The sequence below is a fragment of the Haladaptatus sp. SPP-AMP-3 genome (genome assembly GCF_049568665.1).
Lineage (GTDB): Archaea > Halobacteriota > Halobacteria > Halobacteriales > Haladaptataceae > Haladaptatus > Haladaptatus paucihalophilus.
On sequence record NZ_CP145902.1, the window covers coordinates 173,015 to 230,685 of the forward strand.

The following is a 57,671-nucleotide window of genomic DNA, read 5'->3' on the forward strand; positions in this document are numbered from 1 at the left end:
TATGGAGGGCAAAAGGGAGTCCTGGCACTTCCTCATCCGAACCGGTCAGGAGACACTGAATCGAATGCTTGGCGACATTCGTATCGAGCACGATGCCGAGCTTACCGTTTTTACAATACCGGCTCGGCTATGGTCAATTCGACGGTCGAAGATGTGAGCTTTTAGCAGCATTGCATATATGGTTTTTATCGGAGATTGAATCAAGCGCTTCGTTGTGCCCACTTGTCGAACCCGTAGTTTTCGATCCCATTCAATCGACGACACTCCTCGTCAGTGAACATTACATCAGAGGCGGCAAGATTCATTTCTAGCTGCTTGAGGGTACTACAACCGAGAATGGGAACCGTTGGGTGGTCACGTTCAAGCATCCAGGCGAGGACGATTGTGTTGCCGTTTACATCATGCCGATCAGCAAGTTCCTCGACAAGAGCCATCTTAAGTCGATTTTCCGATCGAACATAGGTGTCGGGAATCGAACGATCGTCTCGACCATAGCAACCGCCCAGTGTCGGCGAATACGGCAGTACAGTTAGGTCGGCTGTGACACAGTAGTCTGCCAATTCATCCGTCATCGGCAATTGGACGGCGGCATCGAAGCTCGGATTGCGCTCGGGAATCAAGTAGGAAAACCGAGGCTGGACGAACTCAAACCGGGGCCAGTTACGCTCTTCGGCGATGCAATTCGCACGCGCGATTCGCCAGGCTGGCATGTTACTCGCGCCAATATAACGGACGTTCCCAACATCGACCTGCTCGGCTAACGTACGCATCACGTCGACCTGTGGCGTCTCTGGATCGTCGACGTGGACGTACAACAGGTCGATCGTCTCGATTCCGAGTCGTTCGCGACTTCGGTCGACTTCCTCGTGGATTACTTCGGGCTCGAGACTTCGGGGAACGTTCCCGTATTCAAACCCGACCTTTGTCGCGATTATCACCTCATCACGAATCCCTCGCTCTGTGATCCACTCTCCGAGTAATGGTTCACTCTCGGGTTCTTCGTGTCCCTCGACCCAGGTAGCGTACACGTTAGCAGTATCGATGACTCGCCCCCCAGCGTCGTAGTATCGATCTAGCAGTTCAAATGATGTTTCTCGGTTGAGACGACTCCCAAAATACATCGCCCCTAGACAAAGTTCACTTATCGATTCACCCGTCTTCCCGAGTTGTTTCATCTTCATATTCTCGAGTTGCTCAAAGGCTGTAGTAGTGCATGAGTGCGGTGCCGAACAATTCTGGTAGCAGAGGTTCACTCAACGCACGGGTGACATCCGATGCCAATGGCGAAGACAGTTGGAGTATGTCGAGAGGAGTTCACAGCACCGCTTGAGAGAGAATCCGAGCCTCGATCTTCTGAAGGTGTTCGCCCACTGTCGCAACACTGAGGTCTATTTCGTCGGCGATTTCTCTGAGACCTACCTGCCGCGGCACATCGTAGTACCCCAGGTCGATCGCTAGTTTCAACAGTTCTCGCTGGCGCTCCGTCAGCAGCGACGCGAGTTGGCGCATATCTGAATGATACTCGCCGATCCCTTCGAGGGTAACCTGAACCCCTTCGGGGATTTCTCTGATAACCTCTCGTATCTTCTCATCGTCTCCAATCCAGGTAATTCGAAGCGCACCCCGAGTAGTGTATTCCATCGGCCAGTCCACAACGACCTCGTGCCGTCGGAAAAGACTGAGGAGTTCGGTCATAAGCGCATCCGCCTGAAAATGGAGATAGACAAGCCCGTCCGCTGCCTCGGACCGCTCTATTGATAGCACCTCCGGGTCCTCCTCCAGTGCTTTTGCACTCTCTTCGAGGTCGCCACGGAGTTGGTAGAGTGCTACGCCAGTTCCATCATCCAAGAGGGTAATGTAGTGAATTGCTTCACCTTCTACCACCGAATCAGTAGCGTCTTCTCCGCTAGAGCAGTTCTCATCATCGATCTTGGAAATGACGACGGTTATATATTTCATACACCCAGACCAATTTTTGTGTCCATTTCGATTAGAGTCTCTATAGTAAGACAATCAGTCGAGTAACGAGTTGATTGTGCTGCGTCTGTTGCAGATAGTGGTACATTGGGGGAGGTGTACGCGCCATACATATTTAAACCCACCATAGCTGTACGGCGCTATTCGCATGATGATGTAAGGCGTTCATATCATCACCTCATGCCAGACATACAAGCCGAAAGCGGCACCACAAACCGGACGGGGACGAAACCACCAAATCCTTGTCATCCAGTCGCTGCCGGTCTCACTGAGCGCTTTGACTTTGCCAAGCATTGCCGGTATCTCACACGCGATCTTCAGGGGGCGATACTAGACCTCGGCACTGGGAACGGTGCAATGATCCCGGACCTGCGTACGGCGGTTCAGGATGGGCCACCCCACGAATTGCACGGAATCGAACCTGATTCCAACGGGCTGAGGCAGGCGAAGCGGACAGCCAGCAAGCATGATTTGGACATGAATCTACAATTAGGACGGGCCGAATCCCTTCCCTATGCAGACGACACATTCGATGTGGTTCTCGCCTGCGCGGTCTTCTGTACGCTACAGAACCCTTCTCGAGCCCTTGAGGAAGTTCACCGAGTCGTGAAGACGGATGGGGAATTTCGCTTTCTCGAACACGTCCGGTCTGACGGTCTGCGCGGTTACATCCAGGATTTGATAACACCGCTCTGGAAGCGGATTGACAACGGCTGCCACCTCGACCGTCGCACAGACGACTGGATTGCAGCAGGTCCGTTCACACTGGACGAAATCGAAACGCTAAGTTTCAGCGTAAGCCCTGTTCGGCCATTTGTGCGCGGAACTGCCACACCTGTAGGCTATACCGAAACTGATCACCGGGTCGAAAACAAAGAATCTGCCTCTTCGTCCCTAGCGAACTCCTCAGGTGATGATCGTTCTCTAGAGGTGTACTGAAACATGAACGTGAAGGCGATTGCATTAGCGACTTTTGGCGCAATCGTAGGGGTTCTCGGAGTGTTATGGCTGATTCAAGGCCTCGGAATCGTCGAGATCGGTCCCGTCTTGTGTGTAGCCGACTGTGAGCCAATTACTGGAGGTTCAGCGCAGTGGACCGTCATCGGCATGATAGCCCTAATTCTGGGATCCACCATTGTCCGGGCGGGACTGAGACGTGCGAGGCTATGATGGCCCCCACTGGAATCCTTACGACAATCGCCAGGAACGAACCTCTGGCAGTGGGACTGAAGAAGCGATTGTACCGCGGCAGACGCATGCCTTGAAGGCCTCCCAATGCCGATGCCGCCCGACAGGACACACGTTCCGTAGACAACGGCCCGGCACTCGAAACGTTCGGGAGATGACGGACCAGTCCCCCATACCCCGAAGCGCACTGAGGACCAAGGCGTGAAATCCGCTTTTTAAGATCTGTTCAGGGCCACCGCTGAGCGGACGAGGGACTTGAAGGCCTCTTCGTCGATCTCGTCACCCTCGTGAATATTGATGGCGCGACTGACTGTGGCGTCGAGGCTGGCATTGAAGAGACCGGCCGGATCCTCGAGGGAAGCACCCTTTGCGAAGGTCAGTTTTACCTTGCTCTTGTATGTCTCGCCAGTACAGATATTCCCGTCGTGAACCCACACCGGAACCCCATGTGGATTCGATGGCTTTCTCCATTTCACCTCCTCGACCACATCGGGGTCGGTCTCCTTGATGAGGCCACGAATCCGGGAAAGCGTCTCCCCTCGCCAGTCGGACAACTCCTCGATTCTCGTGTCGATCAGCTTGGAGGGAGATTCATCGTTCTCCGAGGTTTCACCTGGCATGATTGCTCTCCAGGGGTCTTGCGGCGTCTCTGGTGAACCGGGAGGCTGAACATCTGAGTTGTGTACCAAGACGTATCTTGCCCAGCGACGCGTGCTTCGCCGCCGACCGGGTAAGCACCCGGGTGCGAAGCGACGTATCGTTCAGTTCTCGGACCGTCTCACGCCCGGTACGCTCGCCCGTGGCGGTCACCAGTACCGTTGAAGTGGTTCGATTTTCCATACGACTCACACCGATTCAGGAGACGAACGGGGTTACGAACGTCGCCGAACAGTTTCGGTGACTTATGTCCTGACGGATGAACAGCGTCGACCCCGGCCAACTGGTCCGTGATGTCCTGACCCATTTTCTCATCCCAGTAGTTGACCGACCCGACGTGCTCAAAGCCGCTATTACGGTCGCTGGTTGTCGTTGGTCTTCTTCCTTTTTCACTCGTCGAGTCAGTGTATGACTCGAAACCGAAGGTGCGTCACGTCGGATGACTCTACCACCCTCGTTCGTTCCAGTTCGATAGGCTCGCCGATGAGGTGCTCGAACAGTCGGATGCCGTCCCCGAACAGCACGGGCACGAGTTGAAGCTGTATCTCGTCGACGAGTCCCGCCTCGACGTATTGACGGACGACGTCCGCACCGCCCGAGATCCGGACATCACGGTCGCCAGCCGCCGCCTCGGCCCGCTCCAGGGCCGTTTCGATCCCATCGGTGACGAAGTGGAACGTCGTCCCGCCGTCCATCTCGAGTGGTTCGCGAGGGTGATGCGTGAGCACGAATACCGGACCGTGGAAGGGTGGATTCTCGCCCCAGTACCCCTCAAACGGGTCGTCTCCCCAGGGACCATCGCCGTTGTCGAACATCCGCCGGCCCATCACGTGGGCGCCGATCCGCTCGATGGACTCGGACACGATCTCGTTGTCCCGGTTAGTCTTCCCACCGTCGAGTCCCTGCATCTCGCGCCAGGCCGCGAGGTCGAACACCCACTCGTGGAGTCGCTCGCCGCCATCGCCCAAGGGGGATTCCTGACTGTCGTCCGGTCCGGCGATGTACCCATCGAGCGACATCGACATTTCGACGAATACAGCAACCATCTTACAACCACCCCCCGTTCGTCAGGTACTCGGTCAGCCGGTCAAGGGTCTGCTCCGCTCCCTCGTCGGCTCCGTAGTCGAGGGTCGCGTCAAGGGCCGCAGTAGATGTGAATCCGGTCTCCAGTACCGTTGATGTGGTTCGTTTTTCCATACGACTCACAGCAACTCAGGAGACGAACGAGGTTACGCATGCCGCCGAACAGTTTCGGTAATTTTTCTCCATCCGACGGACGAGTAGCGTCGACCCCGTCGGCCGATTCTTAGGACTCAATCAAGTTGTCGAATCCCGGCACACAGGAGAACGTGTATGCCCTTGGCCACCACTCGCCGAAGGTCAGCGAACGGTCCCAGAGAAAACCCTCATCTTAATCGTCTGAAGGCGCCCACCGCCCCCGCCACAGTGTGTCCATTCACTCGATGCAATGAGCCATTCCAATTCTTTTCCCGACGATTCTTTCTTGACCGCACTCGAAAGTACGCCGGATCCCGCTATCGACGTAGAAGCGAAGACTCGGTCGTTTACCTTATTAGGGAGTGCACACACGCACCCCCTCCTTCACGAGTTCGCGTTCAGTGCCGAACCGTGCCGATTCAACGAACTCCAAGATCGACTCGATGTCCCGACGACGCTCACCGACCAACTTCAGGAGGTGACAGACGCCGACTTCCTGCGACGACGGTCCTACGACGAGATTCCCCGCGAATCGAGTACACTGCGACCGAGAAAACGACCCACCTCGAGCCACTATTCGAATTTCTCCGCGCGTGGGAAGTCTATCACGGCCACGACTAATCGGCTCGGAGGCGTCCGAATCGACCGAATCCAGTCGCGCTGTAATATCGCTTTGCGCCATTCTTCAGGGTTGAATAGCCTAACCGGGAACACCTCATTTGTACTACCTATGAAAATAAGCCACGCATCGATTCCATCCTCCGAGGTTGTGATAGTTGAGATTGCGTTGTTCCAATGCATATAATATATATGCTCCGTGACATTCGCTGGCTATGCGATTGCATCAGAAGATCTCATACGAAACTGTACCAATCTCTATCCGGAGAAGGTCGTTAGGCGGATTGTCACCTAAATGGTCCCGGTAGAAGGAGTCCCATTTCTCTTGGTCCGAGCCGAGATACTGAGGATAGATACGACGAGCAGCAGCATTGATTTGATCGACATCCTCAACCACGGTTGCAGTTCCCAGAAACGTTGCAGTCCACTCAGAGTTTCCTTCCGTATCGTATTGAATCGAAATCGCAACGCGAGGATTCTGCCGTACATTTTCCAGCCTCCGTCCATTCGTTAGAATTTCTATGACCTCATCATCGTAGACATACCAGACTGGCACAACATGTGGTCGAACTCGCGCTTGATCGAGCACGAAACCCGCGTGAAGACCAGCAGGACGAACATTTCGACGAGATAATGGCTAACGTCGTCGATCGATATGGAACTGATGCTGTCCGAGCCGTTATTCAGCGCGTCCTCGTCGAGCACTATCCATTTCGGACAGCCACGGTTGACTTCGATATTCTGTGACCGATGTGACATCACGTCTGTTGCGGATTCGAATATCGTTGAACCATCTGGCATCGATTACAAGAAGTTGCGATGATTCAGGGGATTTCGAGTAAGCCCTTATTTTTTAAGTACATCCCCATGTATCGACTCCAATCAAGCCGGTGGACCCGTCGTTCCTTCGTTCCATTCTAATGGTGCCTTTCGTGCGGCGTACAGGTGACGGACAGCGCCAGCGGTGAACGTGAGGGCTCCGAGAATCATCGGCGTATCCCCGAACGACCGTGCCCACAACAGCGTCTGGATGTGTGGCTGCTCGTAGAACTCGAGACTCCGTGCGGCGGCATAGCCATCCGTGTAGACTGCCCGGAGTTGAGCGAATCCGACCGGGAGCAACGATGCGACGACCATGATAGTGAGCCCGACGTTCATGAACCAGAACGAGACCCGGAACCACGTGGGATCCCACACCGCCTCGGGCGTCACAACACGCAGGATGTAGGTCCCGAGTCCAAGCGCAAGCAGACCGAACGCGCCGAACGTTGCCCCGTGGGCGTGGGCGACAGAGAGATAGGTGCCATGTTCATAGTAATTGATCACCGGTAAGTTGACGAAGAACCCGAGCACGCCGCCACCGACGAAGTTCCAGATACTACTGCCGAGGATGAACAGCAACGGAATGGTATACGGAAATTCCTCGTCCTGAGATTTTAGCGACCGATATTCGCCGATGCTACGATACAGAACGAACACGAGCGGGACGAACTCGAGCGTGGAGAACGTCGTCCCAAGCGGCACCCAGAAATCAGGCAGGCCAACCCACCAGTAGTGGTGCGAGACGCCGACGATACCCGCCGCCATGATCGCAAATACCTCAAAGAGGATTGCTTTCTCTGCCTCCTCTTTCTCTAAGAGCTCCATCGATACGAGGGCGACGGAGATGATGGCGACCACGAAGAACTCGAAGACGCCTTCGACCCACATATGGACGACCCACCAGCGCCAGAATTCTGTCACCGCCATGTTCGTCTCCGGTGTATAGAGCATGCTCGCACCGAACAGCAATCCGATCGAACCACCCGCGTATACCAAAAAGTGTCCGAGTCCAGCGAGCGGTTCGTCCATCTGTCGAACACTCCGAAGTACTAGTCCCGTCCATCCAGCGAGTCCACCAAGCAAGAGTAGCTTCCAGAGTCGGCCCACCTCGAGATACTCGAGGCCTTCAGAGCCGAGCCACCACCAGAGCCTGCTCTCTTCAGGCGAACCGAATGTGCCCTGTATTCCGAACCAGACCCCCGCGAACGCACCAGCGGTCGCGATTACGAGTAATCCAAGGAGCACCGATGCGCCCGCCGCTTGCCAGGGCGGGTCGTGATCGCTGAACAGCCCCGGGAGGAAGAGTCCCCCTGCAAGCCACAGGGTCGTTATCCACAGGATTGCGAGGTTGAGATGCCACGTTCGAACCGTCGTGAATGGCAGTAGCGAAACGAGATCGATCCCGAGCATCTCTTCGACCCGGAAAAAGCCCGTCCGTTCAACATAATAGTGAGCGAGCAGCGCTCCGGTAAGTACCTGCACGGCGAACAGCGCCCCGGCAACAGGGACGTACCACGCCGCAGCATACTGCGTAGGAGTGATCGACACCGAGTCAGGCGATGGAACGTCGATAACGTCGGTCGTCGGTTCGGCGAAGTCAAGCGAATGATACGCCCATACCCCCAAACCACCACCAAAAATAAGCAAGAGGACGCTGATCGTGCTCCAGACCAACACCTGCCCGGTCGGCCGGTTCCCGACCGCGGGTTCATACGGCCAGTCGTTCGTGTATGAGTGGGTCGAGTCTGGTCGGTTAGTGTGGGCAAACCATGCCGTCCAAACGGCGAAGTCGGCGATGCGCTCGGCCTGTTCGGGCGTCTCAATGAATCCTGTCGGAATCCCCCGGTCAGGGTCGCCTTCGTGGTACCGCTCGATGTACTGTTCACGAATTCGACGGTGCGCATACACTTCAGCGGCCGAATACTGGATGGTCGATCCATCTGGAGCATCGGCATCGAGTTCTCGTTTGACGCGTTCCTCGATGGCGACCTGTTCGTCCTCATCGAGTGCCTCGATGGAGTCTCCTCCCTGTTCTTGTGCATAGTACTCCTGCATGAACTCGGCCTTGAGGTACAGAGCATCAGCTGTGAGGTCGACTCCGAAATACGATCCGTTGCCGAGGATTGACCCCTGATTCATCAGTCCATTGGCCTGGAACAGCTTCTTTCCCAGCCGGACCTGTTCGCCGGTGGTGACGATGTTTCCGTTTGGGTCCTGAATCTCATCGGGAATTGGCGGCGCATGCCGATAGGACTTCCACGCTCCCAGACCCATTCCGACAAGATTGGCGATGAACAGTGCGACGAGCACTATCGAACTAGTCCGCTTCGAGTTGGGTATCTCGAAGTCTACATCCTCTTCGCGGATGGATCGTACGATTTCCGGGAAAGCATCGGCGAGTCCCGTGTCGGGAGGTCCGTCCACCTCTCTATGCGTGGAAAGCAGATGAGAGGCCAGTTTGACCAGGATGCTTTCGAAACCGGGATTGATTCGTTTGTTGTCATATAGCATAGCCATCGCAGCAACTGCTGCGGTCGTCCGCGGAGCATGCCGCTGCTCCGTGTTTACGTCGGTCGTCCGTGTTTCTTCTACCAATCGCGGTAGGTCCTCAACAAGTAGCTGTTCTACTTGCTGAGCCGTGTCCACGGCATCCCGCTCGAGGAAGTCGTCGAGAGAATGGACCCGACCCTGAGTATCGTCAATCAAGAACTGGGACAGCACCTCCGTCAGGGGACTATCGATTGGCCGATCGACACCTGCCTTCGAATCCCCCGAGAGTTCGTCAGCGATCCGTGCGAGCGATTGTGTCGTTTCCTCGGTGGTTCTCGCGGTTAATCGGGTTTGGACCACCTCGAGTAGATGGTCGTCAAGGCGGGTTTTCTCTAAATCATATCGACGCAAGAAGTCCTCGAGCGCACGGTCATTCGATAATTCGAACTCGTCACTCGACTCGTACCGTTCTAAAAATCGAGTAACAGTGTTCTCGATCGCATGCCCCGTGCGTTCGTTAGTGAATTGATCGATCAGCGTAGTGAGCTCGGCGGCTGCTTCTGTCCTGGTGCCGAATTTATCCTTCAAATAGGTAGTTGTCTGTTGCCGTAGTGACGATGCTTGTTCGTGGTCAGGAATCGATATTTTATGCGAGAGGCGTTTTTTGATGGACATGTTTCATAGTATTTATTGATTTACTATTTTCCACATGCACTACTATGGAGCACCACGTAAGCGTGTGGGTTGGATACAATTGTCACAACGCTCGATTCAAACGATTTTCGACCACGTTGATGAACTCGAAGCCTATCGCACAGGGGCGGCGAAAGCACGTGCTTAGAACCGATAGAAACTCGGTGGTCTCGAAGACACGACCGAGTTCTTAGAAGCGGACGTCGACGACCTCACCGACGCGGAAGAGAAGAATAGTCGTGTGCGAGCGTCGGTGTCGCGTATTTTGAGATCGGAGACCTGCTTCATTCGCGCGTTCTATTCAGTAGTAGCTGATCGAACTACAAGAACTCAGCTAAGACTGGACTACCGAATACAGAGGAAATATGCAGCAGACCGACTGTCTGGTTGGAGATGAAGTGAAAAGTCGTCACTCCCCCGCGGTGACGACTTCGGGCACGTCATATGACCCGTCGACCAGCGACCAGTAGGGTCCATAGAATCGAGCCGCAAAGCGCATGCCCCCTTCGGGGGCTGACAGCCAGTTTCGCACCTTCTCGGGGTCGTCCGGTTTCTCATGCTGCACGTAGATGGCCAGTTCGTTGTTTTCGGTGTGCAACAGTCCTCACCATCATCTTTCAATACCTGTGTGGATGTTACACCACTCGGATCCGTTACCCGATAGAAATTAGATACTTCGTCGCGAAACTGAAGCGTGGTTTGCAGACGTTCGTACTATGCACCTAAATCGTCGGCGGAGAGACATCGAAGACAGTCGGGTCTTCTCCGACAGCGAGTTCGTCTCCATCCTGAATTGTATCGGAATCGATGGATTCGGAATTCGTTCCTAAATTCCGTTCTCTCCCTAATACGTAGGAGAAGCCAAACGGATTGTAGCCTGTTCATTACACCTCTTTCGGCCTAAACGCTTTCAAGGGTCGCTATTGCTATAAGGGTATGATATTCGTTTCAGAGCCGAGGGGTGCTTTCCATGAATAAGAACGTAACACACCACAACGCCAAGGAGATCATCCGCCGATCACTCATCAGTGGCGCCGCTATTGCGATTCCTCTCATCGTTACAGTTGTCGTCCTTGGATTTGTGCTCAACTTCATCTCGAACACTCTGAACCCGGTCGTGTTTATCGTGAAAAGCGTCCCCGGAGTCTCGCCGGGGACAAATGAGTTGCTCGTGAAGCTCATCACGATCGGACTGCTCGGTGGGTCTCTCTTTATGTTGGGATTCGTCGCCGAATACCGCTCGGGATATGGTCGCGTTGGTGTGCAATTCGACCATTTCATGTCGTCGGTTCCGGGCATCGGCTCGGTATACACGAGCTTCAATGAGATGAGCGAACTGCTTCTTGATTCAGATTCAGAGAGCTTCAAAGAAGTCAAGCTCGTCGAATATCCTACGGATGGATCGTACGCCGTCGCATTCAAAACCGCGGACACGGCTACCACCGTCAAACAGTCGATGGATCACACCGAGATGGAAACGTTGTTTTTACCGATGGCTCCAAATCCCGTCATGGGTGGGTTCGTTATACATGTCCGAAAAGATCGCGTCTTCGATGTCGAGATGACCGTTGAAGAAGGAATCCGATCGATCGTCACCAGTGGCGTTGTACTCGGCGAAAAACGAACACACGCTCTTTCGTCAGACCGGCTGCAGGAACTTAGCCAGAATGTCTCATCAGATGTGACTAAACCGTCTCCAGTTATGCAACAGGACGAAACCAAACGTGTCGCGTATTATGAAGCATCAATGTCTCCAGAAAACAGAGAGACACCGACTGATTTGGTCGACCATGCCGAGAATACAGGGGACAACTTCTCAACACGGACCGGGTACTCGACAGAATAAGAGAGGTGAACTACCCCGCCCTACTCGCTTCACTGCGTTGCTTCTTGAGGATAAAGCCTTAGCGCCCGTAAGAACTAATCGAACAGTTAAGCGAACGTTCGGATGTGGATAATATCCTGTTCACTGGTCACAGAATTAGCGGCTGGAACAGCAGAGGGTTTGAAGCGTCAGACAGGGATTACGAGGACCGACAGCCGTCGTCCTGGTCGCCTCCGGTGTCTCCACCGGAATCGCCGCCGGAGTTTCCACCGGAATCGCCGCCGGAATCGCCGCCGGAATCGCCGCCGGAGTCTCCACCGGAATCGCCGCCGGAGTCTCCACCGGAATCGCCGCCGGAATCGCCTCCAGAATCGCCACCGGAATCGCCGCCGGAGTTGCCGTCGTCTTCGTCGCCTCCGTCGTACTCCCAGTTGTTGTTGCTGCCCTCGTATCCGTCCGGGCTGCTGTCGTCGATGCCGTTCTCGATGTGGGAGTCCGTGACCGTGACTCCTTCGGCGTCGCTCGTGATGCGAAGTGCCTCGTTCCCGCTGCGTGCGAGTGCCGAGACGCTTTCTATCATCGTTCCGCTACCGGCCTCCACAAGCGCGTTTTCTTCGGAGACGTAATCGCCTTCGTAGATCACGACGTTGTTCCCCGTGTTCGTCAGCGCCCGTCGACCCGCTTCACCGCCGTGATGGACTTTCAGATTGCGGAACTCGCTATCGTCGCGGTTGTTCTGGATGGCACTCCGGGTACCCTTGGTCGCTGCGTTCCCGGTGACGGTGACGTTTTCGAGGGAAACTGGCTGTTCTCCCCCCTTGATTTTGATAGCCTCCGAACCGCCCGTCTCGTGATCGACGGTCGTTCGCTTGATACTCGTCCGACCTGAGGATTCCTGAATGAAAATTGCATTCGTTGTGCCATCGGTTCGAGCCGTGATAGTGGAGTCGACAATCGTTACGTCGTCCGCATCGCTCGTGACCCAAATTGCGGGGCTATTATCGATGTTCGTCCGTATGTCGACGTTCCGTGCGACGATGTTGGCTCCTCTCTCCACGCGGAGACCCCGCTGGGCGATATCGGTGTTGCTTTGTTCGTCGATGATGATGGTGGCGTCCTCGATGTAGCTGTCTTTGCCACCGATACGGACGTTCGAACTCAGACTGTTCTGGAAGTGACCACCTTCGACCTGGATAGCACCGGACCCGTTGGCGGCGTACAACCCGTTGTCCGGGAAGCTTCCGAGTACACAGTCTCGAAATGTCAGCTTCCCTTTGTTCGCTTCGTTGCAGAGGATACCGGTCGGCCCACGCCACAGGGAATCGCTCGGCGTGTTCCCTTCCCACGCGCCGCCGTCGGGTGCCTTGAATCGTTCGACGAGACCGCTACCGTCCGAGTTGTGCACAACGGCTCGGAGCGGCCCCCACGTTCCACTGTCGTGTTTGCCCTCGATCTCGATATCGCGGATGGTCAACCCGTCGGTTACCTCGGCTTCGATGACGCGGATGCCGGTGTTGTCCGCCGTTTGGTCCACGGTGAACCCCTCGATTCGCAGGTCCGTTCCGGGGTCGTAGTCGACGCCCATTCGGAAGAGTCGGTAGTTATTATCACCGTCATCGTCGAAGTCGTAGTAGTTCGCCGGGACAAGTGTCGCGTCGTTGCCAACCATCCCGAAGTTCGTAAAGCCGGTAAAGCGGAACTGCGAATCCATATAATACTCCCCTTCAGGAAAGTAAAGGAGCGTATTGTCGTCCGCATTGTCTTCGAGTACCGGTGTGATGGATTCGTTCCCACCGTTGTCCGCTCCGGCCTCGGTCACGTCAATGACTTTGTCGTACTGGTCATCGTAATCTGATATGGATGAAGAGGCGGTCCCCATGATTGCAGACGATGCTACGATGGATCCGGTTAGTTTAAGATAGGTTCTACGACTTGCGATACTTCGATTTTGCCTGTCTGACACCATCAAAAGTGCAATCTCACCACCCCATATTAATTATCTGGTGCTTAGTTCTGTTTCTCTCGTGTTTTCTCCGTTTAGAACGTTATGAACGGTATAAACGGTTTTTAGTCATTAAGTTTTTAAGACTAAAAAAACACCGACATCATTTAAATAGTGCCTCTTAAAAATTCGCGGAGAGTCAAATAGCATTGATGCGCAACGCATGATGAAGCGATTCCTCGACCGTGGTGGATCAAGAGACTGAACAACAAACCGTATTCAGGCCCTCGTGAAGGATGGAGAGGGAAAGAGGGAACTCTCACAACCAGGCACGACGACATCGTCGGTTGATGGCGCCAGACAATGGCGTCGTGCTGGCCTCTGTGAGAGCGTATCTCCACTAATGATTCGATAGAGGAAATAAGTTCGTCAGACATAGCTTGATTTTATTATATAATTCGGCCAAGGAGCCGAACAACGTTCATCGAACTCAATTTTCAGTGCCGGTCTCCCCCGCTCGTTTAAAGTCCGATGTAAAATCCCGTTACTCGGTCTTCTAGAAAGATGATGGAAATATGAACAGCGACACAATGAGTACAAAAATGACCAGTGGTTTGGGTCCGCCATAAGGTACTCGCGGGCGTCGGCGACGAGGTGCGGGTGCCACGGACACAATCAACGACGCTGGTCACGATCGAAGACGGCATTCATCGCTGTGCGCAATGTGGCGACGAGAAGCGTCGACGTTTACCCACTGTGCAAACTGTGGCAGCATCAATCGTAGTAGTCACACGAAAACTAAACGAGTCGAAGGGACCGATCTGTACGGGTTGTGCGGTGACCGACCGGTTCGCGCTCAAGACGAAGTACTTCTACGACGAGGAGAACACGGACACTTTCCGCGAGGAGTACGCCGCGATGCCAATCCGACAGAATGCGATGGAGAACAAACCGCTCGTGGCTGGCACCGCGGTCTCGGCTGTGCTAGTGGTGTTGCTGGTTCTTACGTTTGCGCTCTCTGAGACGTGAGGACTGCACTGCTGTTCGGTCACTGACTATAACCGCTCTCTCGTGTCGTCGAGCCAGTTTCGCAATGGAAGAGAGGGAAAATACAACGAGAAGGCCGCGTCTCACGGTTCTTCGAGGCGATGTCCTACTTCGACGCTGACCGAAACTTCGATCGGACCACTTGTGACGCTACCCGTCTCCTGTATTTGATTCCCCTAATGGTTAGCACGCGAGAGTCGCTCAGGTGAGTATAATTAATACGCTCAGTTGGAGAGCGGCAACCCCTCAATGCATTGGTTTCTCAGATAAATGTCGGTGTCAACCAGTCCGCCAAAGAATTTGTGGTACCCCCATTCCATACCTTGCCTGTGACAGACTCACACGATGAACTGTTATTGCAGTTGAATGAAATGCAAGCGGAACGCGGTTTCGATGCCGACACACGGAAAATAATCGGAGCTCTCAGCGAGATGACTAACACGCTTGGCAAGGAGATCGACGAACTTCAACAGCGCGTCGAAGAGTTGGAAGAGAGCGCCGAGAAAAACGAACGTCGCGAGAAGGAGGAACGAAAGCAAGAGTGGTATTCGGAGCGCTGACACCCACGTCAATCTAATCGTGGCTGTTCGTGACGACGAATCGATCACGGACAGGATCAGCGATAGTCCCATGGTTCTAGAGGATTTGTCGTAGCCGAGGCTCTGATCGACGTCGCCTTCCGTTTTGGAGCCAGTGCGACACGGATCGAGTCACTGGCAGAAATGACGGTGTTGTCGTCGAGAGAGCTTCGGCCGACTCCTGGTTTATGCTTCGTGGATGGTGCGAACTTCAATCGACGCCTGTTGACAGATGGCTACGCACGGTTGTATGAGAATTCGTTCTCGAAAAGGGTTCGTTCGGGCGTGCTGAAGCCCGAGCACAACGGACAACGCGGTCGGAATGTCGGAGGACGCCACAGACACGGAGGGCGTTACGCTGTCGTAACGCTCTCCCACGGACGGACGTAATGCCACCGACCCCACAGCACCAGCGGAGACGAGGAAGGGACGCAAATTGCGTCCGTTCTGATGTGTGATTTGCACTCGTTACTATGGGGTGTAACGATCCGTTCTTTCGCCTCGCAATCGTGAGGCGAAAGAAGGGCACATTGTGCGGTACACTGGATGCTCGGGATTCGTTACGACAGTGTAACGCAAGAGCTGTTCACCGAGCATTGAAGAACCGGGTGTGACCCGGCAAGGAGTGATGAATGAGTTTGCCACCCGAGATTCACACCGCGCTGCCGGTGACACATGGTGGTGTAGTAGGTTGGGTACGGTGGAGTGCGTCTGTTTTGGCTAAAGCTAGGGGTTCGCTCTCGCGATCCCCCTCTTCTCGACCGCGACGGGATGGAGCGTCATCTGACGGTCGCCGAGTTCCACATCGAGTACGAGTCCATAAACGCCATCCGAGAGTACCATACCGGACGTTGGGTGGCCACATGCTTGGATCGCGGTCCTGCCCGAGAATTGTACCCGGACCTTGCGCGACGGTACAATTGCGCAGTCGTCACCACGATCTCTACTCTCGTCTCGGAGTACCCTTTGTACGCCAATTCCATCTTGATCATCACGCAAGTTGATTGCCTGATTGAATAGTTAGTCACAAGTTTTTTGACTGACTACTTAGTAAGTTCTAGTATCGGATGGATACAGAGACTACTGATGAGATCATAACGGCGACAGGCCGTGCACTCCAGAAGTACGGCTATGCAAACCTCACGATGCAACGGATCGCCGAAGAGTCATCGATAACGACCGCTGCTATCCACTATCACTTCGATACCAAAGAAGATCTCTTGAACGCGTTCCTCGACGACCTAATCAAACGATTCGAGGCGCAGTTGGCGTGTGAAGCTCGCAATCCGCGCGAGCGCCTCGATTCGTTTTTCGAGGCCGTGTACACACCGTCGGAAACGGGTGACGATGACTTCCCCGTCGGCCTCATGGAACTAAAAGCACAGGCTCCGTACCACAATCGCGTCCGGGAGCGATTCCTCGAACTCGACGATATGATGCAGTCCGTCGTCGCGTCGATCGTTCGAGATGGAGTCGATGCCGAGCACTTCGGGGAGGCTAATCCAGAGGAGATCGCACAACTCGTCACCACGCTCGCCAACGGTGGTCACACGCGGACGGTCGCGCTCGGTGAGAACCCTGCTGAAACTCGCCAACTCGTCGAACGGGTTCTCGAATTGCGACTCGGATGGGCCCCGAACTCGGAGGTTGACGCATGAGAAAAGTGAATGCGAAGACGATAAATCGTGCCACGGAGGTGGTCGCGTGAGGTTCTTCAAGGGACAGGAGGAACTAGACCTCACTAACGGCGGCATCGTTAAGCCGCTCTTGTTCCTCTCGCTCCCGATCGTCATCACGAACCTGATGCAGACCGCCTACAATCTGGCGGACACGTTCTGGCTGGGTCAGTACTCGACGGAGGCTCTGGCGGCAATCTCCTTTGGCTTCCCGATGGTGTTCCTGCTCATCTCGCTCGGGATGGGCCTCTCGGTCGCGGGAAGTGTTCTCGTCGCCCAACATACCGGTGCCGAAGAAACGAAACAGGCCGAGTACGCGGCCTCGCAGACCGTGACGTTCGCGTTGATCGCGTCGGCTCTCCTCGGCGCAATCGGTTATCCGGTCGTGCGACCGTTCCTCGCGTTCTTGGGAGCGTCGCCAGAGGTCCTCCCCGGCGCGACCGCGTATATGCAGGTGGTCGCTCTCGGTCTGCCGTTCATGTTCGGGTTCTTCGTGTTCATCTCGCTGATGCGCGGCGCGGGCGACACCATCACACCGATGGTCGTCATGTTCGGGACGGTCGTGCTCAACGTGATTCTCGATCCGTTCCTCATCAACGGCTGGGCTATCGGCCCGGTCGCGTTTCCCGAACTCGGCATCCAGGGCGCCGCCATCGCGACGGTCTTGTCCCGTGGAGTGGCGATGTTCGTTGGACTCGTCATCATGGAGTCCGGAACGAGAGGCATCCAGATTCACCTCGCGGACATGAAACCGGATCTCCAGTATCTACGGAAAATCCTCCAGATCGGTGTGCCCGCGAGCATCGAGGGAACTGGTCGTGCCCTGTCGATCAATGCGCTGTTACTCATCGTCGGTCTATTCTCGACGTCTGTCGTTGCGGCCTTCGGTATCGGTACACGCGTCTTTTCGGTCATCTTCATGCCTGCGATTGCGGTTGCCCGTGGTGTCGAGACGATGTCCGGCCAGAACATCGGCGCCGGGAAGTACGACCGCGCAGAGCAGGCGAACTACGTCGCGGCCAAGGGGTTGTTCCTCGTCCTCGGGGTGATTGGGGTTCTCATCTTCCTCGTGCCGACGCCCATCGTCAGCGTGTTCACCGACGACGCGGCCGTGCTGGACGTGGGCGCGGAATTCCTTCGCTACGTCGCGCTATCGTTCGGATTCATCGGGATCATGCGGGCGTTCACAGGGGGCTTCCGTGGTGCCGGAAAGACGCTGGTCGCGGCTGCCATTTCCATCCTCACGCTGGCTGGAATTCGCCTTCCCATCGCGTACATCGCTTCACAGGGGATTCTCCCCACGAATCTGTGGTTCTTCGGGCAGCCCGACGTGCGTGGTATCTGGCTGGCGTTCTTCGTCTCGAACGTTGCAGGCGCACTCATCGCGTGGCTCTGGTTCCGCAGAGGCACGTGGCGTGAAGGGGACGTTCGCGGCACGCCCGAGACGAATCAGGACGAATTCGAAGACGGTGTCGACCCAGCGACGGATGCAGCGACAGACGATGATTAGACGTCAGAGATAGACGAACAACAGCTCTAGAACCCATAACCTCCGATACGTGACCTGATCGAGCACACCCGCGCTCTACCGGATGAGTGGTCTGAGACATCCGCTGCGGTACTAGCGCTGAACAGGCAGGTACCTATTCAATCGGCGACGGTAAACGTGTCCTCGCGGAACTTGCTTCCTCTGCGGATGATTCGAACGACATTCGACTTGATGGTCCATTATGACAGTGCTTCGAGAGCGATAGCTATCGCGTCATGGAAAAGGCCGAGGGTGGGGTCGCGTGAGCTACAATGAGTCACGAACACTGGTGACCGACGGTTGCGAAACCCGTCTGCATGCATCGAACCAACATCGGCATCGACGGCGCAGCGAAACCGGGCGTGATTCGACGGTGACGCTCGATGCGTTTGACCTGACTGACCGAGTCGTGGTCGTCACTGGCGGTACGCGCGGCATTGGGCTGGCAATGGCCATTGGACTGGCCGACGCTGGCGCGGCGGTCGTCCCGACTTCCCGAACCGAGACGGGCGTAAAGGCGGCAGTCGAGGCTATCGAGGACCGGAGCGGTGAGGCGCTGTTTGACGACTGACGTGACCGATGTGGGCGACATCCAGGATCTCGTGGACGAGACGGTCACCGAATTCGGCGGTCTGGACATTCTCGTTAACAACGCCGACATCAATCCCGACGATGCGCTGGGGCTCCTCGAAGATGTCACCAAGGGCGGTTTCGACCGCACGTTGGGCGTCAACCACCGGGGGCGTTCGACGCCCTCCACGAGCCCTCCGTACTGCGCGGACGCGTTCGGCACTCTCCCAGCGGTGGTAAAGACCGAGGTCATCGACGACCTCGACGATGCGTTGCTCGCCGCCGCCCGTTTCGACTAACGAGTGCTCCAGCAGTGAACGCCCGCGGTCGATAGCCACAGCCCTCTCACTCCGATTGCCGAGTCACGTCTCGATCCGTCTGCCGTCTCAAGTGACGAATACAAGCACAGATTCTTGTATTCACAGAATAAGAACATGGACAGATGGAACTTCCCGAGGAACTACGCTGTCTCTTTACCGGCGAAATTGAAACAGAAGATGGGTCATACACGCTTACAGTGCCGAGCCAAGAGATCGTCGATGGCGACATTCAACCGGACACTGCATATCGTGTGGTGATACTGAAACAGCCATCGCTAACAGAGAGCACAACCCAAGAGACGACCTCAACGACGCCCAACGAGCAGACCCAAGACGAACATCCGAATCACTCACCAGCCCCGGTCGAAGAAGGTGACCGCCGGACAGTCAAAATCGAGGGCGTCGGCGAGAAAGGGGATGGTATCGCCCGCATCGACAATGGCTACGTGCTTATCGTGCCCGATACGGAACAACGCGACCGCGTCACCGTCGAGATCAACAACGTCAAACCAAACGTCGCCTTCGCCGAGGTCGTCGAACACAAAGCCTACTACGAGTAGCTCTCCCGACCTGTTCTCGAAGCACTTCTGCAGTCGTCCGATCACACGGATTTCGTGCCGTCTAACCCGAAGAAACAGCGATTTGCAGTCAAACCGAGAGACGAAACCTGATTGTTGCCGCGTACCGAGGACTCCTGTCTATACCAAGCCCACCGTCCGGCGACTCGACAGGAGTGATATCACAATCGTCGCTGTCCTTCTCGACCACACGCTTCCAACAACTCCGTCCGGTCGATGGAACCGAAGACGGTGCTCACGGTGGACAGCGACTCGAAGACACACGAACCACGAATGGACACGGATCACCGAAGAAACACGGTGTTGTCGTCTCTCCACCCAGACGAGTGTGAGAGAAACTCGAACGACGAGAACACGAGTGATTGTGATATTACTCGTCTCTGGAGTGTATTCCGACGAGGGATGGTACGTGATCAGTCGATAGTGCTGAGTTGGATAGCAAGATGAGTCAAAAAGAGAAGCATGGAGAGTTATCAGTCCACCAGCTTCCTTTTTCGAGAGCGCAAGGCAACTCGGTGTCCTACGATATGATATCAACCATTGAACTGGTCAAAGCCGAATGGCCGAGCGCTCAGGTACTGTAGAGAACAGGAGATAGAAAATAATTTCGACAATACGACTGAGAAGATAATCAGCCGGAATATCTCGACTACTAACTCAGTTTCAAGAAAGAAGAATTCACTGACCAAGGTTCGATAATCGAATCGATTCCTCGGATGTTCGTCCCTTTCTGGCGGGGTGACGGCACCTTCTTTCTCTGCTAACAGATATTCTAATGCACCCATTTGGTCCATCCGCCGCTTGATTCCATTATCTATCACGAAATTGGGGGATCTCTTCTTCGTCTGCTGGATTATGTTACTGGTCATCAGAATATTTCGCTCTCTGGAATAACATATATCTACCAATATAAATAATATTATATTAATATTTATATTAAAATATAGGGTAGTTAGGCACTGTCTAGTTAAGCTCCTCCTCGACAGGGGTTCGGTTTTCAAGCGATTGATGCGGTCTCTGATGGTTATAGTAATGCACAAACTGTTCAAGCCACCGCTGGACGCTCGGCCGACTGCCCACCCACGACGTATGGAAGCGGTCGATCCGCTGTTTGAGCGTGTGAAACCACTTTTCGATCAGGTTTCGTTCGGTGTAGTCGAGCCGACCGCTCAACCCAATTCGAAAGAGGGCAGTCCGATAGCCGTAGCCATCAACGAGAAACACAGTGTCAGAGAGATCGTGTTTCTCGGCCAATCCAGACAGAAATGCAGCCGCTTGATCGGTCCCATGCCGACCAAACACTTTAATATCGAGCAGTAATTTTGTGTCTGTGTCTATTGCAGCGTATACCCAAGACCATTCGCCATTAATTTTGACAGCGGTTTCGTCCACCGCGACCCGCGTCGGCGTCGCCGACGGCGGGTCAGAAACGCTGTCAGATACTCGACGAACCCATTGAAAAATCGCCTGGTGCGACCGCTTTACGCCGAGGAGTGCAAGAATTGCTTTTGTTTCTCTGAGTGAACAACCGGTCGCGTGGAGCCGGACGGCGAACGCCCTGACGGGCGTTGCCGTCCGCTCACGCTCCCAACATTCAAGCGTAGCCGTGTCTAAACTCTCTCTGAGCAGGTTTGAGAGGAGCATTAATCACTAACTCTTCGACCTGCTCGTCCTTATCTAGACAGTGCCGGTAGTTACTAACTTCAGGGAAAGCGAGGACACCCAGTCAGACGATCGGTGAAAATCTAATGAATTGACGTCTACAGTCGTACACTAATCAGTATGTTCCCGGCAATATTTTCCAGCCCAGAACAAAGTTACTGGTTGCACGTAGGCAAGTACGAAGTCTGTCCGGTCAGGTGACCGGTTCAAGGAACAGGCAGAACATATAAACGCGGAGCCTTCGGAGTACCGACGGAACCATGAGCCGCGACAAACGCGAATTTATCTTCGATCCGTCTGATACGGGCGAGAACGCTCCCGTCGCGAACGTGATTAAGTTGACCAGCCGGAAATGGACGCGCGTGATCATCGAGCATTTGCTGGTCCACGACAACCTCCGCTACGCCGAACTCAGTGACGCGATTGAGGGAATTTCGGACAAAGTCCTCTCAGATACGCTCGAAGACTTAGAGGAGTATCGTCTCGTCGATCGCACCGTCACCGACGATCGACCGGTCAGGGTAGAATACTCGCTGACGGAGGCTGGAACTGCCCTCGAAACTGTGATCGACGCCGTCTCGGATTGGACCGACATCTATCTTGATCAGATCGAGAAAGATAGCACGTAACCGGGTGCAGGGAAACGGGATACACAGCATCGTGAAGAACGTTCAGCTACTCGGAGCCGCGCTGATGTTCCTCACTCTCGGTGACCGGCTCTGGGGCATTGCTCTCAACGTCGGATTTCGGGCTCTGATGAAAGATTCCTACTCACCGGATCGGCAACCATAGACCACGGCTCACGTGTGGAGTTCATCGAGGCCACTTACTTTCGACTCAGTTGCTATCCTTGCACTTAGATTACATTTTATGTTCGTCTGCACCCAAGGGATGATCAGGTATTACGATGGAACTCATAGATGGATTCGACACCGACTTCATTCCTAGCATTACCGAACCGACGTTCGAGGCTGACTACTTCGGTGGCCCGAACGATGATGTGTTGGTCATCGAAGAGAACAACGGAGCGCGAGCATATCCGATCGCAATTCTTGACCTCCACCACATGACCAACGACGAAATAGACGGCGAACCGGTCATCGCAACCTGGTGTCCACTCTGTGGAAGCGGCGTCGCCTACTCACGACGAGTAGGCGATCGAACACTCACATTTGAATTCGCAGGGAAACTCGCAGACAATAACTTCGTTATGCGAGACCGCGAGACGGGATCCGAGTGGAAACAGTCTACCGGGCTCTGCTTGCGCGGCGAACTCGAGGGCACGGAACTTGAACCGCTGTCGGCGCTGATGATTAGCTATCGCAGCTTCAATGAGCAGTACCCGGATGGAGTCGTCCTCGCACGTCCCGAATCAGCGGACCCGTACCTGTTCTACCGGTTCGAGAAGACGATGACCGCGTTGCTCGCGCATCCGGCCGGACGAGAAGTCGCCGAGGCCGTCTCCCATCTTGTAGCTGCGGCAAACCTTGCCCGTGACTCCGAGCAGCGGCTTGTCGACGTCAACGTCCGGCCGTTCTTCAGGATTATGCAAGGTCTCATCGAACTCTCAGACTGGACATTCCACGACACGGCTCGCGAGGTTGTGTACGACGGGGACCCGATGGACATTTACGGGGAGAGTGGCGTGTTCGGCTTCCCACCGGTCCACGGTGGGAGGCGTGACTGGGACGTTGACGAATTGGATGACCTCGAGGCGAAGACACGTGTACTCGGGATCGTTGTCGACGACGACGCGGTCGGCTTCGCAGAACCACGCGTCGAGGCAGCGGACGGAGTGGTCGAGACGACGGTCGGTGAAACTTCCATCGTAGTGTTCGCGACGACCGACGGACTCAGCGTGTACGAAAACCCCTGTCTCTCGTTCGAATCGGCCGACGAACAGGGGATGTTCGATGCAGATGGGGCCCGTTGGAACGGGACGAGCGGGGAGAGTGACGATGGACGCACGCTCCAGCGACTCCCGGGACAGTGGACGTTCGCGTTCTCTTGGGAGGGTGACCACGGAATCGACACCTTCTACGAATCCGAGAGGGACGACAGCACTACCAGGCCCTGATTCTGAATTAGAGGAATTTTATTACAAAATAATGATAAATAAAACAATCACATTTATCGGTACAATATCGGGGCAGTATGTTCCGCATGAAATAAATCAATTTCAATAACAGTAAAGACATGGTTTTATTATCTCGTCAACCCGGTCTAGAATCGTGGTTCACGAAACTGGCAATCGGACGGTAGACGACGCAGTCGAGCGAGTACTCGACGGTGAACGCCTCGACCGAACCGACGGACTGGCGCTATTGGCCCAACCGATCGAAGCGCTCGCGGCCGGCGCCGATTTAGTCCGCGCGACTCTCGGTGACGGGACGGTCGACGCCTGTAGTATCGTCAACGCCAAAGCTGGGAGCTGTGCCGAGGATTGTGGATTCTGTGCCCAATCGGTCCACTTCGACACCGGTATCGACACGTACAGCTTTCTCGACCCCGAGGAAATCCTCGCGGCGGCAAAGCGCGCAGAACGCGACGGTGCCCAGCGGTTCGGTATCGTTGTCGCCGAGAAAGGCGTCTCGAAGGAGCGCCGCCCCGACGAGTGGGCAGAGGTACTCCGGGCGATCCGACTAGTGCGTGACGAGACCAGTGTAGAGGTGGATGCGAGCCTCGGTATCCTTACCGAAGAGGAAGCACGAATCCTCGCTGAAGAGGGTATTGATCACTACAACCACAATATCGAGACATCCCCCCGGTATTTCCCGGAAATTGTCGGCACCCACTCCTTCGAGGACCGGGTGGCAACCTTGGAGATTGCCAAGGATGCTGGGATGGATCTCTGTGCTGGAGTTATTCTCGGGATGGGTGAGACACCGACTGATCGGGTTGAGGCCGCTATCGCGCTCCAAGATATCGGGGTCGCCTCGTTGCCGGTCAACATACTCAATCCTGTTGCAGGGACTGCCCTTGGCGACCAGGAGTCGGCGGATATCACCACCGGAGATATCATCAAGACTATTGCTGTCTACCGGCTGCTCCACCCCCATGCGCGAGTGCGGCTGACCGGTGGCCGCGAGGTGAACCTCTCGGCCGACGAACAGCATCTTCCTTTCGAGGCGGGCGCCGACGGCATCCTCACGGGGGACTACCTCACTACCGAGGGGCAGTCCCCGTCCGACGACATCGAGATCATGGAACGGGCTGGCCTCCGACCGAACACAACGGTCAACGACTTCGACCCAGAGGCGGTCGGCACTGGTGGCTCTTCGAGCACCGACACAACAGCAGTAGGAAGTGCAACGAGCAACGCCCGCAACGACTGACAACCGAGACGAAAATTTGGACACGAACATAACATACTGGAAACAGATGAACGATATTAGATTCGCAGTATTAGGGACTGGAGGAATTGGCCGACGAACGCTCGACATATCGACCGAGAAAGAGGGGCTCACCCCCGTGGCGGCCTGCGACCGCCACGGCATCGCCGTCGACCACGACGGACTTGATGTCGATGAACTGCTCGCGGCGACGGCAGGAAACGTCGCTAGCGACGGCGGGGCGGGAGTCAAGCAACACGGCGAACAGCGGGGCGTCGCCGCCTCCGCACAGGCTCGACCAACGGAGACGCCTATCGACGACATCATCGCGGAGGGCGATTCACTCGATGCCGTCTTAATCGCGCTGCCAAACCTCGAACACGATTTCATCCCGCGCGTCGCCGAACGCTTCGCAGAGTCGGGCTACGAGGGTGTCCTCGTGGACGTACTCAAACGCTCACGGGTTATCGGCATGCTGGATGACCGCGAGGAAACGTTTCAGGAGGCAGGAATCACCTTCGTCTGCGGTGCAGGGGCAACACCCGGCTTCTTGACCGGGGCGGCAGTGCTCGCTGCCCAATCGTTCGTCGAGGTCGAATCCGTCGACATCTGGTGGGGCGTCGGTCTAAAGTCGGGATATCAGGATAATCGAGGGACGGTCCGCGAGGACATCGCCCACCTCGACGGTTACGACATCGAGACAGCTCGCGATCTCACCGACGAGGAGATCGAGACGGTCATCGAAGAACACGACGGCCTCCTCGAATTCCACGACATGGAGCACGCCGACGACGTTCTACTCGAACGTGCAGGGATCTGTGATGCCGAGGACGTTACCGTCGGCGGCAAACTTGACGCACGAAGCGACGAGAAGCCGACAACGACGACCGTCAGCGTCACTGGACGTACCTTCGACGGCGAGCGGGGAACGAACACGTTTGAACTCGGCGACGATACGAGCATGGCAGCGAACGTCAACGGGCCCGCCCTTGGTTATCTCAGGGCAGCAGTCCGGCGTAACCAGACCGGCGATTACGGCGTCTACGGCCCGGCCGAAATCATGCCAGGATTCTAATGGTCGACAGTCACGGCTTCGACCTGGCAACGCGGCTGGCCGACCGCAAGCGACGGGGATTGCGCCGCGACCTGCAACCCATCGAGCGGGTTGCTGCCCGGACGAAGGTCGCCCGGGACCCAGGCGGCGACATCCCGACGTTCGACGGCCAAGAGCATCTCGTGTTCGCCGCGAACGACTACCTCGGGTTAGCGAGCGACGACCGGGTGCAGAGGGCAGCCGCTCGTGCCGCCAACGAGGTGGGAACCGGTGCAGGCGCGAGCCGCCTCATCACGGGAGACACCGGTCTCCACCACCGGCTCGAACGCAACATCGCCGAGGGCAAGGGAACCGAGCGCGCGCTCGTCTTCTCCTCGGGATACGCGGCGAACGTTGGGACGGTCGCCGCGCTCGCCCCCGATGTGATCTTCTCGGACGAACTAAACCACGCGAGTATCGTCGACGGCTGTCGGCTCGCAGACGCCGAGACGGTCGTCTACGACCACTGCGACGCCGACGCGCTCGGCGCGGCGATGGACCGTCGGACCCGGGGGGCCGCGCCCGACGAACGGTGGTTGGTCGTTACCGACTCCGTGTTCTCGATGGACGGGGATATCGCTCCCCTCCAGCGAATTTGCGACGCCGCGGAGCGCCACGGCGCGTGGGTAATGGTCGACGAAGCCCATGCGACAGGGCTCTACGAACGCGCCGGCGGAATCGTCCAGCGCGAAGGGTTGGCCGACCGAGTCCACGTCCAATTGGGCACTTTGTCGAAGACGCTCGCTGCACAGGGTGGATTCATCGCCGGAAGTGAGAGACTCGTCGAACACCTGCTCAATACTGCTCGGTCGTTCGTTTTCTCAACGGGGCTTGCGCCGCCAGCGGTCGGTGCAGCCCGCGAGGCACTCTCACTAGCACGGGCCAGCGACCGGCGCGAACAGCTGTGGAGTCATGTTGGCCGACTCCGTGATGGGCTGGAAACTCAGGGCTACCGCGTTCTCGGGGAGACACAGATTCTTCCCGTACTCGTCGGCGATAGTACGGACGCGCTGGCGCTGGGCGACTACTTGGAGGGACGGGGAGTCATCGCACCGGCCATCCGTCCACCCACGGTCCCCGAAGGAACCAGCCGGGTGCGCGTCGCTCCACAGGCAACCCACACCGACGAGGAAATCGACCGCTGTCTAGCGGCGTTCGAGGCCGCCCAAGCGGACCTGAATCTGGAACCGGATTCACAACGGACGGCGACGGGCTCCTCAGAACAGGGGGTGCGGTCGTGACCGACGCCACCGATGTGTTTGCGGTTGTCGGCACCGGCACAGGTGTCGGAAAGACCGTCATCACTGCCGGACTCGTCGGCGGGCTCCGTGAGCACGGCGCCGACGCTCGCGCGATAAAACCGGTCCAGACCGGCTATCCCCCTGACGACGACGCAGCATACGTCCGTGCAACCTGTGACGAGAGTCGGGCGGCGGCCTGCCTCGAACGACTCGAACCGCCACTCGCACCGGCTGTCGCCGCTGATCGTGAGGATGTCGACCTCTCCTACGATGACATAGAAGCCGACTGTGAACGCTCGCTGGCCGACGCCGAGGTGGGCGTCCTAGAAGGCATCGGCGGCCTTCGCGTCCCGCTCGCCGAAGGGAAGGAAGTCATCGACCTTGTCGCAGCTCTCGATCTCCCTGTGGTACTCGTCGCACGGTCTGGGTTAGGGACGCTCAACCACACTGCGCTGTCCATCGAAGCGCTGGAACGGCGCGACATCGAAGTACTCGGCGTGGTACTCAACGAGTACGCTGGAGAAACAATGGCCGAGAGGACAAATCCAACGGCCCTGCGCGGGATGACTGATCGACCGATCCACACCGTTCCCCCCTTGTCACTCGACGCGCCAGTCGACGCGCTCGCGGTCGCGGATCATCTTGATGCGCTCATGGCGAGGCTGACGGGACACGAGAAGTCGCCGACGTGACGACCGATATCACGGCACCGCTCGAATCAACCCTCTTTTGTGCCTCATGGAGATACGACGACGTACTTCACTGACGGCACTCGTTACCCCGGTACTCGTACTCATCTTCGCCGACGACCTTTCCGAAGAACTTTGTCAGGCAGTGCCACTTTGTAAATTCACACCTTCACTACCGGTTGACGGTTATTATCATCTGTCATTTGAATACACACATCAAATATTTTTAGTATGTGAAGGCGAGGGACGGCGAAGGAATCCGTCGGACGCTACAGAACAGATAAGAAGCACCTGGAAATCACCATCGACAGGAAGAGTCGAGATGGGAGGAAGCCGCTCAGCAGTCGTCTTCAGCCTGCTCGGACCGTCCGTTCGACCCACTTACGTCATCTGAGTCTTCTTTCTCGGAGTCCGCTTTCCGGGATTTATCCTTCGATTGTTGATGCTGAACAGGGTTAAATTTCCCGACAGTAACGTCATCAGTTCCCGAATATCCGTGTTCGCCATGCTCATCACGTTCCCAGACGAGTTTTGCCGTCTGTCCCGGATTTGTACAAGCGCCAAAGCCAGTTTTAGCTACTGGGAAGTGCAGTAAGAGGTCAGTCGCCCCGTCACCACCGATAGCCGTTTCAGTACCGCCAAACGCCGGACGTGCTCCATTTCCGGCATCGATCCTCTCGGGAGTTCCGAACCGATATCGAACAGCCTTCTCGGTGGGATCGAAAGCTTCTGTGCTGTGAACAGCCACAAGGACATACCCATCCGTTCCTGGACTAACGGGGTTTGTGTCGGTACCAGGCTCGACGTCGATATCGAGTTCCGGTGGGAAGTGTGCCTCCGCAACAGGTGTGGTCCTTCCGATGACCACGGTGCTGGCTGCGAGTCCGATACCTCCGGCGAGGAATCGTCGTCGTCCAGTGCTAGTAGCGTCGTCGTTATCTCTTGTAACCATTTGGTGTGTAATCGTCTACCTTGATTGCGATTCTATGCGTCTGGAGAGAGCCACACTTATACATTAATAATTCTGGTGCGATTATCGAAATTAGCGTTAGAATGAGAATAGGACACGGTTCAATAGTTCCGATAAAATCCGACATCACACTCGACGTCTATCACATCCCATCAATTTTCTCGCGAGCACTTCTCATTGCCCACTGTAGGGACACATTGCCAGTCGAACTGAGTAAGGGGGTAAACGGATCAGACACGGTCCATTCTTCCTTAGTCATACGTACCTGGTCAGAGCAATCTAACGCGGGTGACTCGGTTACCGATCCAGATCGACAAATTTCTGAAACAGCCGAGGAACACTCACCTTGAGAAGATCAGCAGCAGCGTCGTAGGGGGACTGAAACGAATCCCTTTCTTCAAGATACCGTGTCCCTGCAGACTGAAACACTGCCTTCACGAACGCTGTTCGGGCGTTCTCGTTTTCAAAGAAGCCGTGGAGGTACGTTCCGAGAACCGAATTCACCGCGGCACTCCCCTCACCAATCGGTTGCGCGACCGGTCGCGTTGCAGTAGTTTGGCCCGTGTGAATCTCGTACCCATAAACCGTCCCCGCTGCTTCAGACAGTAACCCAACTGGATCTAGCGTTCGAGTTACTCGCTCAACGTGTTTTTCAGTCGTAAAGCGCGTTTCGACGGGGAGCAAATCGAGACCGCGCACAGTATCGTGGTCGTCGGTGCTTTCGAGTGATGCGTTTGTAATTCGTTCACCCAGCATCTGATAGCCACCACAGAGCCCGACAATAGGGCCGGAAAAGTCCGCTAACTGCTCATCGAACCCTGCGTTCCGCAGAGCGAGCAAATCATCGACGGTGTTCTTCGACCCGGGAAGCACGACAGCATCGGCGTGGCCAAGAGTGGACTGGAGTGGTAGGTACGCAACACGGACACCGGATTCGTTCGCTAACGGTTCGAGATCGGTGAAGTTCGAGATGCGTGGCAAGCGTGGAACACCGATCGTGATGGCATTCGAGTCCGGAACGCCGTCATCGTCACCGAAAATCGCCGTCTTCCCTTGCTGTGGCAGTGAGACGCTGTCCTCCTCCGGGAGACCAGGATCATCGTACGGCAACACGCCGAGAATCGGGATACCCGTTCGATCTTCGATCGCTTCGATACCGGGGTCCAATAGCGACTCGTCTCCACGAAACTTCGTGATAATCGCTCCCTGGACACGGTCACGAACATCGTCGGGCATGAGTTCCAGTGTTCCGTACAGACTGGCGAACGCCCCACCACGTTCGATGTTGACGAGCAGGAGGACCGACGCGTCCGCAAACCGCGCAGTCTCCACGTTCGCGAGATCCCGATGGTGAAGATTGATTTCAGCGACGCTACCGGCACCTTCGGCAACGATGACGTCGTGGTCCGTTGCCAATCGTTCGTAGGATTCGATAGCAGCGCGTCTGGCCCGCTCCCACTGTGACTCGTAGTACCCTCCGGCCGCAATATTTTCGACGGCTTCCCCCTGGAGAATGAGTTGGCTTTCACCGTCCCCCCGTGGTTTGAGCAGAACGGGATTCATATCCGTCGTCGCCGGGATTCGAGCAGCTCGTGCCTGTACGTACTGCGAAACGCCGATTTCGCCCCACTCACCGTCGGGAGCAACGGCTACCCGAGCGTTGTTGCTCATGTTTTGCGCTTTGAACGGCGCGACCGACACGCCACGTCGGGCAAGAAGTCGGCACAGTCCCGCAGCGACGGTGCTCTTTCCGACGTGGCTTTCGGTTCCCGCGACGAGCACCGTCTCCGTCATCAGTACTCGGTTCCTTTGCGGGCGCGCTGCCCATCGTCGATAGGGTGTTTTTCCTTCCGAACGTTAGTGACCAGGTTCGCATGGTCGTAGAGATACTCCGGTTTTTGGTGTCCGCCCGTAAGAACCAACTCCAGAGTGTCGGGCTTGGATTCGACGAGTTCGACGAGCGACTCCGAGTCGATCAGCTCGCGGTTCACCGCGTAGAGGATTTCGTCCAGAATCAGCATGTGAACTCCGTCTTCGGGTGACCCGTCGAACGGAAGCGGTTCATCGAGCGACGCCTCGCCTGCGGCGTGGACGAGTTCTTCAGCCCGGGAAAACCCACCTTTCGCCTTGGCGACGTGTTCGTCGTCGTCCGACCCGTCGAGGAATCCATGCCAACCGTAGTTTCCCGTGTTTTCGTACGTGAATCCGGGAAAGTGCTCGATGGCATTGTACTCCCCACGAACATCTTCGACGCTCGATGCGCCACCCTTCATGAATTGGAGCATGTGGACGCGATACCCGTGCCCCGCGGCGCGAAAGCCCATCCCCAGCGAAGCGGTGGTCTTTCCCTTTCCATCGCCCCACCAGAGTTGAACGAGACCAAACTCGTCGGGGGCATCGGGTTCGATTGGCCGGGATGTCGGTGTCCGCCCCTTGCCGGGCGTTTGTTTCAGCTGTTCGGTACGGTTCGTCTCGGTGGATTTGGGATCGTTTTCTGACATCTTATAGTGAATCGATAAAGGCGTCGAACGCGCCGCTCGCGGCGTGAGCGTGACAGTACGTGCCGACCGTTTCGAACTCCGTCAACCCGTCATGTTCCCCGTTGATGCCGGTTCCGCGTCTCACGTCGAAGGCGAAGGTGGCATCGGACGCGACATCCGCGCTCGAATAATGAAACTCGTGTCCTCGAATCGTCGTCCCGCTATCGATACCGAACGACTTCGAGCGAGCACGAAGTTCGACGTGGTCGAGTGCCTGATACCGCTCGTGCATTCGAACGTCGGCAGGGAGTACTCCCGCCATCGAATACGTTCGCTCGTTCGTCGTGGTGAGTGATTCAGCCAATATCATTAGACCGCCACACTCGCCGAGAATCGGCAGTCCATCGCTCGCTCGGTCCGAAAGCGTCGAAAGCGACGGGCTGTCGGCGAGTCGTTTTGCATGGAGTTCCGGATAGCCGCCGGGGAGATAGACGCCATCGCAGTCGGGCAGGTCGTCACCCGCCGTCGGCGCGAACGTCACCACCTCGGTCCGGGCTCGAAGTCGTTCCATGACTGCGGGATAGACGAAGCGAAATGCCGCATCCTGAGCGACTGCAACCCGGCGATTTCGAGCGGGATTCGGTTCCTGAACCGGTAGGTGAGGTGGCTCACGAGCGATATCCAACAGCCGGTTCGCACGAACGTGTACAGCGGCCTCGTCGAGCGCCTCCGTCTCCACCGGGCGTTCGTCACCCATCTGCAGTCCGAGGTGGCGGTCGGGAATTTCGAGGTCGGACATCGGTGGAATTCGACCGAAATACTCCAATTCGTCCGGGAGCGCATCGCGGATTCCTCGCTCGTGACGCCCGCCGTGGGCGCGTTGGGCGATGATACCGACGACGTCGATATCCCGACCCGCTCGTTCGGCGTACTCTCGAAATCCGAGTGCAGTCGCGGCGATACTCTCCATTCCGGCACTGGCATCGACAATGAGCACGACCGGAAGGTCGAGGACATCCGCAACCCGCGCGGTGCTCGATTGGTCCCCATCGTAGAGTCCCATCACTCCTTCAACGACGCAAACGTCGCCATTTCCACGGTCGTAATTTCGTCGCATCCCGTTTTTCCCTTCGAGCCACGTGTCGAGCGTGCGAGAGGGCCGTCCCGCAATAGCGGCGTGATGACTAGGGTCTATAAAATCCGGGCCCGCTTTTGCGGGTTGAACTGTCTGACCAGTTGCTTCGAGAGCGCGAATAACCGCGAGTGTTGCGACGGTTTTGCCGACGCCTGATGCCGTCCCAGCGATTACGAATCCATTCATTTTTTGGGAGTGATGTGGGGTAGCTGCCGTTGTGGATGCGAACGACTGATTTTCACTCGTCGTTCGCATCGGTTGAGCGTCCTCACAGGGACTGACAGCAAGTCCAACGTATGAAAGTTAGATTGTGTTAGGTAAATATTTATTGTATACGTCCAAAGGGCAGTCACATGCGACAGAGGATACTCCTCGTCAGTCTTCTCCTCGTAGCAATGTTCGCCGTCTCGCCGACGGCAACCGCAACAGGGACCCAACAGTCGAACTGTTCGTTTCCAGTTTCCAAGGTAGATGCGACCGGAACGAGAGTAACGCTCGATGAAAAACCACAACGTGTCGTCACGCTCTCGCCGAGCGCTGCACAGATCATGTGGGAAATCGGTGCAAAAGATAAGGTCGTCGGTGTGACCCGGTACGCAAGCTACCTCGATGGTGCGGACGAAAAAGCGAACGTGTCCGGGACCGGGCAGGCGTTTGTAAACGTCGAAAAGGTGGTCTCGCTCGAACCGGACTTGGTCCTCGCACCGAACAGCGTCTCGAAGGAGACGGTCAAAAAGCTCCGTGACGCCGGGATGACAGTGTACGCGTATCGAAGTGCGACCACCATCGAGGACGTCTACCGCGACACCGCCGTCACAGGTTCCCTCGTCGGAGAATGTGATGGTTCGAAGAAAACCATCTCGTGGATGAAAGATCGTATCCGTACCGTCCGGCAGGCAATTGACGGGGAACAACGTCCGGACGTCCTCTACCTTTTCTACGGGTACACCTCCGGTAAAGGGACGTTCATCAACCAGATCATCCGAACCGCCGGAAGCAACAACGTCGCCACCAAGGTCGGCATCTCGGGGTACAAACAGATCAACAAAGAAGTCGTGGTAAAGCAGGACCCCGATTGGATCGTCCTCAATGAACAAGACCCGGCCGTCCCGGACGAAGCAGGATACCGGAACCTTACCGCCGTGCGGAAAAACCGGACGGTCGTGGTTCCCATCGAGTACATGAACCAACCCGCGCCGCGAGTAGTCTATGCTATCACGAACCTCACGAAACAGTTCCATCCGGATGCATATGCAGCGGCGAACGCGACCACAAACACGGCAGAATCCACGACTGGAACTACCACGAAAACGATGGAGACCGTCGATGAAGATGAAGCAACGACGACAACGGAATCGAACGGGCAACCGGGATTCGGCGTGACCAATGTCCTCGTTGCGATGGTCGGTGCACTTCTCTTGGTCCGTCGGTGGCGATGAATCGAAGACAGAAGCGATAGTTGGCTCTCAGAGCTGAAACGTCTCGCTTTGGACCTCGGTCGTGACGCCGTATTCCGCGTCCTCAACTGACGACGGGAGCTCCCGGTTCGCATACCGCGAACGGAGACTCGCTCGGACGGCGTCACGGACACACGCCCTCGCTGCTGCCCCAATTTGCGTCCCGCTTCCGGCAAAAGTTTCGGTTTCTCCGTTCGGGTCACACGCAGCGATAACCGCGTCCGTCGTCGTGCCAGGGAACCCCGTTTCGGCGAGTAGCGTCGCAGTTTTCGCTTCGACGGCGACCGACAGCAACGTCGTGAGGCTCCCATCGTCGAGTGCGTGGGTTGTTCCCAGAATGACATTCACAGTTCCAACGTCCGATTCGACATCCCATGTGTTGCCACGCGACTTCGTTTCCTCGCTCGGGGTCATCGGGAGCGCCGCGGGATTCGAGATACCGGCGGTGACGACCACTTCGACGGAGCCGTACCGTGCCCCGCGAGCGTGGCGAAGATCAACACCAGTGAGGAGCGTCGGACCGGAACGGTCGAACCCCGCCTCCGTTCGACGTTCGTCGATGTACGCGTCTAGGTCCGTCCGCTGGAACCCCTCTGGAACCGAGACGTTGTAGGCGGCGTTCGCGTCCGAAAACCCGCCGTTCCAACCGCTACTGAGCCATCTAGTTTCAGGGCGAGCGAGTCGGAGCACGTCATTCCGAACTGTCGTCTCAAACATCGTCGAGTACGTCCAACAATCGGTCGTTTTCGTCCGGCAAGCGTACTGCCACTCGAATATGTGAATCGAGACCGCGAAACGTCGTCGCGTCGCGGACGGCGACGCCTCGATCACGGGCGGTCCGAACGATTTCGTCGGGATCGCGCTCACCGGCGTCTAATAACAGGAATGGGGCGTCTGAGGGATGGACATCGAACGAAGCGGTAAGCGTCTCGCACATTCTGTTGCGCTCGTAGAGGACGCGGCCGCGGGTTTCGGTGATGAACTCGGAACACCCCATACTGTACGTTCCGACGGCCGCGGCAGGAGTTCCGAGCGTCCACGCTCGACGGGCGATTTCGAGACGATTCCTTCCTGAACCCGTCGCAACTGCGAATCCGGCACGCAACCCCGGCAAGCCGAACAACTTTGTCAGGGAACGAGCGACGACAACGCTCGCCTGACCTGCCATCGACTCCTGGTCGGTAAATCCAAGAAACGCCTCGTCGACGAGCAGTGTTGTTCCGGCATCCCGACACTGTTCCGCGTAGTGACGGAGTTCGTCAGCATCGTAGAGATCACCGGTTGGGTTATTCGGATTGCAGACGATGACGAGTGCGTGGTCGGTCGGATCCGTTTCGAGAATGCGGCCGTGGGGAACGAACTCGGGGGTTGCACCCTGGAGGCGTACTTCGCGATGATACTCGCCGAAACTGGGGAACGGAACGAGTACCGAATCGCCCGCCGAAACCGTCGTTTCGATGGTCAGTCGAATGGCGGCGAGACCACCCGGCGTCGGAATTACTTCCTCGGGTGTACAGCCGACGTAATCGGCTGCCGCCGTCCGATACTCCGGGTAGTCGTCTGGTGGATACGTTCCCGATGATTGCAGCGCGTCACGGTACACGGCTTTTACACCGGTCGGTATCCGCGGGTTGATATTGGCACTGAAGTCGATCAAATCCGGGTTATCGGAACTCCCGTGGGGAACGCGTTCGACGGCGTCGATGGCGTCAGGATCCATCCGCGTCACCGTCGATTCGGTCGTACACTTCGATAACGCTGTCTCGGATCGAATCCATCTCGACATTTGCTCGGTGGGCGAGCGCGAGCGCACCACCCATTCCGACGCCCTCTTTTCCTTCCCCTTCGACGTACCGCCGCATCGAGACGTGGTCGTCCTCGTCGAATTTCGGGTCGGTGACTTCGAGTTCGAGATCGAGCCTATCGCACGCTCGGTCGAGCGCGACCGTCTCGTCGTCGGCGACGAAGGATGTCGTGGCCAGTCCGAGCGCATCGTCGATTCCGGCGTGGCGAACGAGCGACGCCGCCGCGAGCATTTGCGTTCCACCAGCGAGGGTCACATCGATTCCGGATTCGAGGGCACCGACGGTGAATCCCGCCACAGTGGCGAGAACGGGGTCACCCATGCGATTCACCGCGAAGACGGGATCACCGGCTGCGTCTCCCCGACCCAGGTCGCTTTCGGCTAACGCCTCCGAGACGACGTTTCGTTTGAGGCGAAGTGGGTTGTCCGGAAGCGATGACGAAACGGTGATATCTTCGTCCAATGCCGTGAGAACTCCCAAGGCAGTCGTTGTCCCGCCAGGAATCGTCTCGGCGATCATGGCTGAATCGTCAGGAAGTGCCGCACCAAATCGTCGTGCTTCCTCATAGACCTTCTGTGCACATGGAACCGGTTCCGCCTCTCGAACGTCTCTGCCTCCTCGTGCACCGACCGAAACCGTCGGCGTACTCGTCGGACGTATCAACCCGGCATCGATGACGGTTAGATCGAAATCGAGCCGTTCCCGAACTGCTCGCGTTACGACGGCGGGTGTCGGACAGCCACTTGGACTGACTGGCACGATCGGTGCCCGAATCGGTTGTCCGTATTCGACGATTTCGATATCCGCACTTGGTGTATGTGCCATCAGGTCCGGGGCTGCACCGGCGGCACTGATCCCGTCGATTTCGGCAGTACGTGTCGTTCCCGCAGCGAGGACGAATCTCATATGAACGCCTCCGCCACGACCGCGTCGGTCTGTCGGTTCACGTTGACAGCGAGACGTGCATCGTAAGTAACAGACGTGGTTTCATCATCGCCGTTTCCTACGACGTTGAGTCCAGTCGGAGCGAGTTCCCGTCCTTCATGCTCGAACGTCGTGTCGGTCCCCACTCCCAACTGCTGCTTGAGGGCGGCGGGTGCACAGACCGTGAGCGAACCGCGGTCGTGTACGGAGATGACACGGTCGAGACACTTTCCGGCGAGAAGCGGGAGGTCCGACACGACGGTGAGAATCGGTAGTTCGACGCGTTCGAGTGCGTACGAGAGGTCTTCGACGTACCCGTCTCCGGGTGCATCGATGATGGATAGCGCGCGCGAGTCGAGATGGCGCCGCGTTTCCGGAGTGTGTGGGGAGACGACTGCGTGAACGGAATCGATTCGACTCTCTGCGACGGCGGTGTAGACGCGGTTCACCATCGGTACACCGTCGATTTCGAACATCGGCTTCTCGACGGATGCGTCGAGCCGCGTTCCTTTGCCACCGCTCATCAAAAGAGCGTCCACACGACCACCCCCACGTGAAGCGCAACCAATCGGGAAAGTTCGTTAGTAGCACCGAACACGTCGCCGCTGATGCCGCCGAGCCACGACCGCACCCACCGACCGACGACGGCAGTGGTGAGCAAACTGGCACTTATCATCACGATACCGACCAGCGGAGACCAGGAAAGAGCTAGTGTCGGGACCGAGACGATAGCCGCAACGACGAATCCCCGGGGAGTCTGGTCCATGAGCTGAGACCCTAATCCCTCGTGTGCGGGCGAACCGAACGCCGCCAATCCCGCCATCCCGAGTTTTGCACTCACCTCAGCAGTTACCACGATGGCGACGATGGCTTCGAGCGGAAGCGCGACCACCCCGACCGCGGCGAGCGCAAGTCCGGCAACGAGGAGGGCAACGGCGAGAAGGGCACCGACGCCGACATCCGTATCTTTCATCACGGCACGGCGTTTCTCCGCCCCGTGTACCGCGGCCGCATCACCGAGGTCAGCCAATCCATCGACGTGATTGATACCAGTAACCCCATACACAGTCGCGAGGAACAACGCGGCATCGACGGGCGTGGAAAGCGGGAGCAGGAGCGGAACGGCGAGAAACACACCGATGACGTATCCTGCCAAAGGAAACGCGACCGAACTGCGCCGAAACGCGTCCCACGCAGCCTCATCGTGTCCTACCGGAAGCCGACTCAAGAACCCGAGCGCGCCACGAACCGCCGTTAGAACCACGCGACCACCCCCGCGATGACGTACGCGAGAAGGCTCGCCCGCCGAACGACACTCACTCCCTGTCTCACATCGGCAACGGTCGGGAGCTGTGCGCGGGGATTGAGCGTATAAACGCCCGGCTTTTCGAAACGGGTGTCGAGTGCGGCGGCGAGGGTCGCCATCGGCCACCCGGAGTTCGGCGACGGGGGTTCGTGGGCCCACGAACGAGCATCCGAAAGGAAATCAGTTCCAAGACTGGCGACCGCGATGAGTGCGGCGCTGAGTCGTGCCGGAATCCACATCACCGCATCGTCGAGTCGCGCGCTCGCCCACCCGACAGGTTTCGAACGATAACCCAACATGGAGTCGAGCGTGTTGACCGCCTTCACCCACGTCGCCGCAGCAGCGGCCAGCGGAAGCGAAATGGGAGCACAGATGGCGAAGGCGAACAGGGACGCCACGAGACCATCGGCCAAATTCTCGGATAGACTTTCGGCAACTGCGCTTCGAACTTCTCCCGGTGAGAGTGACGACGCGTCGCGCCCTGCAAGCGCTCGTACCTCCGTCCGGGCAGACTCGATATTCGTCCCGGTCAGTTCCGTCACGTCGGTCGCGGTTTCGAGAAGCATCCGCATGCTCGTTGTCGTGAACAGCACGATGCCAGCGAGAACGGTAGCGACGAATGGATGCACTGCGAGGGCTATCTGAACGAGGACACCAACACCGATGGCAGCTATTGCGGGCAACCCCAATGCGATTAGGAGGCCGGTCCGTCGAGGGGCAGACCACTCGCGGTCAGTCGCAGCAATCACTTTCCCGAACCAGACAACGGGATGCACCCGCGTGGGTGGTTCCATGAAGAACCACTCTAGCAAGAGCGCGATCGTGACTCCGAGGACGCCATAAAGAGTCATTCAGGGCACTCCATTTCCCTCGAAATTTCGCTCAGTGTGACGTCATCAAGTAGAATCGCGGTGGCTCCCGCGTCGGTTGCCCCTCCATCCGTTTCTGGATCGTCACCGATGTGCGTGAGTTCTGAAAGTGGGACGTCGAGACGAGCAGATATTTCGCGAAACGCACGTTCGTCCGGTTTCCGCCATCCACATTCGACGCTACTGACGACCGCATCGAAAACGTCTGGATCAAGGTCGGACTGAGAAAGGGTATGTTGGACGAGTCGCGGAACACTACAGTTCGAGAGGATTCCAATCGACCCACATCCGTTGGCAGAGGCAACGGCGTTTTTAGCCCCTGTTCGCGTGCGAATTGGGGTTTCGAATGCATCGAGAAGTGATGTTCGAACGATCGAGCGTGAGACGTCTCTCCCACGACTCTCCAATCCCACTTTCACGTGGTCGACGAGCGAGAGCTCGGCACCCGGGGAAACATCGAGATGAGGGGTCGTATAGACATGCCGCCAGTCAGACGGGATGGGAACATCTCGCTCGGAGAGTGCAGTCGCAACGGCTTGTGCAGGGTCATCTGGCGGTGTGACTTCGACGAGCGTCCCGAAGAGGTCGAACGAAACTGCCACGACCGAACGATATGTGGACCATCTATTTGAATGCGGAGGAACTCCCCGTCTTTGAGGACATCTCGATCGTCCAGGAGACGATCGCCGACCCTGGACTCGATGCGGAGTTGGTAGCGACCCATCCCCATATGCTCGAAGACGTTCTCGACGATATCGAACGAATTGGTCAGGCAGTAGACCGGGAACAGAAAACAGTTGAATTACGTACGTCCCTCGAACGGCGAATCAAAGCGGTTCGCGAACGAATAGGTGATGCGGAAGATCGCCCAAGTATGACCGTCCTTGATTGGTTCGATCCGCTAATGATAAGCGGTCACTGGGTTCCTGAGTTGGTCCAAATTGCAGGTGGGAAGTCCCGTCTTTCCAACCCAGGCGAACGGTCTAAACCGATCGAATGGTCGTCATTGCAATCGGCAGACCCTGATATCATCGTCACAGCACCGTGTGGATTCGCTCTCGAACGGACGAGCGCAAATATCGACGGCCTCTACCAGTCTCGATGGCTGGGGATCGCTCAAACAGTCAAGCAGAAGCAAGCGTATGCTATCGACGGAAACCACTACCTCAATCGGCCAGGACCGAGACTTGTCGACACGCTCGAATTTCTGGCCTCGATTCTCCACACAGGGTACTTTCCAGACCCGCCTGCCGATGCGGTCAGTCGAGTTGATTCTCTATTGCAATCTGCGAAACAGGCCGATAGTGGTTCGTGAATCGCTAACTAATTCATCGAGTTGCTCTCGCTGCTGACCGCGGTCTCATCTCTCGCTCGAACCAGTATTTAACTTGGTTGGCAGAGGAACGACAACTATGTATGGCGTCCTCACTAGCGACCCTGACTTTGATCGAGAAGGAGTTGGCGACCTCTACTACATTACGGACGAGGTGAGTGGGGCCCGTCGGGAACCACTCGACGATGCGGTCAACTCCATCGCGTGTTGGGGAGATACAGAGACCATTCGCGACGAACCGGATCGAGCTGCGATTACCGCGACAGGAATCCGTGCAACCCCCAATGCAGAAGGACACCACTGGGGGACGGTTTGTCCAAACGACCGCGACTACCGCACAAAGCTCTTAGAAAGGATCGCAGCAGTCGGTGCGGAAAGCGACGTTCGGCTGACGACGCCCGGATTTCCTGGAAAACGATTCTGTCATTGTAACAGATGTGAACGCCGATTTGCAGAGAGTCGTCACGACGACCGCATTGCGTGGCGAGCCGAGACAATCACTGATTTCGTTAGTGATGCATCGAAGCAAGTAAAGGGAGCTCTGGTAGTAACATTGTATCCGGATCCGTATCCCGGACACCTTCGGGAACGTACCGGACTTGATCCACAGAGTCTCGCCCCATATGTCGATGGGTTCCTCGTGCCACTTTGCAGTATCAGTTACGAAACGACCTACTGGGTTGAATCATTAGCTCGTGGGTTCGCGACTGAACTCGAGAGTATGAACGTCCCGCTCACAATCCAGTTGTCGGGATCTGAAGCCGAGGTGAGCCGGCTCGCCGACGTGACACGGCGGGTCGAACCATACGCGGATGCTATCATCTTTGGAACCCCCAAAAACGACACAGAGGTCGTTCGGGAAGTCATCGAGCGCCGTGAGAAGACGGCTGCGTCGGTATCGGTTACGTAACCGTCATTATCCACTTCGCTTCGACAAATTCCACTTCGGCCGCTTGGAGCAATCGTTTCAGTTGGAAAGTCCATCGAGCAGGACGTAATTCATTTTTCCGAATCGGTACCGACAGTCAAGACTGGAACGGCGGCTTCTCCGACAACTCGCTCGGTGACACTTCTGATGAGACGGCGTTCTATTCCCGTCCGCCTGTGTGTCCTCATGATGACAAAATCGATGTCGTTGTTGCCAACACAGGAATGAGTATCGGTGCGACAGCGACAGTGAATGTAATGTGGCCTTCGCGACTCAAACTCAGCCGGTTCTTCTGAGGGTCTTTCGGTCGGGTACGTACATCTTACCCGAACGACGCCAAACTGGATTCGGTATACTGCCCAATTCTTCCTCAATATCCGATTCACGCCACCCAAGTGGCGATACTGCCACCACACTTCGCGTCGACTGCGTGTAGTCCTCCTTCTTTTTCGAACCCCGATTCGTAATCACTAACTCACTCGGATCGACCGCCCCACGCTCGAGCCGATCGACCCACGACCGTAATTCCTCACAGACTGCCACCGGGTCTCGATACGCATCCATCGCTCGAATCAACGCTTTCTGCGCCTCATCGATATACGACGGCGTACTCCGTTGACGGCACTCAATGCCCCGATATTTGTACTCGTCTTCACCAGCCACTTTCCCGAAGTACTTCGTTAACGTACCAGCGTCCGAATCACGTAAGGGAACGCAATCCAGTCGTAGTGGGTTTCGTGTTCAAACCGAATCTTCGCCTCCTCGAAAAATCTCCGAGACAAGTGCAGACAGTGAGGTCTGTTCTTCGCCTTCGATCGGAGTCATCCAGACGCTATTGCCCATCTGCCGCTGTCCTCACTCGATAAGAGGCCAACAGCTATTGGGTTGTTGAATGTATCACCGTTGATTTCAGACAACGTTTTCAAGCGCCTTTCGAAGCGCTTCGACTGCGTCTCCAAGTTGATCGCGCGAAATTGTCAGCGGTGGCTGGAAACGCATGACGTTTTTGTAGTATCCACCGACACCCATGACGACATTCGATTCTTCTCGGAGGAATTCACTAGTAGCAGAAGCAAGTTTACTATCCGGTCGAGGAGCGATATTCTGCGGCCCCATCGTCCCAGGTTCAACGAGTTCGATGCCCTGCATCAATCCAAGGCCACGCGCCTCACCAACCACGTCGTAGTCTGCTTCGAGCGTTTCAAGCTTCGATGCGAGCCACTCACCGTTTTGGCGTGCTTTCGTAATGATCTCGTCTCGTAATTCATCGATAGTAGCCAGCGCAGCTGCGCATGCGACGGGGTTACCGCCGAACGTCGAAAGATGGTCACCAGCCTCGAATGCGTCTGCAACCTCTTTCGATGCGGTGAACGCACCAAGCGGGAGTCCGTTCGCGATTCCTTTCGCTTGTGTCAGGATATCTGGCTCGATATCGAAATGATTGCTCGCAAATAATTTTCCGGTACGACCGTAGCCGGTCTGGACCTCATCTGCAATGAGTAGTGCACCGTGGTCGTGAGTTATCTCTTGGACGCGTTTGAGCCATGCATCCGAGGGAACGATAATACCAGCTTCACCCATAACAGGTTCGACGACAACTGCCGCAAGGTCACCGCTCGTATGCGAGCCAATGACCCGTTCGAGTTGGTCGGCACAGCTAGCATTACACTGATCGCCGTTACAACGGGGACATCGGTACGCATACGGTGGCGCAGTATGGGAGACATCGTTGATCGTTGGGGCCATATCCTGTTTGTACGCCTTGTTTCCCGTGAGTGCAAGGCTTCCAAGCGTGCGCCCATGGAACCCCATCTCGAGTGCGATGACCTCCTTGGACCCGGTGTACTTTCGCGCGAGCTTGATCGCTCCTTCGACTGCTTCCGTCCCGGAGTTACAGAAGAAGCTCTTCTCCAAATCCCTCGGTGTGATGTCAGCGATCGTTTCGGCGAGGTCAGCTACTGGCTCATTCGGGTGTACGTACGAGCAGCCGTGGATAAACTCTTCGAGCTGGGCTTTCGCAGCCTCGACGACAGCTTCGTTTCCATGGCCGACGTTCGTCACCGAGATTCCCGAAAACACGTCGAGATACTCGTTCCCATCGAAATCTTCGAGGGTACAACCGGATGCTCGCTTGACCGGGACGTTCAGTGATTTCCAGATAGGCATGACGTGGTCGTCGTAAGAGGACTCGATCGACCGATTTGTCTCCTGTTTCTGCATCACGCGATTATTAAGACTGAGTCCTAATAAATCATTCCTAGTGATATACAGTCCAGAAATAGAAGACATCGCTGGTCCATAAACAATAGGAAAATAGTGCGGCGAATCTTCGAAACTGGAACAAAACAGAACGAATCAATTGGCATCCTCGACAATTCACACCGCGATTCTGAATCAAACTAGGTTCTAAAATTAGAATTAGGGTGGGATTCAATCCCATTATCCTACGAAAAGTGGAACACTTATCAGTAGGTGGCGAGACCGTTGAGATATACGGGAGTCACAGCCCGTCCATCTTAAACAGACGAAAATGAGATCGATCAACCCAGCAACCGAAGACGTCATCGAAACGTACGACGAACACGACGAGCCAACGGTCAGCGCCCGATTGGACGAGGCATGGAGAGAATTCGAATCGTGGCGGACCGAGCCGATCGAACGTCGCGAAGCGCTGCTGGCGGATGTGGCTGACGTGCTGCGCGATAACGCCGACGAGTACGCGACTCGGATGACCACCGAAATGGGAAAACCCATCGAACAGGCGGTTGCCGAGGTCGAAAAGTGTGCGTGGGTCTGTGAGTACTACGCTGAGCACGCTGCAGAAACTCTGCAGAACGATCGGATCGGTACCGTCCCTGGATCAAAAACGTACGTCTCGTATGAGCCGATCGGGCCAATCCTCGCAGTAATGCCCTGGAACTATCCATTTTGGCAGGTTTTCAGGTTCGCTGCTCCCCACATCACTGCAGGGAACGTTACAGTGCTCAAACATGCACCGAACGTCTTCGGCTGTGCGCGAGCCATCGAATCGGTCTTCGAACGTGCTGGATACCCCAGCGGTGTTTTCACTTCCCTTCAAATTCCTACCGAACGAGTGTCGACTCTCATCGAAGATGATCGAATCAAGGGGGTGAGTCTGACAGGCAGTACGCGGGCGGGGCGAGCGGTTGCGGAGACGTCCGGCCACGAACTCAAACCGACCGTACTCGAACTCGGTGGGAGCGACCCATTCATCGTACTCGATGACGCGGCGATTGAACGTGCTGCCAAACAAGGGACCAAAGCTCGAACACAGAACAACGGACAGTCCTGTATTGCTGCCAAACGGTTTCTGGTACACGAAACAGTCTACGATGAGTTCCTCGAACGGTTTACCGAGGAGATGAACGCACTCACGGTCGGAGATCCATCGAAAGCGCAAACCGATATCGGGCCTCAAGCACGAGCGGATCTGTTAGAGTCGCTCCATGAACAAGTTACGCAGTCCGTCGAGTCTGGTGCGACACTTCACCTCGGAGGTAAACCGCTCGATCAGGCCGGTTACTATTATCCACCGACGATCCTCACCGACGTCCCGAATGATGCACCGGCAGCGACTGAGGAACTGTTCGGCCCGGTTGCCACCGTCCTCAAAGTCGAAACCGAACAGGAGGCAATTCGCGTGGCGAACGATACCCCATACGGACTCGGTGCAAGTATCTGGACGGGAGATACCGAACGCGGCGAAGCACTCACCCGGAAGATCACCGCTGGCAATGTCTTTGTCAACCAAGTCGTCGCATCGGACCCACGAGTTCCGTTCAGTGGTACGAAGGCCTCGGGCCACGGAACAGAGCTCTCCCACCACGGAATCCAAGAGTTCGTCACGAAGAAAACGATCTGGATCGACGAGGTGTCGGACAGCGTCTAGGTAGTGAACTCCGTCCTTCCATCCGCCTGCTTTACCCCACCGCATCGAGAAAGAACCCACGGACATCGAGAGGTTCCAGTTGATTAAGGTTCCCTAAATGACCATATTATTGGACTGTGTTTATGAATTTGAATAGAAATTGAACACAGAAAGATATATGGTGGGAAAGTTTGACTATGTGAGTGTCGCACATAACCATGACAGATGAACTCTCACGCATCCTCTCGAAACGCGATGTGTTCGTACTCGCACTTGGCGCAATGATTGGATGGGGTTGGATCGTTCAGACAGGCTATTTCATCGATGAAAGCGGTGTTAATGGAGCGATATCGGCATTCGTTCTCGGCGGGTTCATGGTGGGTGTCGTTTCGCTCATCTATGGCGAACTCGCATCGGCGATGCCCGTTGTCGGCGGGGAACACGCCTACAGCATGCGTGCCTTAGGACCAGCAGGTTCGTTTGCCTGCACGTGGGCGATTATTTTCGGCTACGTTAGCGTCGTCGCATTCGAAGCAGTTGCACTCCCGAGCGCACTTGCGTACATCGTCCCCGGGTTCAACGTTTTCCAACTGTGGACGGTCGCCGGTCAACCCGTCTACGCAACGTGGGTCCTCACGGGGTTCGTTGGCTCGATAGTCGTTACTTACCTCAACTATCGGGGCGTCCGCCCGGCGGCGCAGTTCCAAGCGATTCTCGCGCTCATAATCACGCTTTCCGGTGTAACGCTCTTACTCGGAGCGCTGTTCAACGGGGGCTCACCATCGTCACCGCCCTTCGCGAATGCCGGAATTGAGGGCGTGTTTACCGTAGCAATAATGACGCCATTCATGTTCGTTGGATTCGACGTGATTCCTCAAGCAGCGGGCGAAGCCGACGTTTCCCCGAAAACGCTCGGAGGACTTATCGTCCTCTCTGTAGCCTGTGCTGCCACGTTCTACATTGCAGTGATTTGGGCAGCAGGACAGGTTGCTTCAGGGACGACGCTCGTCGAGAGCTCACTCCCTGCTGCAACCGCGATGGAAATCGCGTTCAACAGCAAAATCATCGGACGGATCATGGCACTCGCCGGTCTCGCTGGTATCCTCACGAGTTGGAACGGCTTCGTGCTCGGCGCTAGCAGAGCGATTTATGCGCTCGCCGAGTCGAACATGCTACCTGACTCGCTTGGGACGATTCACTCCGAATACAGCACCCCATCGACTGCAATCGTACTCGTCGGAGCGCTCGCTGCACTCGCGCCGCTGTTCGGCAAGCAGATGCTGGTGTGGATCGTGAATGCGGGCGGACTCGGAATGGTCACGGCGTGGTTCCTCGTCGTTGTCTCTTTCTTGATCCTTCGATATCGCAACGCCGAACTCAACAGACCCTTTAAGCTCCCAGCTGGATACATCGTCGGTGGACTAGGGTTGGTGTTGACCATCTTCTTTATCGGTCTCTACCTTCCTGGGTCACCCTCGGCACTCACGTGGCCCTACGAATGGGCTATTGTAGCCATATGGTGTCTGCTCGGCGCTGTTCTACTCGCGATCGCTGGGGGACTTCCCACGCAAAGGGAAGCAGATGCCCACATGAGTGTTCCCGACTTGGACGAGTAGCGTCCCGTCGAATTCAGCTTTCTCCAGTGGTCTTTGAGGTACGTGCTCGTTACGAGAGGTCCGGAAGAAGCGCGTCTTTTAGGCTCTCAATGTCGTAGTCGTTGAGTGGATTTGATTCGTCCTTGATCGTCGTGATAACGAACTTCGAACTCGTCCTCGAGATTTCGTCTACTTCTTCGAATTCCGAGATGAGATCTTCGACCATTCCACGAGATGCAAGGTGCGAAACCAGAATGAAGTCAGTGTCACCGAGGGTAAAATACACCTGGTTAACGCCATTTACGTTACCGAGTTTGTCACCGACTTGTTTGTGGTACCCAGAGTCGTATTCGGCCCAGACTTCCGTGATGAGGGTGAGATTTAATCCTGCCTGTTCGAAGTCGATATCGAAGATTTCGTTCTTTATGATCCCCTCTTCTTGTAACTTCTCGAGACGATAGTGAACGGTTGATTTCGGAATCCTAGTCTCGTCGGCTATTTTGTCAGGGCTTCCCGATTCGAGTATCCCGATCGCTTTAAGAATTCGAAGATCCTTATCGTCCATAGAACTCAGTTAGAAGGGTATAGATATTATTGTTTTGTGTCCAACTAAGCCGACCCATCTTGAACACTTCATTCTTTATATATTGTCCTAAAGGACACAATGCAACACCAGAGGCAGCCTAACAACATGACGACCGTACTTTGCAACACGCAAACACGTTGGCCCTGATTGTCCCGCGCACACAAAGGAAAACGTCCGCCTTGGATTTCGGAAGACCGGTGCCGGGTGTTCCAGCACCCGGCGCGTTTCTACACACGCCCGAGGGCACCGTTCTTCCCACTATGTTGTATATGCCACATGGCCACAAAGGTTGGTATTCACCACAGGACTATACTCCGGTAGTGTGTACCGTGGCGTATGTCCAAAGATCGCGGTGATGCAGGGCGGTACGTCGAGACGGTAACACCCACCGACGTGCTCGCCATTTTCGAGGAAGTAGAGGGGCCCGTGTGACCTCCGGTGATGTCGCCGATGCGCTCGAGTGTCCACGAGAGACTGCTCGACGGAAGCTTGGACAGCTTGAGGACCAGGGCCAAGTGAAGAGTCGCCAGACTGCCGCTGTTCGCCGATACTGGTGGGTTGTACGCTGCCTTTGACGAGGACGATGTGAATCACGAAGCAGCGAATGGTGTGTTCGATGGCATGGAAGCCGGTGAGTATGGACCGGTGTTCACCAGTCGGTATGTGCTTTCTGAGTTTGCGACACTGATGCGGTACCAGATTGGGCACACCGCTGCTGTCGAGGCGCTTTCGACGGTTCGCCAATCACGGACGTTCGACATCCTACCGGTGGGCAAAGAGACGTTCGACGCGGCACGTGAGGAGTTCGAGCGTTTCGACGACCAGCGGATTTCATTTGTTGATCAAACGAGTGCAGTACTTGCTCGGGAGCACGAGATAGAGCATCTGTTCGCCTTCGACAGTGACCTTCGGACCATGGGGTTCGAGCGGGTGCCAGTTGATATCGAATGAACTCGGACAAGCCAGCTAACTCCGTGGCTGAACGTGCCAATCTCCGGAAACAGCTGCAAGCGGCGGAGACGGCACAAGAACGCCGCGAAGTGATGCGTACAATGGCGGCACTCGAGCGGAAAGAGCATGCCGAAACGTACGAGAAGCTTGCAAAGAAGTAGAACCAACCTGGTGTATCTTCGATATTTATCGTAGTCGTTTTATTAATGAACTCTTCCGTTGACTAGTGAAGTCCCCATTTATGGTCGTCGTTGTAGTTGTCTTTCTGTCCTCGAAAATAGTCCAAAGAGAGGAGATGAAAATATAGATATCGGTGAGGGTCTCGAGCAACATACAAAGGTAAAGTGGCTTTGTCGCGGACAAACGGGTATGGTTGAAGAAGAGATCGACGACGTTGACAGAGCAATTCTGTATGCACTCCAAGAAGACGCTCGAAACATGTCTTCTGGAGACATCACAGAACGAACCGGTACCTCGGACAGTACCGTCCGCAAGCGCATCCAGCGTCTCGAATCCGATGGGGTAATTAAAGGATACAGTGCCAGCGTCGATTATCAGAAATCGGGCTATCCGCTCCAAATGTTGCTCTACTGCACCGCTTCGATAGTCGAACGTGGTGACCTTATCCCCGATATTCTAGAAATCGATGGCGTCGTCTCAGTTCAGGAGCTGGTCACCGGAGAACAGAATCTCCTCGTGACTGCTGTCGGCGAGTCGGACAGCGACATCACACCCGTCGCACAGGCACTCCTCGATATGGGGCTCACCGTTGCCGATGAAGTTCTCGTTCGAACCCACGAGACGACACCTTTCGGTAAGTTCGATTCCGAGACTCACACGGAGGACGATTCCTAAACGACGACGTGTTTGACGTCTGGCTCGGTCGCGCGACGGACGGCTGCCCGTACCGGACCGATCGGGTCAGCTAGATTATCCGAGAATCCCGCAAGGACAGCAAGTGCTGCCCCTCTGTCGGGAGCTGACACCGCAGTTGAGTTCGTCGATTTCGGCTCAAGCCGTGGTAGCTATCCGTAACACTCCCCGGACGGTGACGTCGAACCGCTTCTTCTGCAAGGGAATCTCCAGATGCGTGTGAGCGTTGTCGAACGCCAGCAGTATGACGTTAATCGATGTCGTTTCTGTCCCCCTCGATGTTCTCGATCCCGTCGTCCTCAACGACGATACGTCCACCGATCGGTTCGAACGACTGCCCAACGAGGGCGTCCCTGAGCGTTCTTCCATACCACCCCGCACCAATAACGAACTGTTCTTCGTGACGAATATATCGAACGTTTCGGTAACATTATCTCATTTCAGATTCAAATCCGTTACAGAGAGCCAATGGCCGACACTAATGCGTCTGAACGGAGGTGGCGTGGTTTACGATGAGCGGGGACGATCTCGAATCTGCTATCGAGTCAGTTCAAGAATGGACCGGTTCTCGGAGAAACCGGGAAGATGGCTCGGCCACCCAGACGGCCCTCGTCGTCTCGTGCTCGATGAGCGACTGCAGTTGGGAACCGCTGTGGCCGGTCGATGCTACCTGGAACGTCATCGGAGTTCAGACGCTCGGGAATCAGACATGGGATCAGTACGAAGGTCAGGTGGTACTGGACAGCGATATTGAACTCCTCAAAACGCAGCACGACATTACAGCAGTACTCATCGTCGGACACACGAGGTGTCAGGTTCTCGAAGACGCGTACGACCGGTGGATCGCACCCGATTCAGAGTCACCTGCAGGTATCGAAGCGCGGTTGAAGCCGCTCCGTTCGCTCGTCGGAGATGCGCTTGAGGAGGGGCTCCTGGCTGACTCGATGCCACCTCAGACGAGACAGAATCGACTTGTCGAGTACAACGTCTGTCGCCAGGTTGTGTTTCTCAAGCAGGCACTCCCGTCGTCGGTCACGGTCGCTGGCTACGTACACGACCAAGATGGGGCGTACAATACGTTTCCTGACAAGCAGTATCTGGTCGCCCTCGACGGCGAGACAGAACCAACCACAATCCGGGCTCGTCTCCCCGATGACTCGTCGGTACAGGTCACAAATCTCCTGACCTGACCCTCCTATACCGGGTGTTTAAATACAGAACCAACAAAACCATACTGTTCTATAATGGCCAATTTACGAACGTTCTGTGAACATAGATAGATTTAATAGTCATTTTGTTCTCTATCGTGTTGAATACGACCAGAAGCGGATTCCGAGTTCGTCTCGGTAGACGAGATGGTCGGACAATAGGATGAACGATGTCAGGACGTAGCTCGAAACCGACGATCGGAGCGCTCCCGGACACGACGGTGGAATCGCCGTCCGTGCCCGTTGTACTAACGTGGCTCGTGTGGTCGTTGTTCGCCGCGAGTATCGCCGTCCTCATCGCCCGAGTCCGGTTCGGCGGGTCGTGGGAGATCCCCGGCGTGGTCGCCATCGATGGCCTGACCGTTCTGATGTGGGTGGTCGTCACCTTCTTTAGCGGTATTGTTCACAGTTACTCTCGCCGCTACATGGCTGGTAGCGCCCATGAGACCGACTTCTTCCTCGCCGTGTTCGGTTTCACGGCTGCTGTGATGGGGCTCGTGGCCGCCGACCTTATCGCCTTGTTCTGGCTCCTATGGCTGGCGATGGGGCTCGTGATGGCGAAACTCGTCGGTCTTGTCGACGGTTGGCGCCAGGCACGGGCGGCCGCGACGGTCGCCCGCCGGTACTTCCTCGCCAGCAGCGCGCTACTCGGGGTCGCGCTGACCGTATTGTGGTGGACGACCGGCGCGACGACGATCTCCGGGATCGCCGCGGCGTCTGACTCGCTCGACGGGGCGGTGTGGCTCGTGGCTGCCGGGAGTCTCGTCCTCGCGGCGATGATCCAGTCGGCGCTCGTTCCCTTCCACGGCTGGCTCCTCTCCTCGATGACCGCTCCGACACCGGCATCGGCACTGATGCACGCCGGGTTCGTCAATGCGGGTGGCATCTTGCTGGTCCGCTTTGCCCCGGTCGTCACCGTCGATACTACCTTCATGCTGGCAGTGGTCGCCGTCGGCGCGGCCAGCGCGATTGGTGGGAAACTTCTGAAGTCGGTCCAGACAGACGTCAAGCGCAAACTCGGTTGTTCAACGGTCGGCCAGATGGGATTCATGATCATGCAGGCTGGTCTCGGGTTCTTCGGAGCCGCCATCACCCACCTCATTCTGCACGGCTTCTACAAGGCATACCAATTCCTCTCCTCCGGTGGGCAGATTGAACATACCAGTCCGAGCGAGGAGCCCCCGCACACGGTGGGGTACCCGACGAGCGTCGTCACCTTCGCAGTGACGCTGCTGACCGGACTAGCCGGCGGTATACTGTTCGCGGCGCTGACCGGAAAAGGGACGAACATGGACGCCGGACTCCTGCTGACCTTCTTCGTCGTGTTCACCATGCTCCACGCGGCCCGCAATGCGGTCCAGACCACCTCACTTTCGCGGTCGGCCCGCTACGGAGCCGTCCCCCTGGTCTTCTTCCCAGCCATCGTCGTCTACGCCGCCGTCTACGAGACGATATCCGGACTCCTATTCGGACTTCCGATGGTCACAGCCCCGACTGAACTGACTCTGCTCCACGGCGTCATTGCCGTCGTCTTCGTCGGCATCTACGTTGGGATCGAGACCGGTATCCACGAGCGCAGCCAGCGTCTCTACGTCGCACTGATTAACGCCAGCCAACCCGCGTCGGATACCCTCCTGACCTCCACAGAGGATTATAATGAATACTGAATCCATCATCCACGACAGCATCGATGAAGCAGCGACTAGCATCGGGTTCCTCTGGCCCATCCACTCGTTCGTGACGGCCAACCCGCTCTCGGGGTTCGAGGACCAGCCGTTCGGCGAGGCGGTCCAACGGGCAACCGACCTGCTAGGTGGTCGCGGGTACCCCAAACCCAAGACGTTCGAGACGGCACTGAAACGTGGCCAAATAGACCCGGAGATACTCGAATCGGAACTTGCCGAGGCTGGCTACGAAGAGAAACCCCATACGCTGTTGGACCGCATTTCCGACGCGACCGACGTCGGGGAGGGTGTCACCGATACCTCCCCAAACCATGTTGACCAAGTGCTGACGAAGTGGCTATCGAACTTCCTCGACGAGGGGAGTGCCCACTGGTCGATGCCGAACCGCGAAGAAGGGTTCTACGCCGCTTTTCGTGGGGTGGTCGAATACGACGGCGAAATTCCAGACGAAGGGCTCATCACTGACCTTCCCGAGACGCCGATCGAGACGATCGAAACGGTGCTGGAGCCGTACCCGCAGAGCCAGTGGGTGTCTATATTCGAGGAGCAACTAGCTGCCCTCCCGGGCTGGACGGGGTTGATCAAGCAGCGTGTCGATGACGGGAGAGAGTGGCAGTCTAAATACCCGATTTCGCTGGAGGAGTACCTCGCGGTGCGTCTGGCACTGTCAGATGCGACCGGTGTTGACCTCGAGCCCTCGAACGAGGGCACCGACACGGAGCCAGCCGACGAACTCGCTCAGGCGTTCCTGCGTGCGTGGGAAGCGACATACCGTGACGATCTCGTCGAGGCGATCGCCGAGGAGAGTGAGTCGATGGCCGATAGCGATCCGTCGGGCCGTCCAGACGCCCAGCTTGTCTTTTGTATCGACACTCGTTCGGAAGTCATTCGCCGTCACATCGAGGCGGGGGGTGATTATGAGACTCACGGGTATGCTGGCTTTTTCGGCATCCCGATCGAGTATCAGGGATACGACACCGATGTAGCGGTCGAGGCCTGCCCACCGATCCTCGAACCACAGCACTACATCCACGACTTTCCGACCGACAACGACACGCAGGCGAGCCACGACCGCTGGTGGGGCATCCGCGAGGCCGCCGATGAGATTATCAAGACGCTAGAGGCCAACGCCGCCACAGCCTACGGCTTCGTCGAAAACGCTGGCAGCGGCTACGGCCTCGCACTCGCGGCCCGCACGCTCGTTCCCGGGCGCGTCCACGACTTGTTAGACGCTGTTGAAGCGTCGGTGCCCGACGAACACGAGTTCTGTGAGCCGCTGATCCACCACCAGCACACCTATGTCGGTGATCTCCCGGTGGGACTGACCCACGATGAAAAAGTCGAGTACGCCGCGACTGCCTTCGACCTGATGGGCTGGGAGGAGTTCGGCCGTCTCGTCGTCTTCGCCGGCCACGCCAGCGAGACGGCCAACAACCCGTACGAGGCGAGCCTAGACTGTGGCGCCTGTGCCGGCAACCCCGGCGGACCGAATGCCCGCGTACTTGCAGCGATCTGTAACGACGAGGGTGTCAAGACGGCGCTACGCGAACGCGGCTTCGACATCCCCGACGACACTGTCTTCCTCGCCGGCGAACACAACACGACGACTGACGAGGTGGAACTGTACGATGACGACATCCCCGAAAGTCACGCGGGGGATCTCGACCAGTTGCGTGCAGACCTCGCCACCGCTCGCGAGAACGCGACAGCCGAGCGTGCCGAGTCGATGGGTGCCGACAGCTCGATGGGCGTCAGTGAGACGGAACGCCGTGCCACCGACTGGGCCGAAACGCGTCCCGAGTGGGGACTGGCCGGCAACGCTGGCTTCGTCGTCGCCCCTCGCGAACTGACGAGCGACCTCGACCTCGACGGCCGGTCCTTCCTTCACTCTTACGACTGGTCGACCGACCCCGACGGCGACGCGCTCGAAGCGATCCTCACGGGCCCCATGGTCGTTACCCAGTGGATCAACACCCAGTATTACTTCTCGACAGTCGACAACGCCGTCTACGGCAGCGGTTCGAAGGTGACTCAGAACCCTGTCGGCAACGTCGGCGTCTACCAGGGCACCGGCGGCGACTTGATGACCGGTCTCCCCCTCCAGTCGCTGATGGCCGCCGATGACAAACCGTACCACCAGCCGCTCCGCCTCTCGACGGTCGTCCATGCGCCGGTCGAGCGCGTCACTGGCGTCTTGGCCGACCACGAGGAGTTGACCGAACTGCTGGACAACGACTGGCTCTCACTGACGGTCGTCGACCCGACCCAAGACCACCATGCCTTCCACTACGAGGTGGATTTAGAGTGGATGCCAATGTTCGAACAGACCGAAGCACACTTAGCGATACCGAACGCTTCCGTTGTCGCAGACGGTGGAACGGAAATTTAGCAAGAACCGGAACCCCAGACACAAGACAGCGATACCGACCAGCTAGCGGACCGTGACTGAGATGGGCTTGGTGGCTTTCCGTGTTGGCCCTGTGTACGGTCAAGTCGACGCGATCTCCCCGAAGAGTAGTGCGAATCACGCGTGAATCTACCCCTCTTTCAGAGTGATTTTATTGGCGCTGGCGACGGGTGTCAGTGCACAGTTGGGGTGTTGTGTGATGGAGTTGTGTCGGACCAGTATCTTGGAATGTTAATGGATATACGTCAGATAATTCACGCGGTCGTAGAGCATCGACTGAAAATACTGCACTTGCATGCCCAAAAGCGGCGTTCAACCGATTGGTCGGTGCCGCTTCCGATACTGCTTCTGTCTTTGACTACTATATGAGAATCAAAACGACCGGCTGATTCGGCTTCACCACAGAGTGCTCTGAACCGAGTCCACCAGCGCAATACGTTAGTTGCGTCCGAGACGATCGATCTTGAGGCATCGACTTCGGAGCTTTCTGTTATTCTCGTTGAGACACTCGCGGATGTGATAAAGCCGACAGGTAGTCAGAGTACCTTTGCACTGTACGAATACGTGAACCCAGATGCTCTCGAAGACATCATCGAAGTATGTGCGTCCAAAAAGAGTGATGTTGAGGTACGATTCACAGTTGAGGGCTATCTTGTCTCCGTTCGTAGCGACAATACCATCCCCATCTACGAACCGCCCGGAGCACACTGCGATATTAGTGAAAACCCATGCCCGGTTAGTTGATCAGGCTCGGTAGAGTGGAGAGAATTCAGTCTCGTGTTTGCTCGACAGTTGTCCGGACGGCATGTTCAAAGAAATCGCGGTCAGTTCACGTGAAAAGACGATCATTCCGGTCGAGGAGTTCGAAGAGTTTCGCGATCATCGTAACCGACGAGGGAAGGATTCGCTATTCAGCCTCGTAATCAGTGAGCCGGAGCTTTCCCTCGACTTCGTAAAGATGGCCCTTATTGTGCAGCCGTTCGACGATATCATCGGCAGCGGGCTGCCCAAGATCTTCCTCTTTCTTCAAAATCGCATACGCTTGCTCGTACGTGAGCTCTCCTTCATCTGGGAGCGCACTCGCGAGCGCATCGAGCGCTTCTTGCGCAAGTGGTGTGAGTGGCGATTTCCCGTTTGGACCCATTCGTACTCTCTAATTCGAGGACACGACAGGTAAACCCTCGGACAGAGTCTACTCGTGACACTACCTAGCTCATTATGACAAGGGGAGTAAGCAGACGGCATGGGAGCATGGGTTGGTCTGGGCACAGAGCCCACGTCGGCGAATGATGGTTCAGCGCTCATTATAGTCCTTCTCAAGTTTTTCGAGAGTCCCCGTGATAATTATTCACGAGCTATGATACATCCCAAATATTCGAAATAATACCTTAATGGGATTGTATACGTCGATACAGGGTTTAGTTACTGCTTGCTACCGGGGTCTCAACCCTCACCGAGCGGTCACTGCCGAAACAGACTCACGTATATCCTCGAGAATTTCGTTACCTACGATGGAACAACCTATTTGCTGCTGTTTAGCGTGAATGCTGTATGCGAAACCAGCAGGTGTTTCTTGCACTTCTCATAGCAATCCTCGTCACTTCGAGGCACTCGACTCTCTGCAACAACAGCCGATCGACGAAATGGAAACCCAAGAAGATATTTGGACGCTCAAGGGCCAAAAAACGAGCAACGATCGTGTCACCCAACGCATCAGCAACGCGAACAACCGGATTATCTTCGGCGCACGCGATCCGATAATACTGGACGACAATGTGGTCACGGCGCTTTCGAAGGCACAAGCGGATGGTATCGATGTCTTCATCACGAGTGGGAACCCCGCGGTTTGTGAGCTTTTCGAAGAGCGTGGTCTCGAAGCGTGCCAGTTCCCGATGAAGCTTGAGGATAATGATCGGAGTGGTCGTATTCTGGCGATTGGTTCTGACGTTATTCTCATGAGTGTCCTCGTTCCAACCCACGATAGGACTCAAAACGAGGTCGCCTTCTGGAGCGATGGAACTGTGGTTTGCCAGTTCCTGATCGGTCTCTTGGAGACCTGATTTTCAAAATTCATTGAGACGTAGGCCTGTTGGAAAATTGAGGCAGTGAATGCGTTATGAATGTTTAATCCCTGCTCGGACAGGGTATGGCACGCGTTCGAGCAGGAAGGAGGAGGTGGCGGGCACAGGGGGGAAGTATGGATCGGGAGTGATGGCGCCAGACCCATATGGGAACCCGTTCAGGGTGTCAGCGGCGACCGCGCCACAATCAATGGCTTCGTGGGGTTCGGTAAATGCTTTGTGCAACTGTTAAAAAATAAGACAGTCAGTATTGCGACTATATGCGGGGTTTTCGATAGTTGATAGGAGAGTCCACGAATGTGTACTGCTCATCCGATCAGAGGTTGTACTCCACGAAAGGAACGCTACAAACTACGCCTCTCTGTCAACCGGCACTCGCTCGAACCCCATCGTTCGAAAACCACTGTCGAAGGCGAACAGATGCTCTATCTCGTGCTCCCGTGCAAGCACTGCACTCGTTTGACCAACAAATGAAATCCGCTAGTCGTCGAAACGTTCGAACTCCTCACGTGCCACGTCGAACGTCTGCTTGTCCACCGGTAGGATCTCGGACGTCTGAGACTACCGAACCGTCGAAGTGCATCGACATCCGCTGTGTGTCCAATCTGGTACCGCATCAGTGTCGCAAACTCAGAAAGCACATACCGACTGGTGAACACCGGTCCATACTCTCCTGCTACCATTCCACCGAATATTCCATTCGCTGCTTCGTGATTTATATCGTCTTCATCAAAAGCAGCGTACAATCCACCGGTATCGACGAACAGCTGCAGTGGCCGACTCCTTTTGAATTGATGACCTCAGATGATTCGAATCGACTGAATATGTCACATCCAAATAGAATTGATCCACCAGTACCTTTTTAATATTGACGAAGATGATAGAAGCCTGTTTGGTTGCCCGTATCGATTTCCGTTTCCTACAAGGTCCTCAAAGGGCAATGAGTGAACATGGTAGATCTGATTACTGTCGGAGGATTGCTTCTTGCACTCTTCCTCGTTATCATGAACGGGATATTTGTAGCCGCAGAATTCGCTTTTGTCAAAATTCGACCAACCCAGGTGAAGACACTTGTTGAACGGGGTAAACCCGGTGCAACCCTCGTGCAAGGCGCCATCCAGAATTTAGACGATTATCTCGCTGTCAGTCAGCTTGGGATTACTCTCTCCTCATTAGGTCTCGGATGGGTTGGAGAACCTACCGTAGCAGCACTCATTGAACCCATTCTTGGACAAATCCTTCCTGCCGACGTGATTCATTTTGTCGCATTCGCACTCGGATTCGGCTTTATCACTTTCCTTCATGTCGTCTTCGGTGAACTCGCACCGAAGACATTCGCTATTCAAGAGGCTGCACGTATCTCGCTGCTTGTTGCTCCCCTTATGAAGTTCTTCTACTACGTGTTTAAGCCCGGGATCATCGTCTTCAACGGCACTGCGAACTAT

51 protein-coding genes and 2 pseudogenes (1 of these 53 cut by a window edge) are annotated in these 57,671 nt (G+C 56.2%); 28 read left to right on the forward strand and 25 right to left on the reverse strand.

Going from position 1 to position 57,671, the window contains the following annotated elements; translation table 11 throughout:
• Positions 1-200: 200 nt before the first annotated feature.
• Together V5735_RS23680 and V5735_RS23685 are read right to left on the reverse strand one after the other, a co-directional pair.
• Positions 201-1,175 carry an aldo/keto reductase gene (locus V5735_RS23680; protein ID WP_423747549.1) on the reverse strand — a complete coding sequence of 325 codons (975 nt, stop codon included), beginning with the start codon at positions 1,173-1,175 and terminating at the stop codon, positions 201-203.
• Between the two features lie 139 nt (positions 1,176-1,314).
• Positions 1,315-1,959, reverse strand: coding sequence for a helix-turn-helix domain-containing protein (locus tag V5735_RS23685; protein ID WP_423747550.1), 645 nt, complete (start codon positions 1,957-1,959; stop codon positions 1,315-1,317).
• A 198-nt stretch (positions 1,960-2,157) separates the two neighbouring features.
• Here V5735_RS23685 and V5735_RS23690 point away from each other — a divergent pair, with 198 nt between their 5' ends.
• The gene (locus V5735_RS23690; RefSeq protein ID WP_423747551.1) at positions 2,158-2,916 is read left to right on the forward strand and encodes a class I SAM-dependent methyltransferase; all 759 of its coding nucleotides are present in this window, start codon (positions 2,158-2,160) and stop codon (positions 2,914-2,916) included.
• A gap of 464 nt (positions 2,917-3,380) precedes the next feature.
• On the opposite strand, the gene V5735_RS23695 is transcribed toward V5735_RS23690, so the two are convergent.
• The 6 genes from V5735_RS23695 to V5735_RS23720 all read right to left on the reverse strand — a co-directional run bounded on the left by V5735_RS23695 (position 3,381) and on the right by V5735_RS23720 (position 10,261).
• A complete protein-coding gene (locus V5735_RS23695) occupies positions 3,381-3,785 on the reverse strand; it encodes a DUF1801 domain-containing protein (RefSeq protein WP_423747552.1) in 405 nt (134 codons plus the stop codon).
• A gap of 438 nt (positions 3,786-4,223) precedes the next feature.
• Entirely contained in the window at positions 4,224-4,868 is a 645-nt protein-coding gene (locus V5735_RS23700) for a dihydrofolate reductase family protein (RefSeq protein WP_423747553.1), read from the reverse strand.
• Between the two features lies 1 nt (position 4,869).
• On the reverse strand, positions 4,870-5,019 hold the full coding sequence (locus tag V5735_RS23705) for a hypothetical protein (RefSeq protein WP_423747554.1): 150 nt from the start codon (positions 5,017-5,019) through the stop codon (positions 4,870-4,872).
• An 865-nt stretch (positions 5,020-5,884) separates the two neighbouring features.
• The gene (locus V5735_RS23710) at positions 5,885-6,247 is read right to left on the reverse strand and encodes a pyridoxamine 5'-phosphate oxidase family protein (protein WP_423747555.1); all 363 of its coding nucleotides are present in this window, start codon (positions 6,245-6,247) and stop codon (positions 5,885-5,887) included.
• A gap of 293 nt (positions 6,248-6,540) precedes the next feature.
• Positions 6,541-9,645, reverse strand: a complete 3,105-nt coding sequence (locus tag V5735_RS23715; protein ID WP_423747556.1) for a nitric-oxide reductase large subunit — start codon at positions 9,643-9,645, stop codon at positions 6,541-6,543.
• A 427-nt stretch (positions 9,646-10,072) separates the two neighbouring features.
• Positions 10,073-10,261, reverse strand: a complete 189-nt coding sequence (locus V5735_RS23720) for a DUF1214 domain-containing protein (protein WP_423747557.1) — start codon at positions 10,259-10,261, stop codon at positions 10,073-10,075.
• A gap of 372 nt (positions 10,262-10,633) precedes the next feature.
• On the opposite strand from V5735_RS23720, the gene V5735_RS23725 reads away from it, so the two are divergent.
• Positions 10,634-11,509, forward strand: coding sequence for a DUF502 domain-containing protein (locus V5735_RS23725; protein WP_423747558.1), 876 nt, complete (start codon positions 10,634-10,636; stop codon positions 11,507-11,509).
• Between the two features lie 178 nt (positions 11,510-11,687).
• Here the strand turns inward: V5735_RS23725 and V5735_RS23730 are convergent, their stop codons facing one another.
• Positions 11,688-13,199, reverse strand: coding sequence for a hypothetical protein (locus V5735_RS23730; RefSeq protein WP_423747559.1), 1,512 nt, complete (start codon positions 13,197-13,199; stop codon positions 11,688-11,690).
• Positions 13,200-14,117: 918 nt separating this feature from the next.
• Between V5735_RS23730 and V5735_RS23735 the strand changes: the two are divergent.
• From V5735_RS23735 to V5735_RS23760, 6 genes and pseudogenes are all read left to right on the forward strand, one after another.
• A pseudogene (locus V5735_RS23735) lies at positions 14,118-14,459 on the forward strand (restriction endonuclease); the annotation flags it as partial.
• A gap of 449 nt (positions 14,460-14,908) precedes the next feature.
• Positions 14,909-15,037 (forward strand): hypothetical protein, encoded by a 129-nt coding sequence (locus V5735_RS23740; RefSeq protein ID WP_423747560.1) that lies wholly within the window; start codon positions 14,909-14,911, stop codon positions 15,035-15,037.
• A gap of 1,085 nt (positions 15,038-16,122) precedes the next feature.
• Positions 16,123-16,713, forward strand: coding sequence for a TetR/AcrR family transcriptional regulator (locus V5735_RS23745; protein WP_423747561.1), 591 nt, complete (start codon positions 16,123-16,125; stop codon positions 16,711-16,713).
• Between the two features lie 46 nt (positions 16,714-16,759).
• On the forward strand, positions 16,760-18,241 hold the full coding sequence (locus tag V5735_RS23750; protein ID WP_423747562.1) for an MATE family efflux transporter: 1,482 nt from the start codon (positions 16,760-16,762) through the stop codon (positions 18,239-18,241).
• A gap of 466 nt (positions 18,242-18,707) precedes the next feature.
• Positions 18,708-19,128: pseudogene (locus V5735_RS23755) on the forward strand (SDR family NAD(P)-dependent oxidoreductase).
• A gap of 143 nt (positions 19,129-19,271) precedes the next feature.
• A complete protein-coding gene (locus tag V5735_RS23760; protein ID WP_423747563.1) occupies positions 19,272-19,709 on the forward strand; it encodes a TRAM domain-containing protein in 438 nt (145 codons plus the stop codon).
• Positions 19,710-20,260: 551 nt separating this feature from the next.
• On the opposite strand, the gene V5735_RS23765 is transcribed toward V5735_RS23760, so the two are convergent.
• Entirely contained in the window at positions 20,261-20,596 is a 336-nt protein-coding gene (locus V5735_RS23765) for a hypothetical protein (RefSeq protein ID WP_423747564.1), read from the reverse strand.
• A 94-nt stretch (positions 20,597-20,690) separates the two neighbouring features.
• Entirely contained in the window at positions 20,691-21,371 is a 681-nt protein-coding gene (locus V5735_RS23770) for an IS6 family transposase (RefSeq protein WP_423746947.1), read from the reverse strand.
• Positions 21,372-21,649: 278 nt separating this feature from the next.
• On the opposite strand from V5735_RS23770, the gene V5735_RS23775 reads away from it, so the two are divergent.
• From V5735_RS23775 to bioD, 6 genes are all read left to right on the forward strand, one after another.
• Positions 21,650-22,018 carry a winged helix-turn-helix transcriptional regulator gene (locus V5735_RS23775; protein WP_423747565.1) on the forward strand — a complete coding sequence of 123 codons (369 nt, stop codon included), beginning with the start codon at positions 21,650-21,652 and terminating at the stop codon, positions 22,016-22,018.
• Between the two features lie 278 nt (positions 22,019-22,296).
• Complete coding sequence (locus V5735_RS23780; RefSeq protein ID WP_423747566.1) at positions 22,297-23,466, forward strand: DUF3179 domain-containing (seleno)protein; 1,170 nt, start codon at positions 22,297-22,299, stop codon at positions 23,464-23,466.
• 154 nt (positions 23,467-23,620) lie between these two features.
• Entirely contained in the window at positions 23,621-24,724 is a 1,104-nt protein-coding gene (bioB, locus tag V5735_RS23785; RefSeq protein ID WP_423747567.1) for a biotin synthase BioB, read from the forward strand.
• Positions 24,725-24,770: 46 nt separating this feature from the next.
• On the forward strand, positions 24,771-25,796 hold the full coding sequence (locus V5735_RS23790) for a transcriptional regulator (protein WP_423747568.1): 1,026 nt from the start codon (positions 24,771-24,773) through the stop codon (positions 25,794-25,796).
• Positions 25,796-27,055, forward strand: coding sequence for an aminotransferase class I/II-fold pyridoxal phosphate-dependent enzyme (locus V5735_RS23795; protein ID WP_423747569.1), 1,260 nt, complete (start codon positions 25,796-25,798; stop codon positions 27,053-27,055). Before V5735_RS23790 ends, V5735_RS23795 begins: the two co-directional genes overlap by 1 nt.
• The gene (gene bioD, locus V5735_RS23800; RefSeq protein WP_423747570.1) at positions 27,052-27,747 is read left to right on the forward strand and encodes a dethiobiotin synthase; all 696 of its coding nucleotides are present in this window, start codon (positions 27,052-27,054) and stop codon (positions 27,745-27,747) included. The genes V5735_RS23795 and bioD overlap by 4 nt, the downstream gene beginning before the upstream one ends.
• Positions 27,748-28,081: 334 nt before the next feature.
• On the opposite strand, the gene V5735_RS23805 is transcribed toward bioD, so the two are convergent.
• From V5735_RS23805 to V5735_RS23820, 4 genes are all read right to left on the reverse strand, one after another.
• Positions 28,082-28,696 carry a hypothetical protein gene (locus tag V5735_RS23805; RefSeq protein ID WP_423747571.1) on the reverse strand — a complete coding sequence of 205 codons (615 nt, stop codon included), beginning with the start codon at positions 28,694-28,696 and terminating at the stop codon, positions 28,082-28,084.
• A 315-nt stretch (positions 28,697-29,011) separates the two neighbouring features.
• Entirely contained in the window at positions 29,012-30,508 is a 1,497-nt protein-coding gene (locus tag V5735_RS23810; protein WP_423747572.1) for a cobyric acid synthase, read from the reverse strand.
• Positions 30,508-31,215, reverse strand: coding sequence for a cob(I)yrinic acid a,c-diamide adenosyltransferase (locus V5735_RS23815; RefSeq protein ID WP_423747573.1), 708 nt, complete (start codon positions 31,213-31,215; stop codon positions 30,508-30,510). Before V5735_RS23815 ends, V5735_RS23810 begins: the two co-directional genes overlap by 1 nt.
• Before the next feature lies 1 nt (position 31,216).
• Positions 31,217-32,515, reverse strand: a complete 1,299-nt coding sequence (locus tag V5735_RS23820; RefSeq protein ID WP_423747574.1) for a cobyrinic acid a,c-diamide synthase — start codon at positions 32,513-32,515, stop codon at positions 31,217-31,219.
• 167 nt (positions 32,516-32,682) lie between these two features.
• On the opposite strand from V5735_RS23820, the gene V5735_RS23825 reads away from it, so the two are divergent.
• On the forward strand, positions 32,683-33,768 hold the full coding sequence (locus V5735_RS23825; RefSeq protein ID WP_423747575.1) for a PGF-CTERM-anchored ABC transporter substrate-binding protein: 1,086 nt from the start codon (positions 32,683-32,685) through the stop codon (positions 33,766-33,768).
• A 27-nt stretch (positions 33,769-33,795) separates the two neighbouring features.
• Here the strand turns inward: V5735_RS23825 and V5735_RS23830 are convergent, their stop codons facing one another.
• The 7 genes from V5735_RS23830 to V5735_RS23860 are packed head-to-tail and all read right to left on the reverse strand — an operon-like array spanning position 33,796 to position 39,292.
• Positions 33,796-34,503, reverse strand: a complete 708-nt coding sequence (locus tag V5735_RS23830) for an adenosylcobinamide amidohydrolase (protein ID WP_423747234.1) — start codon at positions 34,501-34,503, stop codon at positions 33,796-33,798.
• Positions 34,496-35,506, reverse strand: coding sequence for a threonine-phosphate decarboxylase (locus V5735_RS23835; protein WP_423747235.1), 1,011 nt, complete (start codon positions 35,504-35,506; stop codon positions 34,496-34,498). Before V5735_RS23835 ends, V5735_RS23830 begins: the two co-directional genes overlap by 8 nt.
• On the reverse strand, positions 35,496-36,497 hold the full coding sequence (gene cobT / locus V5735_RS23840; protein WP_423747236.1) for a nicotinate mononucleotide-dependent phosphoribosyltransferase CobT: 1,002 nt from the start codon (positions 36,495-36,497) through the stop codon (positions 35,496-35,498). Before cobT ends, V5735_RS23835 begins: the two co-directional genes overlap by 11 nt.
• A complete protein-coding gene (locus V5735_RS23845) occupies positions 36,494-37,039 on the reverse strand; it encodes an NTP transferase domain-containing protein (RefSeq protein WP_423747237.1) in 546 nt (181 codons plus the stop codon). Before V5735_RS23845 ends, cobT begins: the two co-directional genes overlap by 4 nt.
• Positions 37,039-37,779 carry an adenosylcobinamide-GDP ribazoletransferase gene (cobS, locus tag V5735_RS23850; protein WP_423747238.1) on the reverse strand — a complete coding sequence of 247 codons (741 nt, stop codon included), beginning with the start codon at positions 37,777-37,779 and terminating at the stop codon, positions 37,039-37,041. Before cobS ends, V5735_RS23845 begins: the two co-directional genes overlap by 1 nt.
• Positions 37,770-38,672 carry an adenosylcobinamide-phosphate synthase CbiB gene (gene cbiB, locus V5735_RS23855; protein WP_423747239.1) on the reverse strand — a complete coding sequence of 301 codons (903 nt, stop codon included), beginning with the start codon at positions 38,670-38,672 and terminating at the stop codon, positions 37,770-37,772. Before cbiB ends, cobS begins: the two co-directional genes overlap by 10 nt.
• Positions 38,669-39,292, reverse strand: coding sequence for an HAD family hydrolase (locus tag V5735_RS23860; RefSeq protein ID WP_423747240.1), 624 nt, complete (start codon positions 39,290-39,292; stop codon positions 38,669-38,671). Before V5735_RS23860 ends, cbiB begins: the two co-directional genes overlap by 4 nt.
• An 11-nt stretch (positions 39,293-39,303) precedes the next feature.
• On the opposite strand from V5735_RS23860, the gene V5735_RS23865 reads away from it, so the two are divergent.
• Both V5735_RS23865 and V5735_RS23870 read left to right on the forward strand, forming a co-directional pair.
• Positions 39,304-40,005, forward strand: coding sequence for an ABC transporter substrate-binding protein (locus V5735_RS23865; RefSeq protein ID WP_423747241.1), 702 nt, complete (start codon positions 39,304-39,306; stop codon positions 40,003-40,005).
• A gap of 97 nt (positions 40,006-40,102) precedes the next feature.
• Complete coding sequence (locus tag V5735_RS23870; RefSeq protein ID WP_423747242.1) at positions 40,103-40,933, forward strand: hypothetical protein; 831 nt, start codon at positions 40,103-40,105, stop codon at positions 40,931-40,933.
• A gap of 89 nt (positions 40,934-41,022) precedes the next feature.
• On the opposite strand, the gene V5735_RS23875 is transcribed toward V5735_RS23870, so the two are convergent.
• Together V5735_RS23875 and V5735_RS23880 are read right to left on the reverse strand one after the other, a co-directional pair.
• On the reverse strand, positions 41,023-41,367 hold the full coding sequence (locus V5735_RS23875) for a universal stress protein (protein WP_423747243.1): 345 nt from the start codon (positions 41,365-41,367) through the stop codon (positions 41,023-41,025).
• Positions 41,368-41,860: 493 nt separating this feature from the next.
• Positions 41,861-43,171: an aspartate aminotransferase family protein gene (locus V5735_RS23880; protein ID WP_423747244.1), complete on the reverse strand. Its 1,311-nt coding sequence runs from the start codon at positions 43,169-43,171 to the stop codon at positions 41,861-41,863.
• A 310-nt stretch (positions 43,172-43,481) separates the two neighbouring features.
• On the opposite strand from V5735_RS23880, the gene V5735_RS23885 reads away from it, so the two are divergent.
• Both V5735_RS23885 and V5735_RS23890 read left to right on the forward strand, forming a co-directional pair.
• Positions 43,482-44,861, forward strand: a complete 1,380-nt coding sequence (locus V5735_RS23885) for an NAD-dependent succinate-semialdehyde dehydrogenase (protein ID WP_423747245.1) — start codon at positions 43,482-43,484, stop codon at positions 44,859-44,861.
• Positions 44,862-45,058: 197 nt separating this feature from the next.
• On the forward strand, positions 45,059-46,456 hold the full coding sequence (locus V5735_RS23890; RefSeq protein WP_423747246.1) for an APC family permease: 1,398 nt from the start codon (positions 45,059-45,061) through the stop codon (positions 46,454-46,456).
• A 49-nt stretch (positions 46,457-46,505) separates the two neighbouring features.
• Here V5735_RS23890 and V5735_RS23895 read toward each other — a convergent pair whose 3' ends face one another.
• On the reverse strand, positions 46,506-47,000 hold the full coding sequence (locus V5735_RS23895; RefSeq protein ID WP_007981432.1) for an Lrp/AsnC family transcriptional regulator: 495 nt from the start codon (positions 46,998-47,000) through the stop codon (positions 46,506-46,508).
• Positions 47,001-47,606: 606 nt separating this feature from the next.
• Between V5735_RS23895 and V5735_RS23900 the strand changes: the two genes are divergently transcribed.
• The 9 genes from V5735_RS23900 to V5735_RS23940 all read left to right on the forward strand — a co-directional run.
• Positions 47,607-47,972 (forward strand): type II toxin-antitoxin system VapC family toxin, encoded by a 366-nt coding sequence (locus V5735_RS23900; RefSeq protein WP_423747247.1) that lies wholly within the window; start codon positions 47,607-47,609, stop codon positions 47,970-47,972.
• 369 nt (positions 47,973-48,341) lie between these two features.
• Positions 48,342-48,827, forward strand: a complete 486-nt coding sequence (locus V5735_RS23905; RefSeq protein ID WP_423747248.1) for an Lrp/AsnC family transcriptional regulator — start codon at positions 48,342-48,344, stop codon at positions 48,825-48,827.
• A 530-nt stretch (positions 48,828-49,357) separates the two neighbouring features.
• On the forward strand, positions 49,358-50,035 hold the full coding sequence (locus V5735_RS23910; protein WP_423747249.1) for a PadR family transcriptional regulator: 678 nt from the start codon (positions 49,358-49,360) through the stop codon (positions 50,033-50,035).
• Between the two features lie 188 nt (positions 50,036-50,223).
• On the forward strand, positions 50,224-51,720 hold the full coding sequence (locus V5735_RS23915; protein WP_423747250.1) for a proton-conducting transporter membrane subunit: 1,497 nt from the start codon (positions 50,224-50,226) through the stop codon (positions 51,718-51,720).
• The gene (locus tag V5735_RS23920; protein WP_423747251.1) at positions 51,710-54,127 is read left to right on the forward strand and encodes a DUF2309 domain-containing protein; all 2,418 of its coding nucleotides are present in this window, start codon (positions 51,710-51,712) and stop codon (positions 54,125-54,127) included. The genes V5735_RS23915 and V5735_RS23920 overlap by 11 nt, the downstream gene beginning before the upstream one ends.
• Positions 54,128-54,661: 534 nt before the next feature.
• Positions 54,662-54,889: a HalOD1 output domain-containing protein gene (locus V5735_RS23925; protein WP_423747252.1), complete on the forward strand. Its 228-nt coding sequence runs from the start codon at positions 54,662-54,664 to the stop codon at positions 54,887-54,889.
• Positions 54,890-54,950: 61 nt separating this feature from the next.
• A complete protein-coding gene (locus tag V5735_RS23930) occupies positions 54,951-55,322 on the forward strand; it encodes a hypothetical protein (RefSeq protein ID WP_423747253.1) in 372 nt (123 codons plus the stop codon).
• A gap of 367 nt (positions 55,323-55,689) precedes the next feature.
• Complete coding sequence (locus V5735_RS23935) at positions 55,690-56,205, forward strand: hypothetical protein (RefSeq protein WP_423747254.1); 516 nt, start codon at positions 55,690-55,692, stop codon at positions 56,203-56,205.
• 971 nt (positions 56,206-57,176) lie between these two features.
• Positions 57,177-57,671, forward strand: the start of a protein-coding gene (locus V5735_RS23940; protein WP_423747255.1) for a hemolysin family protein. It continues 846 nt past the right edge of the window; 495 of the gene's 1,341 nt are visible here — the first part of the coding sequence; the start codon lies at positions 57,177-57,179; the stop codon falls past the right edge of the window.

Excerpts from the sequence above, each read along its gene's own strand:
- V5735_RS23910 (WP_423747249.1), top strand. The coding sequence starts at position 49,358 with ATGAGCGGGGACGATCTCGAATCTGCTATCGAGTCAGTTCAAGAATGG.
- V5735_RS23870 (WP_423747242.1), top strand. The coding sequence starts at position 40,103 with ATGTATGGCGTCCTCACTAGCGACCCTGACTTTGATCGAGAAGGAGTT.
- V5735_RS23935 (WP_423747254.1), top strand. The coding sequence starts at position 55,690 with ATGCTGTATGCGAAACCAGCAGGTGTTTCTTGCACTTCTCATAGCAAT.
- V5735_RS23930 (WP_423747253.1), top strand. The coding sequence starts at position 54,951 with ATGTTCAAAGAAATCGCGGTCAGTTCACGTGAAAAGACGATCATTCCG.
- V5735_RS23775 (WP_423747565.1), top strand. The coding sequence starts at position 21,650 with ATGAGCCGCGACAAACGCGAATTTATCTTCGATCCGTCTGATACGGGC.
- V5735_RS23805 (WP_423747571.1), bottom strand. The coding sequence starts at position 28,696 with ATGGTTACAAGAGATAACGACGACGCTACTAGCACTGGACGACGACGA.
- V5735_RS23680 (WP_423747549.1), bottom strand. The coding sequence starts at position 1,175 with ATGAAACAACTCGGGAAGACGGGTGAATCGATAAGTGAACTTTGTCTA.
- V5735_RS23865 (WP_423747241.1), top strand. The coding sequence starts at position 39,304 with ATGTGGACCATCTATTTGAATGCGGAGGAACTCCCCGTCTTTGAGGAC.
- V5735_RS23895 (WP_007981432.1), bottom strand. The coding sequence starts at position 47,000 with ATGGACGATAAGGATCTTCGAATTCTTAAAGCGATCGGGATACTCGAA.
- V5735_RS23730 (WP_423747559.1), bottom strand. The coding sequence starts at position 13,199 with ATGGATTCGCAGTTCCGCTTTACCGGCTTTACGAACTTCGGGATGGTT.
- V5735_RS23835 (WP_423747235.1), bottom strand. The coding sequence starts at position 35,506 with ATGGATCCTGACGCCATCGACGCCGTCGAACGCGTTCCCCACGGGAGT.
- V5735_RS23880 (WP_423747244.1), bottom strand. The coding sequence starts at position 43,171 with ATGCAGAAACAGGAGACAAATCGGTCGATCGAGTCCTCTTACGACGAC.
- V5735_RS23820 (WP_423747574.1), bottom strand. The coding sequence starts at position 32,515 with ATGAATGGATTCGTAATCGCTGGGACGGCATCAGGCGTCGGCAAAACC.
- V5735_RS23845 (WP_423747237.1), bottom strand. The coding sequence starts at position 37,039 with ATGAGCGGTGGCAAAGGAACGCGGCTCGACGCATCCGTCGAGAAGCCG.
- V5735_RS23690 (WP_423747551.1), top strand. The coding sequence starts at position 2,158 with ATGCCAGACATACAAGCCGAAAGCGGCACCACAAACCGGACGGGGACG.
- V5735_RS23890 (WP_423747246.1), top strand. The coding sequence starts at position 45,059 with ATGACAGATGAACTCTCACGCATCCTCTCGAAACGCGATGTGTTCGTA.
- cbiB (WP_423747239.1), bottom strand. The coding sequence starts at position 38,672 with ATGACTCTTTATGGCGTCCTCGGAGTCACGATCGCGCTCTTGCTAGAG.
- V5735_RS23770 (WP_423746947.1), bottom strand. The coding sequence starts at position 21,371 with ATGCTCCTCTCAAACCTGCTCAGAGAGAGTTTAGACACGGCTACGCTT.
- V5735_RS23745 (WP_423747561.1), top strand. The coding sequence starts at position 16,123 with ATGGATACAGAGACTACTGATGAGATCATAACGGCGACAGGCCGTGCA.
- V5735_RS23780 (WP_423747566.1), top strand. The coding sequence starts at position 22,297 with ATGGAACTCATAGATGGATTCGACACCGACTTCATTCCTAGCATTACC.
- V5735_RS23815 (WP_423747573.1), bottom strand. The coding sequence starts at position 31,215 with ATGTCAGAAAACGATCCCAAATCCACCGAGACGAACCGTACCGAACAG.
- V5735_RS23685 (WP_423747550.1), bottom strand. The coding sequence starts at position 1,959 with ATGAAATATATAACCGTCGTCATTTCCAAGATCGATGATGAGAACTGC.
- V5735_RS23915 (WP_423747250.1), top strand. The coding sequence starts at position 50,224 with ATGTCAGGACGTAGCTCGAAACCGACGATCGGAGCGCTCCCGGACACG.
- V5735_RS23740 (WP_423747560.1), top strand. The coding sequence starts at position 14,909 with ATGACTAACACGCTTGGCAAGGAGATCGACGAACTTCAACAGCGCGTC.
- V5735_RS23760 (WP_423747563.1), top strand. The coding sequence starts at position 19,272 with ATGGAACTTCCCGAGGAACTACGCTGTCTCTTTACCGGCGAAATTGAA.
- V5735_RS23920 (WP_423747251.1), top strand. The coding sequence starts at position 51,710 with ATGAATACTGAATCCATCATCCACGACAGCATCGATGAAGCAGCGACT.
- V5735_RS23810 (WP_423747572.1), bottom strand. The coding sequence starts at position 30,508 with ATGACGGAGACGGTGCTCGTCGCGGGAACCGAAAGCCACGTCGGAAAG.
- V5735_RS23765 (WP_423747564.1), bottom strand. The coding sequence starts at position 20,596 with ATGACCAGTAACATAATCCAGCAGACGAAGAAGAGATCCCCCAATTTC.
- V5735_RS23790 (WP_423747568.1), top strand. The coding sequence starts at position 24,771 with ATGAACGATATTAGATTCGCAGTATTAGGGACTGGAGGAATTGGCCGA.
- V5735_RS23795 (WP_423747569.1), top strand. The coding sequence starts at position 25,796 with ATGGTCGACAGTCACGGCTTCGACCTGGCAACGCGGCTGGCCGACCGC.
- V5735_RS23715 (WP_423747556.1), bottom strand. The coding sequence starts at position 9,645 with ATGTCCATCAAAAAACGCCTCTCGCATAAAATATCGATTCCTGACCAC.
- V5735_RS23705 (WP_423747554.1), bottom strand. The coding sequence starts at position 5,019 with ATGGAAAAACGAACCACATCAACGGTACTGGAGACCGGATTCACATCT.
- V5735_RS23830 (WP_423747234.1), bottom strand. The coding sequence starts at position 34,503 with ATGTTTGAGACGACAGTTCGGAATGACGTGCTCCGACTCGCTCGCCCT.
- V5735_RS23885 (WP_423747245.1), top strand. The coding sequence starts at position 43,482 with ATGAGATCGATCAACCCAGCAACCGAAGACGTCATCGAAACGTACGAC.
- V5735_RS23700 (WP_423747553.1), bottom strand. The coding sequence starts at position 4,868 with ATGGTTGCTGTATTCGTCGAAATGTCGATGTCGCTCGATGGGTACATC.
- V5735_RS23825 (WP_423747575.1), top strand. The coding sequence starts at position 32,683 with ATGCGACAGAGGATACTCCTCGTCAGTCTTCTCCTCGTAGCAATGTTC.
- cobT (WP_423747236.1), bottom strand. The coding sequence starts at position 36,497 with ATGAGATTCGTCCTCGCTGCGGGAACGACACGTACTGCCGAAATCGAC.
- V5735_RS23725 (WP_423747558.1), top strand. The coding sequence starts at position 10,634 with ATGAATAAGAACGTAACACACCACAACGCCAAGGAGATCATCCGCCGA.
- V5735_RS23695 (WP_423747552.1), bottom strand. The coding sequence starts at position 3,785 with ATGCCAGGTGAAACCTCGGAGAACGATGAATCTCCCTCCAAGCTGATC.
- V5735_RS23905 (WP_423747248.1), top strand. The coding sequence starts at position 48,342 with ATGGTTGAAGAAGAGATCGACGACGTTGACAGAGCAATTCTGTATGCA.